Origin of the sequence: Agrobacterium leguminum, assembly GCF_005144435.2 — a bacterium.
Lineage (GTDB): Bacteria > Pseudomonadota > Alphaproteobacteria > Rhizobiales > Rhizobiaceae > Agrobacterium > Agrobacterium leguminum.
The window spans coordinates 113,022-170,441 of record NZ_CP120216.1 but is presented as its reverse complement, the minus strand read 5'-3'; the positions used below and the strand labels follow the sequence as shown (position 1 = coordinate 170,441).

The following is a 57,420-nucleotide window of genomic DNA, read 5'->3' as shown; positions in this document are numbered from 1 at the left end:
AAGTTGTCCCTCTGGCGTCGAAAAATCTACCATCGGCGACAAATCCAGTGAGCCCTCCAGAGGTACTTCGAAGATTAAGGAAACGGCCTGCACGATAATTGACCAGTCCAAGCGTAACACGTTCGAAATATGCGGCGCTCCTCGTACGGAAAAATGATCGGCTTCGTGATTGTTGACCAAGACCAGCCGTTCCGGGCGGCCTCCAACGGTGCGTTGACCCAACGATACGTCGATGGCGCCCTCATTCACCGAGAGGATCGATAGCCATTTCGCTGTCTGAGGCACCGCCTGGACACGCCATTCATCATGATACTGGCCGCTAACCAAGGTCAGAGCACCGTTCGTCCAGATATCCGTACTCCATTGGAAGCTTTTGGCTGGACCGATCGGTGAAGCTGCGAATGAGCCGAACTGTCCGGTCAAGGTTTCCACCATACCCTCAAAAGTCGATCCGTGAAAGCGGGGCATAAACTTCATTGCTTTATTCTGAGGCATGCTGGCGAACAACCTTGATGAAATAAACGTCAAACGATGAAAAAAGCGGCCGCCGCGATTGTGGGCGTTGATTTTCGTGTGGAATGAGCAAAATTCATGCCGAGGTACGTACATCAACTGGCTGTCGATCAGGCGACAGATGGGCAATGGTGTGACATTTCAGAGCAAGCTCGCGACTTGATCCCCTACGGCCCCTGCGACACAATGATTATGCTCCGCGATGCAGCGGGCATGCGGTGGTCCTTTCCTGGGACGAACGCTGCGACCGGTCACTGCGGTCATGATGACCCGACCGGTCGCGAATCCTCACAAAAGAGCCTTTCTGAGTTGCATTCAGGGTAAATCGTGGACTATGTCCGGTCCATATGCGGAGGGTGGCAACCGAGAAATCGTTGTGCGGAGTCAGTGCCAGCCGGTTCTCGAATCACGACGCGCGGCCTGATCTTTTGAACCAGAATCAAGCACACCCGCCATTTCCAGGTTCCTGAACCAGTGGCGCGACTAGATGAGATATCCGTATTTGTAATACAGTATCCGTTTTGCGCATCCGAATGCTCGACCCTCCCTAAAGGCAAAACCCCGTTAAGATTTGTAACGGATGTCTCGGCCACGGCAATGCGCAATTGGCCCGTTATGCTGATCGAGTTGCTGAGCCTCTAATATTCCGCCCAAATGATTTGACGCGGTTCTTCCTCAAATCGACAGGACGCATGCGCCTTCCTGCCTCTCGTCAAAAAAATACTGCGACACCCGCAGGCAGTAAGAAGTTTTCTCATGAAACAAGTTATTGAAGCTCCATTTCACCAAATGATGCCCGAAAATTCATCCGCCGTCACCGATGGTGCCGGCATTTCTTCTCACGACGACACGCGAGATGCGTTTGAACATGCACATGCAGAACTGCTCAGCATAACAAACTACCTCGAAGCTCTGTACGCGCAAATTCAGCGTGCGGCCCGAGGCGGACACAATCTCTCACTCGTGACCGATGCCGTGCCGGTAAACGATGGGCAGTCTTTTTTATGATCCGCATCGCTGCCGGACCCAGTTCTTACAGGAACACCTCTAAGACGAGAATCGCATTGGCCAGGATCAGGGCGCTGGGCAAGGATCGAAACGGCGGCATCGCGATCATGGCCGCCTTTTGCCTGCCGATCGTGATCGGCTTTGCTGCGCTGGCGGTCGAATACGGATACGGACTGCTTGTACGGGACGAGAACCAGCGCACCGCCGACCTCGCGTCTTACGCCGGGGCACTTGCCTATAACGAAACGAATTCGGAAGTGAAGATGAAGGCAGCGGCACATCGCGTGGCGCAGCTCAATGGAGTGGATGCCGCCAGCGTTTCTGTTTCGCTCGCAGCGTCTCCGAAAGACGCGCGCGTTCAGGCAGTGCATGTCACCATCACCACGACGAACACGCTCGTTCTCGTGCCGGTCCTTGGTGTCAGCCCGAAGCTTGATATAGGAGCTGAAGCCTATTCCTCAATCGGCTCTTCGGAGAATGGCTGCATCATCGCTCTCGACAAGTCCGGATCGGGTGTCACTCTATCAGGCGGCGTCCAGGTCGGTGCAAGCAAATGTTATGTAAACTCCAACAGCGATCTCGTCGCCCCGTGCGGAACCAAGATCACGACCAAGGAAGCCACATATTTTGATGGCTCCTCGCAGCCTTGCCCATGGACCAGCAATATCGTGCAGGCGGATGGCAGTCCGGCACCTGTATCGAACCAGTACATCAGCGATCCTCTTGAGGGCCATGCGGGTGTGGCCAGGCTCCACCAACGTTTTGCTGTCAATCGCAAGGCCTCTTGGCCAGAAAGCGTCTCGGTCCAGAAGAAAGGCGTCGACCTGTTGTTCGGAGACGAGCCGCCGAAAACAACGGCAGCCGCGATCGAATCCATCGGATGCAAGTACGACCCCACGAATTTCAACGAATATTACAAGGATCGATGGGATATCACCTGTTCGAACTCCACGATCAACATCGGCTCCCTGGTGGTCAAGGGCAATGTCCAGGTGAAATTCAACATCTCTGGCAGCAAAAATACGACATATAACTTCTCGGGAAGAATCCAGAACGATTTCGGTACAAAGCTGGAATTCGGAGCTGGCACCTTCAATGTGGCAAAGGGTGTCTATGGTGCGGACCTGGTGTTCGGAGCCGGTTCCTTCCATGTCGGAATGGGCGACGAGAAATGCGGTGATGCTCGTTATAGCCTCTGCGCCTCCGGGAAAGTCACAATTGGCGGGGCGAGCGCGTTTGTTTTCGACGCGGGGTTCTATACTGGCGCTGGCGCGACACTCAAACTCGGCGACGGCACGTCCAATAGCTACACGTTCGGGAAATCCAGCGGCGACAATGCAATTGGACTCGATGGCGGCTCCATAACGGTGATGGCGGATGCCAGTAGCGGCAAGGGTGTGTTCCGCCTCAACGGCGATCTAAACGGCGGTGGCGGTGGCAGTTGCATCACCATTCCCGCCAGCGCTGAACATGACATATCCGGCAACGTCAATCTGGCCGGCGGCGCCAGACTTGGTGACGGCATCTATACGGTTGACGGGTACTTCTCAGTCAATACCGGAGGATCCGCCTGCAGCGACACCGTCGCCGTTTCCGGCAAGAATGTGACGATCGTCATTTCCGGTATCGACACCCCTTCCGACTGGGAATGCAAGGGCAAGTCCTTTTGCCTGACCGGCGGCAACGCGATTACCCTTACCTCACCGCAGTCGGGTGACTATGCCAATCTGGCGGTGATCGGCCCACAATCGTCCAAGAACACAACCGGCGCGGAAATCACCTCAGGCGGCAAAGGTAAAATCTCCGGGGCTTTCTATTTTCCGAACGGGTTGATCGACTTCGGCGGCGGCGGCCAGATCGGTGACGCTGCAACCGGCTGCCTGCAACTGATCGGTGCAAGCATTTCACTGTCGGGCGGTTCACAAGCGATGTCGGAATGCACCCTGTCGAGCGGCACGGGCAAGGTGGCGCTGGTCCAATGAACTTCATTCGAATCTACGTGGAAAGAGCTATGAGTATGTACGCTCGTCTAAAGCAATTCGTCTGCAAAGATCGCGACGGCAATGCCGCTATCGAATTTGCGCTGATTGCGCCGATCCTCGTTATCATTCTGGCAGGTAGCACAGATTTGGGATTGCTGATCTTTTCCCGCTTTCAGCTTGAGGCCACGATCTCGAACAGTGCGAGCTACGCGATGGTTCATGCCGATCAGGTCGACAGCAAAAGCGGTGAAGATCTGGCGACGAAGATCGCCACAATCATTGCCAGCGAGGACGCTTCCGGTGAAGCGATAGCTTCAATCGTCATCAACAACGGTGCAAAGGCAAGTTACGCCGGAAACAGGATAAAGCTCGGCGGCGCAGCAAGCCAGGCAAATGCCTGCTATTGTCCAACCGGCACCGCATCGTCGCTCAATTGGGGTTCGCAGCGGCCCTGCAGCAATGCCTGTCCCGACGGAGGGCCTGCAGGCAAATATGTCACGGTCACTGCAAAGCGGACATATACGCCGTTATTCTCCAGCTACGGCTTCGTCAAGGATGGTTTCATCTACGCCAGCGCGATCGTCCAAACACAATGAAGTCCACCATCCAAAAACTCTGGCAGTCACACTCCGGCGCCAGTGCGGTGGAATTCGCACTCGTCATGCCGCTGTTTTTGCTGATGCTATTCGGGATGATCGAGTTCGGTCGATTGTTCTGGACCAGCCACGCTCTTCACGACACGGCGATCGCCACGGCGCGCTGTATGGGCATCCCACAGATGGAATGCGAAGATGGTGACGTTTACAGCGCATCCAAGGCAACGGCCTTCGCAAAGGCCACGGCAACGGGCTGGTTCATCGCGCTGGACACGGCCTCTATCACGCTTGATCACGACGCAAGCTGCCATGGCTTAGCTGGTTTCTCGCAAGTGAAGATCAGCCATGAATTCAACACCCTCGTGCCAAAACTTTTGACGTCGCTTGCCGGTGGCACCAAATTGCAGGCGGAGGCCTGTTACACAAATCATTAAAACTGGCTATTGAAGATCGTTTGATCCCGTTACCTTCCTGCGTTCTGGCCGTAGCAAAGTACACTCAAAAAGCATCACTGCAGCGGATGAGCCGATGCACCTACGATCGTCGCGGGTTGCCTCCCTCGCGCCTGCCGAGAAGCGTTTTCGCCGACCGATATTCCGTTGGATGAACGGCGATGGTCACCACGGATCGCAGCCGCAAAAGCTCTTACACCAGGGCGGCTCCGTCACTCTGGAGCCTCTGTCGGAGTGCCACGTCCCAGAACTTTGGGATGCTGCGCAAGTGCAGAGCGAACTTGGACATACCTGCGATACGGGCCGTTCCCAACACTCGATGAAATGGCCCGCCGACGAAACACCACTGCTCGAAGGCGGCATCATCGACACGTTAGGATTCCTTGACCTGATGACCTTCCTGAGCGAACGTTTCGACATCGGGTTGGATGATACGCATTTCGAACCTGACAATCAGCACCCCGGCTGCGCTGGTGCGTTTTGTCGAGGCCCATGCGCCATGGTGGTAACGGATACCCGGTCCATTGCCTGCACGACGGTAGCCCGGATAGCCCGTCAAGTTTCTAGTGAGGACTTGGAAATCCGGAGGATGTGGGCCGCCAGTTTCGGGAAGTAGGGATGCGGTCGTAAGATTTCACAAAACTTGAGCATGCGGAGTTCTTCCCCTCCTCCATCACCATCTTGAAGTGTAGCGAGGTTTGATCCATACCGTTTCTGCACGATATTATTATAATAAGGGGGAAATGATGTCAGAAGCGGGCAAAAAACGGCCCAATCCGATTGACGTTCATGTTGGCTGTCGGATCAGGTTGCGCCGGACCATGAGCGGAATGAGTCAGGAACGGTTGGGTGACAGTCTCGGCATCACCTTTCAGCAGATACAGAAATACGAACGCGGCACCAATCGCGTAGGGGCCAGTCGCCTTCAGAACATCGCCAATATTCTGAATGTCCCCGTCTCGTTCTTCTTTGAAAACAGCCCGGGCCAGGACACGTCTCTTATTGACTTGCCTCAAGACGATCTTCAAACGTTCTTGTCCTCACCCGAAGGGTTCCGGCTTAATCAGGAATTCGTAAAGATTGCAGACCCGAAAGTACGCCATCGTATCGTTGAGATGGTCAAGGCAATAGCCGCGGATCAAGACGAGGGGCCTGCCGAGCTATAAAAGCGCACCTGCTGCTCGAAAGTCAGGATTTGACGGCTGGCAATAGCGGAAAGTGGCGACCGATCAGTGGGGATAATAACTGCCGGGGGTAATGTCCCCACTTTCCGCGAGACGTTTGTTATAGTTCATAATTTTAATTGGCAAGAATAAAAGCCCTTTTGCGCGCCTCGGTCTAATTTCCGCAAATTATTCTTTGTCGATCGCGGCTAGCATATCGTTATAGGCATCTTCGTTCACATAGGCCACCCCTTCGACCAGCATCCTTGTAAGTTTACCCAAAGGGTGAACGTTGTCCGGATCGAGGACAACAACGATTTGACCGGATGTCATATTCTTCTCGTTGACAGGGTAGAGGTCACGAGCAGGATCGTATCCATCTTCAAGAGTAATATATCGCCCCGTATCCATGGTGGTCGGGATGGCAACCTGCCCAGTGCGGACTGAGGCGCCGGCGACGTATTGGGCGTTGACGACATTTATAGCCCATATGTTGCCGTGTGAAATGATCTTGCGGTGCTCCTCGGCGTCTGGCGCATAAACTGCTTGCGCCACCGTCGCGTGATTGATCAGGAATCGGTCCTCGACACGTTCGTGAGAGCCTGCACCAGAGAAACTGATTGTATTCGACATGTTCTTACCATTGTGGACTACGAGCGCCAAATATGGCGAGTAGAGGTAGGGGAGGCAATATTCCTCTTGGGAAGAGTCGACGATGATTTCCGTGCATATGGAATAAAAGATATGCTGTCTGGTTGAATTTCGAAAAACCTAAGATAAAAACTGCTTAACAATGTCGTAGTTGACGTTTGATATGTATCGACACCCGTCTTGCCGCTTGCTGTTATCCAACACTTTGATGTCGTTGAGGCGCGTCACGATTGCATAATTCGGGTAACACTTTTGGTCACGCGCTTCAGGTCGGGCATTGATTTCCCGAGAGCCGCAGTCAAAAAGGTAGTACTGGCATCTGTATATGCTGACGGGATGTCGGGTTGGTATCGCGATAGCAATATCGTTTAATTTTCCACCCATTTGCAAATATGCTGGAACGATATGAATTGGAAAACACTTTGCTTTCCCAGAGCTCGCAAGGGTCTCGTACTCGGTTACCGAGCAGCCTCCGGAACAACAGGACAGTTTGATCTTTTGCTGATATTGCAAATTGACTGGTGACGTTGTCGTATCCAGCGCCCAGATCGTTGACGTTGAATAACATCTCAACCCCATCTACTGCTACATGTTCAAGTAGTATGGCGATTTCTAGCGCAGGCTGCAATTCCAAAAGTAAATCCAATGAACAAGCTTAGGACCTGTTCGTTCTGAACATGCGCCTTTCTCTTTCGTCGAAGCCAATTGCAGAGCGATCATCGATCTTGGATTCGATGCCAAACCGAGTATGGTGGCGAACCACTTTTCTAAAAAAACGCGAGAGGGCAATATGCAGGTTTTAGTCCGCGATAACAATGTCGATCAGGCGCTGCGCATTCTCAAGAAGAAGCTACAGCGCGAGGGAATTTTCCGTGAAATGCGTCTCCGTGAAGCATTCGAGAAACCATCCATCAAGAGAGCGCGGGAAAAGGCTGAAGCAGTCGGCCGGCAGAGAAAACTTGCCCGCAAGCAGATGCAGCGCGACGGACTTCTTCCTTCAAAGCCGAAAAAGGACGCATGATCACCTGCCCGATGTCGCGCTAGGTAATCAGACGCGATCGTCTGCAGGAGTATGCTCCTGCCGCGTCCGCGTAGGATCGCGACGATCCTATGGAGTGGTTGCGGATGGTTCTCGTTGCAGAGGAGTTGAAGAATAAGCGGGCCGAAATCGGCCTGAAGGTCGAGGAGATGCGTGCGCAGATCGTAGCGCTGGAGCGGCAGCAGGTTGCTTTCGATGTGGTCATCCAGACCTACGAGCTAGACTACTCGCCCGTCTCGGAATCACGCATCCTTGACCGCCGTCGCAAGCGCGTCGCGACCGATCCTGTTTCGGAACTCTTGAAGGACTTCGACCAGATCAACCCGGAGACCGTGTAATGGATAACATTCGCGCCATCAGAAATGATGATGACCTCGCATGGGCGATTGCAGAGCTCAGCCAGTATTTCGATAACCCTCCCGAACCTCTCAGCACCGATGGAATGCGCTTCGATATCCTTTCCGATCTGATCGAAGCATACGAAGACAAACACTACCCCATCGACGCACCAGAACCGGTTGAACTTATTAGGGCTCACATGGAGCTAACGGGACGCAGCCAAGGCGATCTCGCGACGCTGTTCGGATCCCGCTCCCGTGCATCGGAAGTGCTGAACAAAAAGCGCGCGCTGACCGTCGATATGATCCACAGGCTGCACAAGGAGTGGGGCATTCCGGCTGATAGCCTCGTAGAGCCCTATCACCTTACGGCTCTGGAACCTAGATACGCCTGACGGATGACGATGGCATTTCAAAATTCTAAATAACGCCGGTTAGAGACCCTCAGGCAAATGCCAACTTCAGCCAGTCGCCTCAGGCGACACTTAATCAAGTGCCTGCATTTCCAGCGACCGGTACCGAAAGCGCCGGGCTCCCCGTCGCCCATGGGCCATTTGCAGGAGAAGGCCTGCCTACCCTGCAAAACAGGCATTATGCACTTGGAGGAGATTTTCCGAAAAAGTCAGAACCTGTACACGACTATTTTCGTCAAGTTTATTGACATGGATAGCATCCACCTCTTTTATGCGCCCGCACAAATTGAAAAGTGGGCCTGCGCCATATGGAATTTTCAACCGAAACTCAAAATTGGCCAAGCGAGCTTTCTAAAGCGGGGATGGCTGATCGTCGCTCTGTACCACCTGCGTTACTACGTGCGCCCGCCCCTTCCGACGAAAAATTAAACGAGATATTGATGCTCGCAAGCCGTGTCCCCGATCATGGCAATTTGGTGCCTTGGCGGTTTATTCTTGTAAGGGATCATCAGGCTCGTGATCTCCTGGAAGAATTCCTTTGCGCGCATGCTGTCGAAGAGCAAGACGAAGGCGCCAAATCCGCGATGAGCTCTCGACTGCGGGCATGGCTGATCGGACCGCCAGCTACAGTATTTCTCGTTTGGCGCCCCGATCAAACAGCACCATTCCCTGAACTTGACCAACTGCTTTGCGCAGGAGCCGTCGCTACTACTTTTCTACACGCGGTTCACGCGGAAGGCTTCGGGTCAATCTGGCTAACCGGCTGGCCCTGTTCATCAGAACGGGTCAGACAGATCATGGGTCTCGAACACCACGAACGGTTAATTGGGCTTTTTCCTTTGGGCACTCCAACACGAAGGCCGGCAGAACGAGCAAGGCCGAACGCAAGCAACCTACTGAGTGAGTGGCGCTCCTAAACAGCCGTCGAATTATGGGGGATTTATCATTGTTACCTAAAACTTTCTGGTTTTCGATTTCAGTATCCACGCTTGCTCTATGCAGCGCAGCTTTCCCGGCATTCGCGCAAGATAGCGACGGTGAAGCCGTCCTTGCGCCGATTACGATCAAGGCCAGTCGCGTTGGAAATGCTCCCGAGAGCGTAACACGAAACGTCACTATTCTGGAAAAAGAGGATATCGACAAACTCCTTACGACGTCTCACAGCCTGCCTGATCTTCTGGGAAAGGCCGTTCCCGGGCTGGCACTGTACACGGGTGCATTCACCACATACGGGCAAGGTCTGCGCGGACGCAGCGCCCTCGTCGTTATTGATGGGGTTCCCCAGAAACTCAACCGTGACACCTCCCGCGATCTCTTCAATGTCGACGTTTCCGCTATCGAGAAGATTGAGGTCGTCCATGGAGGCTCCGCGCTTTACGGCAATGGCGCGACAGGCGGCATCATTTACATTACCACACTCCAGGGCGGCGGCGAGACACGGTTTAAATCGCGTATAGAGACCGGCAACAGCCTTACCAACTTTGGCGGCCAGGGAGCGAATGCGCGCTTTTCGCAATCGGTGCAGGGAAGCACGGGGGACACTGACTATGCCTTTTCTGCGTCGGGCGATCTCAACCGTGGGCTCTTCGATGCCAAGGGCGACCGCATAGCACCGGAGCCAAGCCAAGGCGATCTTTTCGATACTGTCTCGGGGAGCTTTTTTGGGCGTGTGCGCCACCATTTCGACGATCAGAGCATAGGCGCCTCATTGATCGTCAAGAAAATCAGACAGGACAGTGACTATGCTGCTGACACGACCGTTGCAGGTTTGCCGCCCGGCACCGTCCCCGCTCGCGCTGTAAAAGGATTGTCACTCGATGAACAGGGCGGACTGTTCAATGTACAAGGAACCATCGACTATCGACACGAGGATATCCTTGGGGGAACACTAGACGCCCAAGTCTTTGCCCGCAGGGCGGAATCGCGATTCTATCCTGCCGATGCACGCGCCATTCGCAATCGCGCAGCAATCATCCAGTCCTATTTTGAAAGCGACATTTACGGAGGAAGCGCTGTTTTCAACACGCCTATACCGCTAAGCGAAGATGTTCCCGTCAATTTGATGTGGGGAATGGACGCGCAATTGGAAAGCTCCGTCGGCCCGGCTGATCTTTTTGACGGCACAGCTTTTGATAGGAGCAGAGGCACTGTCTTCAATCGCACGCGAACGACGCTGTGGACCCCGCCTTTCGATCTCGATCAATATTCTCTGTTTGCCCAGCTTGAGGTGAAACCGACAGATCGCATAACAGTGCGCGGTGGTGTCCGACAGCAATGGGCCCATTTTTCCGTCGACAATTTTACGACGATCATCGGCGATCCTATCGCAGGAGGCAGTCTGGATTTTTCCAGTGCGCTCTACAACATCGGTGTGAACTATGAGTTCATCGACGGAGTAAGTCTCTTTGCAGATTTTTCTCAGTCCTACGATCTTTCGGACATCGGCCTCCAGCTTCGCCAGGCCCCCCGAGGTTTTAATCTCACGCGCAGCAATATCAGCCCCCTCAGCTACGACAACTACGAAGTCGGTATTCGTGCATCTGTCGGGGATTTCACGGGAAGTGCTGCAGCTTTCCTGAGCAAATCTGAGCTGGGTGCCTTGCGCACCGAGAACTTCATCCTTGTTCAGGACCGCGATCCCGAAGAAATCAAAGGCATCGAGTTGGCCGCGAGTTACCGCTTCAACGACCAGTGGTCGGCTGGGGGAACCTTTACCTACACACATGGCGAACGAACGGCCGCGAACGGGCGTAAAATCGCTTTGGATGGCTTCCGCATCCCTCCGATCAAGGTGACAGGCTATGTCGAGTACATGCCGACAGATTGGTGGACGATTCGTCTCGACGGAGTCTATAGCGGATCTCGAGACGACGCGTTCAACGACCGTGTGGCTTTTGGTGGTGCGAAGGTGGAAGATTTTGCAATTTTCAATCTTGCAAGCGACTTCAAGCTGGAACGTGGAAAGCTCAGTCTTGGTGTCGACAACATTTTCAACGAAGATTATTACAACGTCTACGCTCAGTTGTTGAGGAATTCCAACAATACAAGCCATATCAAATCGCCGGGCACAACGTTCAAGATCGCGTACGAGGTTGAATGGTAGCCACATCTTCTCAGGCGAAAACACCGGAATTCTCTTCTAATGCATCTCTGGTCGGTTCACGGCTCTCGTTCGTTGCCGGCGGTCGCAAGATTCTCGATGAGGTCTCCTGCGAGATTCAGGCAGGAAAGACAACGGCACTTGTCGGTCCCAACGGTTCCGGCAAGAGTTCCTTGATGAGACTTCTGGTGCGCCTTGAAGCGCCTACGGCAGGACAGGTCGCCCTTTCGGGCCGCGACGTTACGTCCTTCGGTCGCCGCGATTTTGCGCGGCGACTGGCGTTTCTTCCACAAGATATGCAGCCACCCGCAGCACTATCGGTCCGCGATCTCGTTGCCTGTGGAAGACACCCGCACCGTGCCGTATGGCGGCCCGAGACAAAGCGGGACGGAGAGGTCATCGAGGAGGCGCTGGCGGTTACCGATCTTGCTGATCTTTCCAGCCGGCCCGTCGGAGCGCTTTCGGGAGGCGAGCGTCAGCGTGCGCTGATCGCCATGGCGCTTGCGCAAGAAACGCAGATTCTGATGCTCGATGAGCCGACAACCTATCTGGATCTTCGTTATCAGATTCAGATACTGGAACTTGTTCGCAGACTTCAGGCCGAACGGCAGTTGACTGTTTGCTGGGTTCTGCACGATCTGAACGAGGCAGCGGCCTACAGCGACGAGGTCATCGTTCTTTCAAAGGGGCGTAGCGTCGCAACCGGGTCGCCTGAACACGTCCTGACGCCCGTGTTCATACGTGATGTTTTTGGCATCGATATGTTAAGGCTTGCACATCCTGCCGATGGCGGGCCGCTTCTGGTTCCGTCCCGCGGCTGGTCTCCCAATCATTCCAGAGAAACGACATGACCGGCCTCAATCGACGTAAGTTTATTTCCACCCTCTCCTCTGCCGCCTGCGCCTCGGCTTTGCTCCCCGGGAAGTTGATGGCGCAGCCGGCGCTGCCGCGCGTCGTCGCCCTTGAATGGCGTTACGCTGACCACGCTCGTTCGCTTGGATTGCCCCTCGTAGGCGTCGCCGATCTCGCTGAATATCTCGGTCAGGCTTCATCCGGTGCGAAAGAATTGGCAGCGACTGGGCCTGCGGATATGGGTCGCCGGCAGGAACCTTCCCTTGAGGCAATCATCGCTGCGAAACCCGATCTTATCCTGGGGGTCAAGTTTCGGCACGAGCGCATCCAGCCGCAGCTTTCGAAGATTGCCCAAACGATCCTCTACGACTACACCCAGACCGGCAAGGCGAACGGCGACCAACTCTCCCTTATGATTGACGAGTTGCAACTACTTGCCGAAAAAGTCGGGCGCCGCGATGCCACGGACAAAGCAGTTCACGGTCTCGATGAGTTCCTCTCAAAGCAATCCGAACGGCTTGCATCCATTCCTGACCTGTCACGGCAGATCGTATTTGCCCAGTTTCCATCCGGGGTAAATAATATTCGCCTTTTCACGTCGAATTCCCTGCCCATTTGCCTTTTGGAACAACTAGGACTTCAGAACGCATGGAATGGGCCGTCGGAAGGATTTGGCTTCACGACAGTCGGTCCGGAGCGGTTGCTGGCTCTTGGTGACATAATGTTTCTCGGTGTCGCTATCGGCTCGGACAACAGCTATACGAGGCTCGCAAGGAACCCGCTCTGGCAAAGCATGCCGTTTGTGCGCGCTGGCAGATTTTTTGGTCTGACCGATGTCGTATGGCCGTTTGGCGGCATTCCGGCGGCCGAGGCCTTTATCGTAAAAGTCGCGGAGACGCTCACGCAGGAATGATCGCTTCCACGAAAAATGAGTGGCTATTGACTGCGCGTGCGGTTGTGATCGCAGCCTGCGGGGCAATAGCGATGACGCTGGTATATCTGCATGCATCCATCGGCATCGAGGCTCCGATACCCACCATCCTCGGCAGTATTTTGTCGGCAACGCCCGACGATCCGGCCGGCATGATGTTGCATTATCTTCGACTTCCACGCACGGCGGCGGCCATTCTGACCGGAGCGTGTCTCGCCGCGGCCGGAACGCTCTTTCAAGCAGCGACGCGCAATCCGCTTGCCTCGCCGGGGATTCTCGGCGTGACGGCCGGCGCACAGCTCTTCGTCGCGCTCGTTACCGTCGTACCCGCCCTTGCACTTTTCGTGCCGCCTGCGATGGCCGCGACTGCGGGCGGGCTACTGGCAGGCGGAGTTACCTGGACGGTTTCAAGGGCCAGTGCCGGACCCGTCAGGATCGCTTTGTCGGGAATGGCGGTATCCCTGATGGCGGGAGCCGCTGCTGCTGCCATCGCACTTCTGGATGAGACTGCTGGCGCCAGCCTTCATCTGTGGGGCGGAGGAAGCCTCGTCCAAACGGATTGGCAGGCATCGCTCGGCGCCTTGGCCGGCTTCTGTCCAGCATTTTTGCTGGCGCTGATGTTTGCCAGGCAACTCGACATTCTCACCCTCGGTGACGATACCGCAAGAATACTGGGGCAAAACCTGTTTCTGGTCCGGGGCGTCGCGCTTGCTCTCGGCGTCTGGCTGTCCGCACTAGCCGTCACGCTTGCCGGACCTGTCGTATTCGTGGGACTGGTTGCGCCCAACCTGCTGCGCCTGACGGGAATATCAAAACATATCCTCCTGCTGCCTGCGGCGGTGATTGTCGGAATGGCGCTGACGGTCGGGGCTGATCTTCTTGTCCTGAGCCTGTCGGCCAGTACGATCGAACTCCCGGTCGGTGTGCCCATAGCGCTCGTTGGAGCGCCGGTCCTCGTCTTGCTTGCCTGGCGTCACGCGCAGGAAAATCGCGCCACGTCGGAATTTGCGGGCAGATACCGGACACCGCCTACCCTGCCCGGATTATCCCACCCGGCCTTTCTTGTCTTCCTGCTCGTCATTGTCGGCATTACGGGGCTTGCCGGCGGCAATAGCTTCATTTCCCCATTGCACGTTCTGACGTTTCTCATGGGTACGTCCCCAGCGGACCTGCAGAGCATCCTGGAATTACGCATACTCCGTGTCGTGGGTGCGGCATTGGGTGGTGCGCTTCTTGGGCTTTCAGGTCTTCTTCTTCAAGGCGTCATCCGCAATCCGCTCGCAAGTCCGGAGCTGATCGGTATCACACAGACATCCGGCCTCGCCGCTGTCGCCATACTCCTTTTTTTTCCAGAGCTTGGATTCCCGGGTGTTCAGGCAGGAGCGATCCTCGGCGGCCTTGCCGCCACGGTTCTCGTTGCCAGTCTCGGATTGCGGCGCAATCTCGCCCCATCGGCAATGGCGCTCATTGGCCTTGGCCTGGCGGCATTTGCGGCCTCTGCATCCACCGCCTTGGTCATCATGGCCGGTTTTCAGGCGAGCCAGGCCGCTACATGGCTCGCCGGATCGACCTATGGCATTGGCAAGACCGACCTAATGGTTCTTACCGGTGCGCTGTTTTGCGTCGCACCAGTCGCATATCTGTTGGTGTCGCTCACCGACATAGTGGCGCTCGGTCAACCGAAAGCATCAAGTCTCGGGCTGAATTTCCGGGCGACGGAATGGGCTCATCTGCTGGCCGGCGCATTGTGCGCCAGCACGGTCGCTGCAATCTTCGGACCCGTATCCTTCGTCGGGTTGATGGCGCCGCATGCTGCCCGTCTTCTCCATCCAGGCCGTTATCGCGACCTGCTAACCACCAGCGCTCTCGTCGGAGCCATATTGATGATCATCGCCGATTGCCTGGGTCGGACCCTGTTTGCACCGATCGAAATACCCGTCGGCTTGATGACGGCGATCATTGGAGCTCCATTCATATTGTTCGCTCTACGCCGGGCATGACAAGCTGATGCAGCGGAATCGGCACGACGCGCACGGGAGGAAAGACGTGTCGCGTGGATTTGTGCGGAAACAGAAGACCTCGCTGCGCGCGTTCAACGATCTCGTCGGGTTCGAATGACATGTCGGCCCGCCAACTGCCCAGCCGTACGTTCTCATAATCGAAGGTCACGACCGGCACGAGCTTCAGCCCGAGGCGCAATGCTGCGGCATGACGATGGTGCCCGTCCATGATGCATCGGCTCTTCCGCTCGATGCAGATCGGGCTGGTCCAGCTTTGATCCCGGACCAGAAGATCGGTCACCTCGTTCACTCTGCCGGGGATGATTTCTTCGTGGGGAGAAAGGGTCGATGGCGGCACGAGGCGCAGTTCCGAGAATGTCATGCTATCAGCCTTTCGTTGGAGACTGTCTGGTTCAGGAATATCCGTTCCGGATGGGCGTTGCTCAGGAAGTCATGGTGAGAAATGTCCCATCCATAGGCGCCTGCGGCGAGGAAGCAGACGATATCGCCGACGCCAAGGTCGTGAACCTCTTCGTCTCGCAGCAAGACATCCTTCGGCGTGCACAGCTCACCGGTGAAGGTAACGACTGCCTTTCCGATCGTAGGACGCGACCAGGACCGTGGCCAGTGTCGACCTTTAAGGATTTTATGCGGGTGGCGGTGCTGCCAGGCCGAAGGGAGCCTGAAATGATGGGATCCCCCGCGCAACAATGCGAAAGTCTCGCCATGGGTCGTCTTCAGATCGATGACCTCGGTAACGTAGACGGCGCAATAGGCCACAACAATGCGCCCGCATTCGAACTGTAGCACAGTGCCGTCTGCAGGGATGGCGTCAGCGAGCCCTTCCGCGAGATGGTGGATGTCGAATCTCCGGTCAAGATCGGCATAGTCCACTCCCCAGCCGCCACCGAGATTGATGACGCGTGCTTCCAGGCCATTTCGCTTCGCCCAATCCTGCGCCCTCAACAGCGCCTCCCTGCAGAAGACGGCGTGGGCGTCGGCATCCAGGTTGTTGGAGATAGTGTGGAGATGGAAGCCATCAAAGCGCAAGTTCTGGCGTGACTTGGCGAGTTGAATGGCCTCGTCGACACGCGCTTCCTCTATGCCGAACTGCGTCGGTTGCCCTCCCATCGTGATGGTCGCTCCCGGAACAGGACCGGCCATGTTTATCCTCAACAGGATTGGGAGCTTTGTACCGGCCCGTGCCGCCACCATGTTGGCCAGGTGCAGGAGATGAAGGCTTTCGATGTGCACCCTTTCGACTCCATGGTCGATTGCGGCAATGAAATCCGTTTCCGTTCGTGCCGGCCCACCCATGATGATACGGGCCTGGGGGCCGACGGCCTGCCGCACTTTGCGAATTTCACCAGCCGAAGCGACTTCGAAGCCTGCGACGATGGGCGCCAGCGTCACAAGCACCGCTGGATCGCTATTGGCCTTGATCGCGTAAAAGAACTCGCTCTGCGCCGGCAGGTTCGACACGATCTCGCGGGCGTGTCTCGCTAATCCGTCCAAATCGTGGATGTAGGCGCAAACAGGAATTTCCCGTCTGACAAGCTGCTCGACAAGCTGAAGCGAAGGATTGAAATATGTCACTGTACGATCTCCTTGGAAATTTGGGGCTGTGAGGGCCATCGGCTGCGCCAATTCCGGTCGCACCGCGTCAACGCCTGACGCAGTATTCCGCGATCGTTGGCCCCGATGATGCCGAGCGCACCCTGGGCAACATGGCGTTCTATGTCCTCGTCACGACGGGGAATGACGAATAACTGTTTGCCTGCAGCCCCTACTGCGATAGCCACCTTCGCCTCGGCATCAATCACTTCGGGGCAGGTCGTCTGCCACGGCAGGCCGATGGACTGCGAATAATCAGCCGCTCCGAGGAGAACCGCGTCGATGCCTTCGGTCCGGGCAATATCATCCACGGCGTCGAGACCCGAACGGTCCTCGATCATCGCGACAATCAAGGTCTCGCGATCAAGCCTCGAAATGAACTCTACCAGGTCACAGTCCCCAAAGCGGCCAAGACGGCCAGCGTTCAAGCCCCGCGAGCCAAGAGGCGCGTAGCGCGCCCTCGACGCTGCGGCCTTGGCGTCCTCGGCGCTGGAGCAACGCGGCACGACGATCCCAGCCGCTCCGGCATCGAGAACCTGCAGAATGCGGTCCGAGCGTGCGTCGGGAACACGCACCAATGCGCTGATACCCGATCGGTCTGCCGCCGCCAGCAGGCATTCAAGCTCCCGGCCGTCGATCAGCGTATGTTCGAGATCGATGAGGACAAAATCAAAGCCCGCGACGGCCGCCACCTCCACAATGGTAGGCGCAGGGATCGACAGAAACAGTCCTCCCGCCGCTTCGCCGCGATCCAGCAGATTGCGCAACCTGGTCCGTGCGCTCAGCATGATGCGTTCTCCGGGAATCCAGCTGCATGTATCAGCGGGTTCAGGACACGTCGGGCCGGAACTTGTCCGGTATCGAGCCGACGACGTGCCAGATCCTCCACGAGGACTTCGTCGTCGAGCAGCCTGAATGTAACTGCACCTTTTCCTGCCGCCTCGTTGCTGTGAAGATGCTCACCGATGACACCGGCAGCCATACGCCAGAATGCCCGCTCGTCAAATCCGAAATATCTTTCGAGGAAGAACGCCAGCTCGGCGAGATTGACCCCGAAGAGCGCATCGAACATGAAGTCGCGCACGTCCTCTGGATCTGTTGCCTCGACATATGAATTGGGATTGATCCAGGCGTGTTCGGCCGGCGTTGCAACAAGGACAGGCCTGCGGGTGCGCAGCCGTTCCGGTATGAAGCGAACACCGTCATGGAAGTCCTTTAAGGCGACCCGCGCAGGCCAGCCATTTCGGTGAACGAGGACCATGTTCTGCTGGTGGCTTTCCAAGGCAATGCCGTGAGCGGTCAGTAGATGCACAACGGGAATTGACGAAACGCGCAACAGCTCGCGTGTCCAGTTCTCCACGCCAAAGGCGTCCATCCACGGCGCGATGGCAGGGCGTCCGTCAACGTCGAGATGCGCCAGCATCGAAAAGGGCGATGCCGCTTCGGTTTCAGCACAAAGATATTTGTGTACCGGGTCCCGCCAGATTGCCGCCATGCCGCCACGAAGATCTTTGCCCGTGTTCAGCTCGGCGGGCAGGGTCACTGTCGTACCCATGCGCTCCAGCAGAAAGATCGTACCGGAAGCACCCAGATATGGATCGCTACGCGATACGTCGTGCAGCCAGGCGCTGATGATCGGGGCGTTGAGCACTGTATGAGCGGCAAGTGTACGTGCCGTCGAGGTATTCCGGATAGAAAGGGCAAGTTTGAGGGAGGGAGCGTCCGGGGAAGTCTGATCGGCAAGGGTGCGGATTGACTGTTGAGCCAGATAGTCATGCCGGGCTTCTCCCAAAAAGACGATCCGGCCGGCTGCGCGTTCAAGCGTCGTTGCTGCTTCGATCTCCCGTTCCCATTGCCATGGATGGACCGGCAGAATGTGAAAGTCGCCATCGAGTGCGGGCGCGTCGGCGGATGTGAGCAATGATCGATCCTGGCGTCCAGGTTCCGCGACTGAGGAACTGGCGGAAAGGTCTTTGTGGATTCCCAGCCAGATCGGCTTGAGGGTGTTGGCGAACTCCGGCCCGTATGTCCTGTTTTCCTTGGGTGAAAAACCTATCCGGGATTTGAAGCAGGGATGATACCGATGGCCATCGGTAAGATAGGCCTCTGCTGCGTCATAACCTTGCGAGGCGAGCGCCCTTCCCCGTTGCCGACTGACAACCAGCGCTTCGGCATGGTTGAGAAACGTCCTGCGGATTTCGTCACGAAAGCGCTCGTGGGTTAGGGCATCGCCGACGGCAAGAGGCAGCAGATCACCGAGAAGCAAAATGGGATCGTCGCAGCGGGCATCCTCTAGCGCTTTGAACCGCCGGACACTGCCCTCCTCCACCAGCCAGCGGTCATAAGCGGCGGTCCTCCTGACAATGGCGCGATAGGTGACCGACACGTCCGAAGCCTGTATCGACACCTCTCCTGCCCCACCCTTTGCGGGAGCAGCAAGGAGCGCACCATCTGACAAAAGGCCTTCGGTGAGAAGAGCGCCGAGCGTCTGCGACACGACCCTGCCCCCAGCAGCATGCAAAGCAGACGTCAAGGCATCATCGGAGATTTGCGTGGGTTTCGCCTGGAACTGGCTCGTCATGGGGTAGCCTCCGCTGGGTTTAATTGACGGATATCGGAAGATGTGGCGATCTTTCCCGCCAGGAAGGGATTCAGAATAGGGATGTAGCTTGGTGCTTCACCATGTCCGCCAAGGCAGCTCTTCAGGTTTGCTTTGGCAGGGAGATCGGTACTCGCCAACAGTTCGCCAACGGCTACAACATCTGAAAACTGCTCCAGAACACGCCTCGCCCTGCCCCACAGATCGCATTCATCGATGCTGGCGACCTCGGCCACCGTCGCGACGACGTGGGAGAAATGGTTGACGACGACGTAATAGAGGAGCCGTCTCCAGACCGTCTTGCGGTCATAGAACAGGGCCTGATCCAGAAGAGGCGCTCCGTCGCCGTTGAAACGGCGTTCGAATGCAGTTCGATCGACTGCGATGCCCTCCAGGTCGCGCACGAAGAGGCGGTCTGGCCAACCGTCTACGAAGCGCACAAGGCTGTTCTGGCTATGTGCCTCAAGCGCAATACCGGTATCGTTGAAAAGGCGCAGTAAGGGCATGAGCGACACCTGAATATAGGCCTCGAGCCAGCGATGCGCACTTTCGCGGCTCTGCAGGTGATGTCCGCTTACCGCTGCCAGGTTTGGCTTGCGGCTAACCGGGTTCGTTTCCAAAAGACCGGCAACAACCAGAGGGGGTGGACCTTTCCCGAAATCGGCGTCTCTCAACAGATACCCGGTCTCGGGATGGTATCGAAAGTCACCGTCGGCGTTGCGGGTCTGCAGGATGCGCCCGATCGGCTCGTCCAGTACCGTCAAACCGGCCTGTTCGACGGCTGGCGCCACCGCTGCGATCGCCCGTGCGCCGGCCACGCTGCGCGCAATCTGCTCATCGGTATTGACGCGGGGAAAGTTCGTGATCCTTGCCTCGATCGGCAGTTTGACAAAGAGGCTTTGATCTGGAAACCACACCGTACGCACCGACGAGGTTGGAACGGCCACATCGCCCGTGGCTTGCGTGATCCGCATCTCTCCGGACCGGAGCCGGTCTGCAAGGTCGGGGCTTTTTTCAAGGCGTGCTGCCTGCCAGGGATGGCATGGAAAAAGAACGTCATCCCGTACATCGCTTGCCGACAGGCCAGAAGCTGCCAGCAGGCGCGAATCCATGTCATCGAGACGCCCATGATCACTCGCAAATTCCCGAACATGGCGGCGGTTCACCAGCAGCCAGCGAAGCTGGAAGCGTGCTGCGCATTCCGGTGCATAATTTTCGGTATCGGTCTTGGTGAAACCACCAACGCTTTTCGCAAGCGGATGAAACGGATGACCGAACCACAGCGACTGCTCCAGTGCGACTGCTGAAACTCCCGGTGTCGCGACTGACAGGAAAACGGCATACTCGCGGCTTGCCATCGACGAGCGACCGATCCTGTACAGGATATCCTCGATCTCTTCGCTCGCTGCATCCCGCTGCGTCCGCAAAAGGAAGGCAGCTAGGTGAGAGACGTCTTCAATTACTCGCGATTCGTTCCGGTCCCTGACAGTGACATGTGCGCCGAAACGATGAAACCCAGTAGGCGAAAAGCGATCGCACTTTGCAACGATCATCGCGTCGCCAGCCCTGATTTCGACTTCGCGCCCCGCCCGGATTGCCAGATCCGGTTGAAACTCGCGCAGCCACGTGTTGAGAAGCCTGTCGCGCTCACGATGGGCCGCAAGACTTATTGTCATGTCATTCAACGTCATGGCTTCTAGCCTCCGGCTGTAGGTAGAGAAGAATTGATGCGAGAAGGGTTAGGAGAGCTGCCGCAAAGAGCGCACCGTTATTACCGGCGGCAAATACAGCAAGCCCGCAAATGGCCGGACCGATGGCCTGACCCAAAGTGGTGGCCATACGCCCGGCTGCGAGATTGGCGACACGATGCCTGGAACGTCCAAGCACAGAAAAGAGTGATGGAGCTAGGCCCGAGTTGAAAGCGCCGTGAACGATCCGCGACAGGGAGATCAAAACAACTGTCGATCCCGCGAGCAACGAGACAAGCGCAAACAGAGATCCTGCTGTGGAAAGACGCATGACCGCCCTTTCCCGGCCGGCATCTATCCAGCGCCCCCATAGCGGCAACACCACGATTGCGGCTGCCCAGCTTCCGGCGTGAAGCAAGCCGATCAGGCTTGCTGTCAGGACCGCGCTTTCCTGCTCCAGCGCCCAGCCTGCAAAAAACGGCATGAAACCAGAAGCACCGGCGGTTGCCAGAAGACCGGAAAGAACAAGCATGCGGGTGGGAGTTGGCGGCAACAGCCCCGCAAAACCAGATGACTGCTCCTCATCCTTCACAGGCCTTGCATCATGAAACACATAACCGCAGAAAACGCTCAAGGCCACGAGCAATACGGCAAAACCCGTCAACAGGCCTTGGAGCGCATCATTGTCAAATGCCCATCCTCCCAGGAGGGGACCGGCTATGCAGCCAGCTGCCAGTGCCTGCTGCAAACCCGAATAGCCACTTCCCCTGGTCGTCCGGCTATGTTCAACCGCGAGAAGCAGAAGGACACCGACCCCGGTCAGTCCCTGAATGCTGCGGCCGAGAGCAAAAACCTCCACCGTGCCTGACTGCGCCTGAAGCAAAGCACTGAGAGCATTCAGTAAGCACGATAGGCCCATGAGCCTTCCGAGTGGATACGAGGACGCGAGGCGGGCCCAGAGGGGCGTGGATAGAATGGCACCGATTGCAGGGGCTGCCGCGATCACGGCAGCCCAGAGGGCGATATCTGTGGTCCCTGCCCCCGACAAGCGCTGGAGATGCAGGGAAAGGAATGGCAGCACTGCCAGAGGTACAGCGACCGTTACAAACTGCACGGAAAGCACGAGCCACCAGGACGTTTGTTTGAGCCTACCTGCGATCATCGGTTTCGCTCGAAATCGAAAAGCGGATTGCTTGCTAGACCCAGGCGGCTCGGCATGCCAAGTCCGAGCTCTGTCGTCTGCAGCAACGGGGTCAAAATCTGCTTGAACGGCCAATCAGGTTGCTCGAGCAGAGCAAATCTCAGTCTCTCGCGCTCTTCAGACGGCATTTCAATGCACTCGAGACGATGTTCCACGCTCGTGCGCAGGAGGTGGCGTGACGTTGAGAGCTCGAGTGCACCGGCCCGGTCGAGTTCGGTACAAATCGCACGCAAGGCCACGTCGAAGAGCAGGGTCTGGCCGTAGGCAATGAGGTCTTCGGGCCGTGACAGCAACATGGTTGCGCGACGCGGATCTTTGATGATGTATTCGGGAGCCTGAAGTCCGCACGCTGCAAGTCCTGCGGTATGGCACCGCACGGTATCGTGATCGCGCAGAATCACTGCAGACGGTCGCCCCTTTGAAATCTCCACGAGCACGTTTTGTCCGTGCATTTCGGGAATGAAACCGCTGGCGAGTGCTTCGATTGCAAAACCAGCCAGGAGGTCGAAGAGTTCAACGATGAAACCCTCAAGCGTGTTGTCGCGGCAAGCCTGCAGGCTGGCTTCGATAGCAGGAGGTATCCCGCCGGCTGGCGCAACCGCAAAAGCGGCAAGGGGGATCAGGCTGGCTCCGTCAATTAGGGGGAAGGTGCGCACCGCACACCCAAGGTAGGCGGTCCGGGGAGCCAGGACATCTCCCGACAATTCGGAAAAAGTCCAGAACTGCGTTTCGTCGGCAAGCCGCGCTATCTGGCCGAGGCCAGGCCGGTTTGCCAGCGCCGAGGCCAGGACGTCCGCTCCCTTCAGGCCATTGTAAAGAGACTGCGCGCTTAGTAACCGGCGAACGCCCAGGGTTTCGACATCAAGCGGCAACTTGAGATGACATCCGGGCTTTCCGGGAATCGCAACGGTCCGCAGCGACGACGTCGCGACAACCAGTGGACCTCTGAAATCCAACATGGTGATCCGTCCATCTGCGAGTTCCTCAGAAAACTCTCGGGGAGCGACGTGGTCGGCTTGCCACGGATGGAGCGGTAGCGCCTCATGCGTCGTATCGATTCCAAGACGCACCAGCTCCTGACCAAGCAAGGCCGACTGGGCGTCATCCAGAATGGCGGCGGCTGGTCCACCCCCCTTGGCACGCGGTGACGCAAAAAGGTTGCTTTTCTCTACCGCGCACCAGCGCAGTGGGAAATACCTGCCAAATTCGGCGCCGTATTCCTGAATCTCTCCAGCACCCCAACAACCTCGGGAATGCGCCAGAGGATGGAAGGGACGATCCCGCCACGCCGCCATACGTTCCCAGAGGAGATCGTTCCCCAGAGCTCCAGGCTGCTTACCCGCATTCGACAGGACTGTGCCCATGGCCTGGACGAGATCTACATTTTTCTCGCTCTGACCGAGTTGCCTCATGGTCCTGTCCAGGACCAGCAGGTCGAGTTCTGGAAGAGCATTCAGCACCAGCCAGAGCAACTCGGAGGGGTCGAGGGTTTTGCACGTCTGTGCATGCTCGATACCTGATGGCCGCCACCCACCCCGCCAGTGGTCAGGTTGCAGCCGGACCACGATCTCCTTTCCGCCGATGGCTATTGTGGCATGATTATCCTGTTGTGACGAAAGAACGCGGCTTCGCAAACCGGCAACGTCTTCCGTCCAGAGCAGATCGAGGAGATCGTCGAGGATCGCATTGCGATCCCCTGCGTGTGTTGGAATTTGGGACATGTAGTTCATCAGAACAGGTCCACCAATATTCCAGCGTCGATAGCCTCCGCCCGGCGTAGAATGGCACGTGCGCAAACGATATCGTCGATCGCCATCCCCATTGGATTAAGAAGGATGATCTCGTGATCGTTTTGCCTGCCGGGTTTCAGGCCGCTGACGATTTCTCCGATTTCCGCGTGTAGCTTTTCGCGAGAGAAAGACCCTTCCTCGACAAGCTGGTTGATGATCTTCTTTTCACGATTGCACTGGTCCCAATCGTCTACAACGACCTTGTCTGCGCGCAAGAAGACCTCCTTTTCGACATCCATGATGGAGATGTTGGAAAGAAATGTGCCCGGTCGAAGCCATTCGAACTTTAGATAAGGTCGATCGGTGACGGTGGCGGTGACAACGACGGTAGTCGCCTCGACCGCGGAGCGTGCGTCGGTGTGCGGAACGGCCTGCACCGCCGGAAACGCTTCGGCCAGCCACTGGGTCAACGCCGCCACTGCCTCAGGCTGACGATCGAAGATGTGGATGCGCCTGACACTCGAAAACTGTTCGCAGAACATCTGGATTTGGGTACGGCCGATCGGCCCGCAACCGATCACCGTGACGTCGGTGAAATTCGGGCTAGCCAGATGTCTGGCAGCGATCCCGGTGACTGCAGCGGTGCGCAGTGCACTGATGCGGGCTGCTTCCAGAACGGCAATGGGAAAATGCGTTTCATTGTCGTTCAGGACAATCACCGCGCTTGCCCGATCGATCGAGCGTTGCGACGGATTGTCGTGTTTCGAGCCGATCCACTTCAGCCCCGAGATGGGATCCCCGCCGCCGATCCAGGCCGGCATGGCGATGATCCGATCAGCGACATGACGGGAGTTCGGATTGCGAAGATAAGGTTTCAAAGGCTGAGCGTAATCCCCCTTGGCATGGAGGCGGAAGCCTTCTTCGACGGCCTCCATATAAAGATCCGAACGGTCGCCGCCAACCGCGGCAATGTCCCGTCGCGACAGGAAACGAAGGCGAGCGCCAACGCCCTCCCGTGACCGGATGGTTTCAATCATGTTCATTTTAATCTCCTGGTGAATTTAGGACGCAGATGCCGCCGATCAGGAGGCGTTTTGCAAAGGAACCGGTTCCCGTCTCAGAACGACGTGGGATGATTCGAGGGGGCGATGAACCCGTTCTTGTGCGGGCAGCCAATCCGGATTGTAAACACTATCAAGATAGCGTTCACCCCGATCCGGCAGAACGGTTACTACGACTGCGTTTCGGGGCAGTTGCGGCGCCAATTTCCGAATTGCGGCGATGACCGAACCGGAAGATCCTCCGGCAAGCAGGCCTTCCTCCCTTACGAGGAGACGGCATGCCTCGACAGATTCAAAATCGTTGACGAGAACAACCTCGTCAATCTCACTGGGATCCAATTGTTCAGGAACGCGACTAGCCCCGATCCCTGGAATGCGTCTCCGATCACGCGAGGGACCGAAAATGACAGAACCTGCGATGTCCACAGCAATGATCCGGATTTTCGGCCATGCCTCGCGCAGCCGGCGGGTAAGGCCCATGATCGTACCGCATGTGCTGACACATATGAAAGCATGGGTCGGTTCGGCAGGCATTTCGCTGACGATTTCTGCCCCCGCGCCATGGTAATGGGCAGCAGGATTATCGGGATTGGCATACTGATTGAGCCAAACCGAATTCGGCACCTCACGCAGCAAGGTCTGAACGCGTCGAATTCTGGTATGGAGATAACCGCCTTCCTCGTCTTTCTCTGTGACAAGGTCGATGGACGCTCCATAAGACTCTATTAGCGATCGGTTCGTGCTGGTGATGTTGGGGTCAATGACAGCCGTGAACTTAAGCTTCATTTGTTGGGTGATCATGGCCATTGCGATAGCAAGGTTGCCAGACGAGCTTTCGACCAAATGCACGTTTTGATTGATTTTTCCTGACTGGATTGCCTGTTTCACCATATGCAGGGCGGGACGATCTTTGATGCTTCCACCCGGGTTAAACATTTCCAGTTTCGCGAAAATGCGAAATATGTCTCTAGAGAAGGGGAGCTCCAGCTCGACAAGTGGGGTATTTCCAATAAATTCAGAAAGATTTGGCTTCATGCACGTCTCCTGACACTCAATCGTACGAGCATACAAAATGCATGTCTACGTTGTATTTCATCATTGCATCAACGCCGATGAATTAACAGGAGTAAAATTGTCATGTTTGTGTCGCATTGAGTTTTTCGTTAACCGACACCTAACTGTGTTTCAATCAGATACATGTTAGAGGCGTCCGCAAACCCTGATCATGGCATCCAGCAATTATTGCCACCATACCTTTCCGGACAGGGCCATGGCATTGACGTGAGTTGACGCAAAAGGAGTGCCTTCCTGATTAAAAGTCGATCACAGATGCGCCAGTTGCCTGAAATTGGCTTCACCCTGCCGAAGGATTGATCTATCCTCGTAGCCGACATGACAGTCGATGTGCATCCGGACGGCGAAGGTCGCCAAGGCAGTGTCCGGCCACAAACGCTTTTACATTCGGCCGGACTCTCACTGGAGAGTCGTCATGTCGGAAAAGTCTTCTGCAATATCATCCCTGCCATTCACGCCCGTTGAAACATGGGGTGGAATACACGTCGCTGTCGCTTTTGAGGTATTGCGCGATCTCTATGGGCTTCATGCCGCAACCCTGGCGGCATGGTGTGCTATAGAAGCCCGTGGTGACGGCGACGATGACCGCTATCGCTTCTGGTTTGGCCTTTTTTGTGATCTGCGCAAGGCGAGCCCGGTCTACTCCCTGCTGTTACCCCCCACCTTCAAAATCAACTCGGACAAGTCTGGAGACCGCTCCGTTGTGGCTGACCTGCATACGCATGCCGACCTTAACACCCTGCTGAATTCGCGGGACGTAGTAAACACTATTATTCGCCAAGTACGATCAATAGTCGGAAACTAATATTAGATTTTACAGCTAAATACCCTGCATTATCTGGCAGAAATCTCGAATAATCAATCAATTTACGAGGGCGGACGATGAAACGTGGAACCTTGCTTGTTACATTCCTTACAGCAAGCAGCATTACGAGAGCAGCAACCGCAGAGCCGTTGGTCGTCAACAGCTACGGCGGTCCTTACGAAGATATCATCCGTAGTCGGATCATCGAACCTTTCGAAAAAGAGTTCGGCGTGAAAGTCATCTATGACGCGGTCGGCTCCGCGTCACAGGACTATGCAAAGATCAAGGCGACCCGTGGGCGACCAGGCTTCGATGTCGTCGTCATGACAGCATCACAGTCGCTCGACGGCTGTCGAGATGGCCTGCTTGAGCGGTTTTCACCGGAAACAGTGCTGAATATCACAAACCTCAATCCCGATATCAGTGCGATTGCTGGCGCTTGCGGAGCGGTCCACGAGGTTCAGTATCTTTCGCTTCTGTGGCGTAAGGACAAGCTCACCGCTGCTCCCACCTCCTGGTCGGCATTCTTCACCGAGGAGTTGAAGGGCAAAATTATCCTGCCGACGTTCCAGAACATCATGGCAGCCTATCTTATGGAGATCATGTCCGTCGCGAACGGTGGCGATCTGATCGACAACGTTGATCCCGGTTTCGAAGCGATGGGGAAACTTGCCAAGCAATCCATTGGCTTTGAACAGTCTTCTTCGATCATGGAAAACTATTTGAAGGATGGACAGGTCTGGGCGATGCCCTTCTGGAGCGGGCGCGCGCAACTACTCGTCGATAGCGGTTTGCCGGTCGATTATGTCAGACCCGCAGAGGGAACAATCCTCCTCGTTGCAACTTTGAACGTGCCAATTGGTGCCCGCAACAAGGAGATGGCATACAAGTTCGTCAACTTCTTTCTCGAAAAATCCAGTCAGGAAGCCTGGGTCACGGGGTACAAGGTCGGTAGCGCGCGCACCGACGTTGAGGTTCCCGATGAGACACGCGCGCGTCAGATCACCACGGAAGCCGATCTTAAGACGCTTCTCCTCCCCGATCTTTCCAGTGTTGCAGCGAAGCTGCCGGAATGGGGAACCCGCTGGGAACGCGAAGTGATCGCCGTGGCGAGATAAGGGGGAGATAATGACAACGATCGAACTTGTGTCGCCCGCAGCGGCAACTCATCGCCGGACCTTCGCGCTGCGGCCCTATTTTTCGCTTTTGCCTCCCTCGACCGTTCTCCTACTATTCTTTGCATTGCCGATGGGCATGATGATCGGGATGAGTTTCCAGGGTATCGATGACGATGCCTGGACCATGGCCAACTATCGGCGGTTCTTTTCGGATGACCTGATGCTCGCCGGTCTCGGTCGCACCATGCTGATGTCGGGGCTTGTCGCCATCTGCGTGACCGTTATGGCCTATCCACTCGCATATTATCTGGCACGTGCGACGTCACGCTGGCGTACAATCGTGTTTGCCCTTGCGATTGCGCCGGAACTTGCCGGCGTTGTCCTACGCACCTATGGCTGGCTGGTCATCCTTGAAGACCGCGGTTTTTTAAACTCGGCGCTGATATGGGCAGGCTTGATCTCCGAACCTTTGCCGCTGTCAAAAAACATGTTCGGTGTCGTTGCGGGTCTGACACACGTCGTTCTGCCATTCGGGGTTCTTTCGCTGCTGACGAGCCTGCAGGGCATCAATCCCAATCTCGAAAAGGCCGCCCAAATTTTAGGTGCGTCCCGTTTGGCTGTACTCCGCCATGTTGTTCTACCACTCTCCATTCCGGGGATAGTCAGCTCTCTGCTTATCGCGTTCACAATGGCGGCTAGCGCCTATGCCACGCCGGCACTGCTCGGTGGCGCCGGTTTCAAGGTCCTTGCGACAATGGTTTACGAGCAGGTTCTTTTCTACATCGACTGGCCGTTCGCTGCAGTCATGGCGAATGTACTCCTGCTAGCGATGCTCATCGCAGTTTTCATCGGCACACGCATTGAAGCGCGCCTCCACAACAAGCTGCACCTCTAGGAGAAAGCCATGAACAGGTTTTTGTCGATTTCGTTCAGGGCTTCGCTGGCGCTCATCCTTGCATTCATCACCCTGCCGTTACTGGTCGTGCTTGTGGCATCCGTTAGTCCGACGGCGAAGATTGTTTTTTCGCCATCGCTCTGGACAACGAAATGGTATGGCGCGCTCATGACCAGTCGCTGGATCGACCCGTTTTTGCTGAGTGTCGAGCTTGCATTGATTGTCACGGTTCTCAGCGGACTGTTCGGCCTCCTGGCAGCCTTTGCGGTCGCCTACGAGAAATGCCCAGGACACGCCGCGATCATGTCCTTCCTGTTGTCCCCGCTCTCCGTTCCGCAGATCGTCAAAGGGGTCGCAATCGTTCTGTTCCTGTCCTCAACCGGGTTCTACGCTCTTCTCGGGACGCCTGGCCTGATCATGGCTCATGTCATTCTGACATTGCCCTTTGTCGTGCGGATGATCGCGGGCGCCATGTTCAATTTCGACAAGCGCCTCGATCTGGCAGCGCGGGTGCTGGGTGCGAACAAGATGCAAAGGGTCCGCTACATCCTGTTGCCGTTGATCAAGCCCGGCCTGTTTTCGGGGATGACCTTCGCCTTCATTCTCTCCTTCAACAACATTCCCTTGTCGGTCTTCCTCGTCCGGCCTGGCGAAACGACACTGCCCATCACCGTCATCAATCACCTTGAATACAGCCTCGACCCAGTGTTGGCGGCGGTCAACGTCGCCTCCCTCCTTTTTATTCTTGCAGCCGTCTTCCTGTTTGAGCGGATCGGCGGTTTTTCGACACAGATACATGGTGGAAGCAAATGAGCACAATGGACATAGAACTGATCGCGGTTTCCAAGAGCTATGGAGCCAATCGGGTCGTCGACAATATCGATCTTTCCATTCCGGCCGGAGAATTCGTCAGCATTCTGGGTCCGTCCGGATGCGGCAAGACAACCACCCTGAACATGATCGCCGGCTTTTCCGATCCTTCCGGTGGAGACATCAGGATCAGGGGACGGAGCCAGTTGGGCGTTCCGCCGGAGAAGCGCGGAATTGGACTGGTTTTTCAGAACTACGCCCTCTTCCCGCACATGACGGTCGCCGAAAATGTCGCCTTCGGCATCAAGATGAAGGGAACTCCGCGCGCCGAGACCGAGACCGAGGTGCGATCGGCATTGAGACGCGTGCATCTTGAGGGATTTGAACAGAGATATCCGAAAGAACTGTCCGGCGGCCAGCAACAAAGGACGGCGCTTGCCCGGGCGATCGCGCCGAAACCGTCGCTGCTTCTGCTTGATGAACCTCTGTCCAATCTCGACCTCAAACTGCGCGAGGCCATGCGTATCGAGCTCAAGGAGATACAGGAAGAGCTGGGTATGACCTTCATCTATGTGACCCACGACCAGGACGAAGCGATGGCCATGTCCGATCGCATCGTGGTCATGCATGGGGGTCTTGTGGCGCAGGAAGGCAAGCCCGACGACATCTACGATAATCCGCAATCGCGTTTCGTCGCCGATTTTATCGGAAAATCGAATCTTCTGCCGGTTTCGTCCCTGAGAGCGGAAGGGGAATCGACGATTGTCGTTCTCCAAGACGGTCTTGCATTGACGACCGCATCGTCGGGAAATCCAGGCGTCATCCGCTACTGTTGCCTGCGTCCCGAGGCCGTCCGTCTCACGCCTGCGGGAGAAGAACTACCCTCCCCGATCAACAGGTTCGACGGAACCCTGACAAGGATCGTCAATCTCGGCGCGTACCGGGATTGCTTTGTCACCCTGGCAAACGGGACCGTGCTCAAATCACTTGTGCGCTCGACACGGCTACCCGACCTGCGCGTCGGACAACCCGTTTTTCTCTCCATCGATCCCAATGCCGTGCAGCTTCTCGAAGGCTAGAATTAATCGCGTATCCATATCAATCAAATGAAATTGATATTAGAGACAGGTCGATCAGTAGCGCTACTCTTCCCTTGTAGAGACGAAATTTCCAAGGAAGGAACGGAAATATGCTCAATACTCAAGGAATTTCAGCGGTCCAGGACGGAAGCAACGTTTGTGCGGATATCGCTGGCTTCGACTTCAACAACTATGATGAACAGGACATTGCAGAGGTTCGCAAATACTGGCTCCATTATGGCGTGCTTCGCTTCCGGAGTGCCAATATTACAGACCAGCAACAAGTTGACTTCTCCCGTCACTTCGGGGAATTCGTGATCCACCCCAAGCAATTGCAGGAAGGCGGACACCCGACGCACAAGGAAATCCTTGTCATCGCCAATACCGTGAAAAACGGCAAGCCGTCCGGCGCTATGGGCAACAGCGAGGCCACCTGGCACACGGACACCTGGTTCTACGAGCGCCCGCCGGCGGGCGCCATTCTACGGGCCGTGGAGGTACCGGCAGACGGCGGAGACACCTATTTTCTCTCCACCTACCGCGCCTATGACACCTTGCCGGAAGAACTGCGTAAGACAGTCGACGGTCGGCAGATATTCTTCCAGAATGTCTATGACAAAACAGGAAAGCTAAGGCTCGGTAAGCAGGAGCCGACAACCAAGGATTTCCGTGAGTGGAGCGGTATCGTCCACCCGTTAGTGCGGACCCATGCCGAAACCGGGCGCAAAGCGCTTTATCTTGGAGGAACGGCTGAGGGTGCCTGGATCGTCGGCATGCCGCTCGATGAAAGTGATGACCTGCTGAAACGCCTGTGGCAGCATACAACAGATACGAAAGAGTTTTTTGTCCAGAAATGGTCGAAAGGCGACATCATGATGTGGGACAATCGCTGCACCATGCATCGCCGGGATTCTTTCGATCCGAACACGATCCGGATCATGCACCGGACCACGACCGCCGGCGAACGTCCGGTCTGATTTTTCAGACGTAAGCAAAGCGACCTCAATCATGGAACAGTATCGGATAAACAAGGGAGGGTCACCTCTCCCCACGGATCTTTGCGCCCTGCTGCAGGATGTTGAGACCGCAACCATCGGACATACCGAACATCTCGGCTTTCTCAGCACGAGTCTCCGCCCGGTCTGCTCCGCGAAGATCATCGGACAAGCCCTTACCGTCGCGGCTCCGGGCCGCGACGGCGTGGTGATCTACAAGGCGATCGATCTCCTCCAGCCAGGAGACGTTCTCGTCATCTCAAGGATCGACGGAGACGACATCGCATGTGTCGGCGGCGGTGTCGCGACAGCGGCAAAGGTGCGTGGCGCCGCTGCCATCATTGTGGACGGCCCGTGCACTGACGTCGAGGAAATTGTCGCATCAGGCCTGCCGGTCTGGTGTCGGGGAGTCTCGGCAAAAACCACGAACCGGACATTCCGGATTGGTGGATCCATCAATGTTCCCGTCGCCTGCGCCGGCACGGCGATCCTTCCCGGTTTCGCGGTGCTCGCCGACAACTCCGGGATCTTCGTCGCAGATCGTTCACGGATGCGCAACCTGGGTGAGGCTGCGCTGAAGCGTCAAGAACGGTCCGCCCGGCTGCGTGCCCATCTTGCGGCAGGCCATTCAATCTTCGCGTACGATGAAGGGCAATCCCAATGAAAATTTCGCTCATTCAAATGAACTCCCAGCCGGACCGCAGGGCAAATCTGCGTCAGGCGCAGGCTCTGATGCTCAAGGCCGTCAAGGAGGAGGTCCCGGATATGATCGTGCTGCCGGAGCATTTCGACTGGTCGGGCGGTACTGCCGCGGAAAAGCTCGCGGCAGCAGACTACATGCCCGGTGGTGCGGCTTACCGGATGGCACAGGAATTTGCTTGCCGGCACGGATTATGGCTCCACGCGGGTAGCATGCTCGAGCGCGTTCCCGGGGAAGAACGAATATACAACACCACCGTTGTGTTCGACCCTGAAGGCAGGGAAGTCGGCCGCTATCGCAAGATTCATCTTTTCGACATTGTGGCTCCGGACGGCAAAGCCTATCGCGAGTCCACCACAGTGGCACCGGGCCACGACCTGTTCGTCTACGAGGCCGGCGGCTTCCGGATCGGGGCCGCCATCTGCTACGATCTTCGGTTTTCCCGCCTGTTCGATCAACTTGCCGAAAACAAGGTCGATGTCGTCATCCTGCCGGCCGCCTTCACGATGCAGACAGGAAAGGATCATTGGGAGGTTCTGTGCAGAGCACGCGCCATCGAGTTCCAGGTCTATTTCGCCGCGTGCGGCCAATGGGGCAGCTACCTTGCCGCCGGTGGCGAGGCCCGACAGTGTTTCGGCAACTCTCTGATTTGCGATCCTTGGGGGCAAGTCATCGCCCGCGCCTCGGATGGAACGGGCAGTGCGACGGCACGGCTGGACAGCCAGCGAATAAATGATGTGCGCCGGCTTATTCCGATGGCGCGCCACCGTCAGCAATTTCCAAGCGCAGCATCCCGGGCAGGTCTTGGTGAAACGCCGGGACCAACAGCTCAACATCTAGTAGTCGAACATGCCGCCTGCGATGGGCTATGTTCAACATGCCGCAGCAAGACAGACCTGCCTGCCTCCTGTGAATAGTCGAGAGGGCGCAATGACTACCCCCGCAACGCAGGCCCTTGCCGATTACCTCGTGAACGCGTGTTTTGAGAATCTTCCGCCGGACGTGGTAGAGAAAGCAAAGCTCTGCCTGATGGACTCGGTCGGGTGCTTTTTCGGCGGTCATCAAACCCCGGTCGCTTCGGGTCTGGAACGGCTTTCGGCGGGAATCGTCGGAGTTTCCTCTAGCGTGCCATGTCCGGATCCGGATCCCGTGTGGCAAGCATTTCATTACGCGACTTTAGCCAACGCCCTCGACCTCGATGACATTTATTGGAAGGGACATCCCGGGGCGACAGTGATTGCTGCCGCGCTCGCGATTGGCAACCAGTCGCGCTCGACAGGGCGTGACCTGATTGTTGCAATTGTTGCCGGATATGAGGTGGGATGCCGCATCGGCATGTCACTCCTCCACAATACACCGCGCAAGACAGTCCATGGCCATGGCACCTGGCAGATATTCGGTGCAGCCGCCGCTGCGGCAAAACTGCTGAAACTCAGTCATAAGCAAGCGGCCCATGCCTTGGCAATCGCGGCTGTCAATGCACCCGTTGCATCGGTCATGAAGACCGTCTACGGCGACACACCGACAATGGCGAAGAATAATTTTGCGACCGCAGCAATGGGCGGTGTCAACGCAGCGTTTCTTGCTCGTGCCGGATTCGAGGGACCGCTTGACGTTTTCGAAGGGGAAACCGGTTTCTGGCGCATGGCGGGCGCCGACGGCGTCGACCTGTCGCGGCTGAAAATCGGTCCCGATATGCGCTACGAGATACGAGACGTCGGCTTCAAGGAGTTCAGCTGCTGCAGGATCATTCAGAGCAGCGTCGAAGCTGCTGTTGAGGCGTTCGCCCTCGGAGCTGTTGAGGGAACCGGTCATGACGTCATTGAGATCGAGGTCTTCGCTCCCGAGATCGTCTGCCGTGCCCCGTTCAATGATCCCGAACCTCGTGATATGTGGGCGGCACAGTTCAGCGCACCGTTTGCAATCGCGATGGGCGTGCTCGGGCATGCGGCGGGTCCGGAATGGTTCGCGCCTTCGCGTTTCCTGGATCAGACAGTGCGCGATCTGACAGCAAAAATCCGGCTCTCTCCTCTGAGATCGACGGATCGATCGCGCCAGCACCACGGGGCAAAGGTCCGTCTTCACCTGCTCGACGGCCACGTCGTAGAGGCCACTGTCGAGGTTGCAAAGGGCGATGCTGCCAATCCCCTCGCGCCTTCGTTCCTGGAGGAGAAGTTTTTACGCCTGTCGGCGGCACGTTTGCATGGGACCAGAAGACAGCAAATCCTGCAGTTCCTAAAGCAGCTTGAGTTGAAAGACGACCTGCGATTTCTGCTGGATACGATCCGCAAACCTGGAGGCGCGCCTCAGTCCGGGGAACGTCCGATGTAACCGGAATGAATATTGTTGCATAAAAGATAGCTAATCTTGGCTTTATTTCCCGCCGATTCCTGCTGAAATCCTCTCGTTCGGGTGTTCGAGGAGGAGCTCGCATGAGTGGAGGAATTATCAGTCCAAGCCTGTCAGACATACCGTGTTACTCCGCGACAGAGATCGCCGGGAACGGAGCTCTCCTCGATGGAAAGATCGTCCATGAGGTCGCCGCCAAAGCGTGGGACGACATTGCACGCGGTTCCGCTTATGGGACGAAATCCGTGCTTTCCATCACACCCGGAGAGATTGACAGGCATCCCTTGATTAAGGATGCAGCATTGCTGGAGGAGCGCCTTGCCTGGAAGCTGTCCTGCCTTTCAAGCGTCAACAGCCGCTACGGGGCAGTAAAAATCGTTGGCGCAAACGCCCTCAATCGCCAGCTCGGTCTTCCACGGTCACGGTCCACAATTGTCCTCTTGGACAAATTCACCCTCGTTCCTCTGTGCCTGCTGGATGGAACCGACATCTCCGCCGCCCGGACGGCGAGTTATGCGACGCTTGTTCTTGAGCGATTGCTGGCGTCCCGTCGGGATATGTCTGTCTTCCTGTTCGGCGCCGGTCCAATTGCCGAGAAAATTATTCTGGCGCTCAATCGATGCCACGGGGAAAAGATCCGCGAGGTCTTTGTCCGTAGCCGCACAATTGACTCAGCCATACGGCTCGCGAGGTCGCTGGGAGAGACAGTGACCTTCGACATCATGCCTGTTCGGGACAACCGCGATCTCGGTCGATGCGATTTCGTGATTACGGCATCAAATGCGAAAGTGCCCGTCTTCGAGGCGAGTGAGATAGGCGACGCTTCCGTGCTCCACCTGGGTGGGGATGAAACACCCCCGGCGCATCTGGAACGGGCGCTGAGGTGCGGTACCGTTCTGTGTGACGACGTGGAGATGGTGTCGCGCCGTGGCTCGCAAAGCCTTGCGCTTCACTTCTCGCGGAAAGGAACGACGCTGGAGCAGTTGGGATCCCTGCTCGGCATCCGGTCAATCACGGCGATTGCGGATCCTTTGGAAATAGGACAGCAAAAACCTGTCCACATCACCTGTGTCGGTCTGCCCATGCTGGATCTTTATGTGGCCGCACATGTCTATGAGGCTTTGACAGGTGTCTCAAACGATCATCGCGGTAAAGCGACGGTGGCAGAAACGACCAGCTAAGGGCTTTTCTTATGTATCTGACGCAGCTTCTCGCTGAGTGTATTGCTGACCGAGTTTTTCATGCCGCACCTATGGAGGTGAGGAGCAAGGCATTGTGTTGCCTGCTTGACGCCTTGATCTCCGCCCTCGCCGGAAAACATGTCACGGGATCGACCAGTGCCAGATCTGTCGCAGCCCGTGTTTTTGGTCCCGGAAACGCACCCCTCTGGTTTTCGGGCCATCGGTTGACGACCATCGGTGCCGCCTTTACCAATTCGGCTTCGGTTTGCGCCCTAGATTTCGATGATGGTCATCGTGCAGCGCGCGGACATCCAGGCGCTGCAGTGATCCCTGCTGTGCTGGCGACCTATGCGGACAGTGCAATCGACCCGGACGAATTCGTCGCTGCGATCGTCGCCGGCTACGAGACCGCCATCCGGATCGCCGCCGCACAAAACCCTGAAAACATAAAAAGTCGCCAAAGCGGTCTCTGGGCCGGCTACGGCGCTGTCGCTGCAGCCGGCAGTATCCATCGCACACGCCGAGATCATCTCGCCCATGCCCTGGCGATCAATGGTGTGTGGGCGCCCAATCAGGCAGCAAATGGAAGTTCCGGTTATTCGAAGCTCACCGGAAATCATGCGAAAGAGGGAATCCCGTGGAGTGTCGTTACTGGCCTCACCGCACTTGAACTGGCCGAAGAGGGGTTTACGGGTCCGGAAGACATTCTCGATCATCCACCCTACTTCAATGGGGATCGTATCAGGAACGGGCTTGGTCGGACTTGGGAAATACTGGGAACCTATTTCAAGCCGTATTCGTGTTGCCGCTATATCCATCCCGCCATCGATGCAACGCTGGACCTCATGCAAAGCCGGAGGCTCCTGCCGAAAGAAGTACTGTCAATCGAGGTCCACACGTTCCAATGGGCTCAGCGGCTGCAAAACAAAGTCATGCCGAAAAGCATTGTGGAGGCTCAATACAGTTTGCCTTTCTGTCTGGCCGCGGCCATCCGTTATGGCGCCTCTGCACTCGCGCCGATCGATGAGCAGCTTCTCGATGACCGGGACATCTGTTTCCTCGCCGGCGCTGTTACCTTGACGGTCGATCATCAGATCGATCAAAAATTTCCGGCAGAAACGTTGGCGCGAGTGACTTTGACCACGCCTTCGGGCGATATAACGTCCACCACCGCGATGCCGCGTGGCGATGCGGGCCGACCGATGCTTTGGGACGACCTCAAGCAGAAGTTCCATCAGGTGTGTAACGGCAAAATGAGCACAGCGCGCGAGGACGTTTTCGACAGGGCAATTGACCAGCTTAAATCCGGTGATCCCCTGCCATTCCTGCGAGAGATTTCGGCTGACCTGTGATCAGTGACTACGTCGCGTGGTCGGAGAAGCGCCCGAACCATTGCCATTGATCGTTCCATTCCAGATCACCACCTTGCCATGGACGATGATGTGGCGAACGCGACCCATATTGACGCGATCGACGATCACGAGATCCGCGCGCCTGCCCTTCTCGATCAAACCACGATCGCCTGCCAGTTGAGGAAAGGCGCGTGCGACGTTCCCGGTCGCCAAGGCGACAGCTGCAGCCGGTGACATCTGCTTTTTGTGAACAATGCGCTGGATTGCCACGAGGATGCTGTCCCAATGTCCGCCGGCATAGTCCGTCGAGATCGTATCGACACATCCGGCGTCGATCAGGGCGTCGAAATTCGCCGGGTCATTCCGCCAACGGGTCTGGATGCTGTCGAGCGTCGAGATATCGATGGTGACGCCACGCCTTCGCAGCTCGTGCGCGAACGATACGGATTCATGCGGTAGGAACATCGGATGGTTCGAATGACCCGCGACAATGTTTGCGTTTGGGTATTTCTCAGCGACTTCGATCAGGCGTTCAACCGACGGCGCAGAATTGTGAAAAATCGCCGGGAAGCCCACACGCGCGGCTTGTCGCGCCACTTCTTCAAAGCCTCTGAGCGCGAGATCGACCGGTGGCATTACGGATGCGAGAATGATCTGACGGACAGTTCGCGCGCTGCAGACATCGGAGAGACCACATTCGTCGAGGATCGCCTGCAATTCGCCATCGGAAACTCCGTCCTCCACTCTAAGGTATCGGCCGACCACGGCATTTCGCAACTGACGTGAAACCAGCGGTGACACTTCCCGTCCCGTCACCCGTTTCATCGCCTCGGGGATGAAGCGGTACTCCTGCGCTCCGCCGCCCAGCGTCTGGCCCCCGCCAACCTCGCCAAGGGCTTTTGCCCCTTGAGACAGGGCATCATCGATGGATGCGTGCCGATGCCGTTCGGAGAGGCCTGCGCCATCAATTGCGAGTGCCGCTTCGATATTAGAAGGTGTGTGCGCTGTGGAGATTTGGACATCAAGTGGATGCGGATTGCCCGCAAACGCCTCCTCGGGCAGCGCCAAACCGCATACATTTAATAATGTCGTCGTCCCCTCGAGGAGGTGCCTGTTCCTGTTCCAGAGGATCGCGTCCCTGTCGACAGGAAACGACCCGCTTGGCATGGATGGCCCGCTGACGCAGCCATGGGCATGCGCATTGATCACGCCGGGGATGACCGTGTAGCCGTGCGCTTCGATGACGTCGACCTCGTCAACATTGACGGACATATTTCCCGGCTGGACGAAAGCAATTCTGCCCTCTCCGATACCGATGCATGCGTTTTCAAGAAATGTGGCGCCATCTCCCGTTATCACAGAAGCGCCGCGTATAATCCTGTCGAGCCGATTATGAGACATTGCTATCGTCTCCAAAATCCTCTGGAGCTTCAAGCGCTGTCGATTCCAGAATGTAGCCGACACCCCGGACGGTGCGGATAAGATCGGGTTGCCCGATCTGATTCAGTCTCTTTCGCAATCGGCCTATGTGAACGTTCAGGGTGCGCTCTTCGACATGATGCAGGCCGGGCCACACCGCATTTATGAGTTCCGCACGTCGGCAAATCTCGGTCGGTCGCTCCATCAGGCAGGACAAGACAGCAAATTCCAGTGGTCCCAGATGAATGTTTAGACCGTTTCTTGAAACGCGATGATGCTCGAAATCAATCTCGATGCCGCCGTAGGATAACGGACCCGTTCTCGTCCGAGGCAGTGTTCGGCTGAGTGCGGACTTGCGCAGGTACTCGAGCAGCTTGATCGGTGCAAAAGGCCGGACAAAACATTCTTCGGCGCCGGCGCGCTGCATATCGACATATTGTCCTTCAGCACCGGCACCAATGATTGCGAGGACGGGAACGCTCACCGTGCGATGATTCCCCTTGATCCTGGCACACACCTCGACCGCCGGAAAGGGATCAGGCCGGCAGTCAAGCAGTACAGCCCTGACCTGGTGATCGTCGGCAAGATGGGACATCTCCTCGACGCCTCTGGCCATCCGGACCTGATAACCCTCAACTTCCAGAATGTGTGAAAGGAGGAGAAAGAAGTCAGCATCAACCGAACCGATCAGGATCAATTTTTTCATGAAATGCCCTTTGCGTCGGCAGCAGCCCTGAACGCAGGGCGGTTGTTCCCTGCGTTGAGCCATTTTCTCTACCATCGATATATCAATTTCCGTCAATTTGGCTGCAAAATCGACTACTAGAAGTAGTAGTCGCCAAATATGACGTAATGTGACATGTTTTAAATTTGGCTTTGCCAACGGGGAGACGATGGCTACCGACACAGGTTGCCTGTGCCTGTTGCGCACAAGGCGATCATAGCAAGGATGGACATTTGAAGAGATTGAAGAGGAAAGATGCCAGGAAGGGCGTCGGAATGGCTTCATACGCCACGCTTGACGCCGATATCGCGAGCGTGGCGTTATCATTGAATAATAATCACATCACCCAAACTACGATAGATGCCTGTACGGAACGGCGATTTGTGCTACCCAACCGGACTTCACCACCAACGGGTAATAGGTATCTCAATTACCACGCCATAGCTGCGGCGTGGTTAGAGGTTCCATAGCCGCATCGGAACGATGCTGGTGCCGGACCACGACGTCTATCGCAACGACTCTCAACGCACCACGTATGGCGACCGAGCGGCAGGCGCTGACTAAAGCCGGAAAAATGTTGGTACGGTGCCTGTTTCGAACCGGTCATTCCGCCAAAGTTGCGCGGACAGCCGAACAATAAGTCGAGACGCGCTAACAGCTTGCCACGGCTTCGACCGAAAGATGAGCGGCAAGAACATGAGACGCGAGGTGGTCGAAAAACACCGGCACGTTGTCTGCTGAGCGCCTGTGGGGAGCGAGATGCTTCTCGTTCTGCGCCGTGACACCTCCCCCTCACATCGGAAAGGATTCCCGCATGAAAACAGTATCTGCGAATCTCGCTACAGCCATCGAGGCAATCACAGATGCCCCCACAGTCTATGATGCCCTTTTTTCTGTTCAGGAAATTTATGACGTAGATTTCGTCACCTACCATTTGACCGCAACCGTGATCAGCGACCTTGATTCACCCTTTGTTCAGTCAACCTACAGTCCGGAATGGATCGCACAGTATTTCCTGAAGCGATATGTCCAGGTGGATCCTGTTGTGCAACAGGGCTTTTTGCGGCAGCTTCCATTCGACTGGCGTGAATTCGAAATGACACCCGAAATTGGAGCGTTCTTTGATGACGCCTGGCAACATGGCGTCGGAAAATCCGGTTATTCGATCCCCATTACTGACCGGGCCGGCCGGCGCGCAATTTTCTCCGTCAATGCGGCACACGACCCGAAAAGCTGGGACAAACTCGTTGCAGGTAATCGGTCGGACTGGAACGAAATCGCATATCAGATTCATATGAAGGCGATCACGGAGATTCATGGAGGAGAAGACCCTGTTCCGGGCCTCAGCTCCCGTGAGCGGGAGTGCCTGTCGTGGGTGGCACGCGGAAAAGACCACAAGGATATTGCACTCATTCTCGGTATTTCCGAGCATACGGCAAGGAGCTACCTCAAGTCTGGCCGGTTGAAGCTCGGATGCGCAACTATTTCATCGGCCGCCATCCAAGCGATGAAGTTCAGGCTGATCAACATTTGATTCAGCAGCTCAAACCTGGCCTTCAACTCCGCGGCACAACAGCCATAGACCTTTAACTTTCGGCGCAATACCTCAATTGTTTGTGCCCATCCGTAGCAATGGGCAACCCGGGATTTACGTGCATTCTGTCCGACACATGATCGGAGGTTTGCTCGTGTTCCTTCTTATCCAGCCCTATCAATATCACCGGTACGCGGGCCTGTTGGAGCAATCGTTCCGATTGCGGAAAAAGGTTTTTCACGATTGTCTTGGCTGGCAGGTCGGTGTCCATCGCGGCCTTGAACGGGACACTTACGACGCTCTGGGAGCCGTTTACCTGGTCTGGTGTGACAAGGACGCGCGACATCTCTATGGCACAGTGCGGCTCATGCCGACGACAGGGCCGACATTGCTGCGTGATGTTTTCAGTCGAACGTTGCCGGGAATGGATTTGGTGTCTCCCGGCACATGGGAAGGCACGCGAATGTGTCTTGATGTTGACCTCCTCAAGGAGTCTCAACCGACACTCAGCCCGTCAAGAGCGTTTGGGTTCCTTTTGCTGGCCTTGTTCGAAGGCTCCTTCGCGCATGGCATTAAAACACTTGTGTCGAATTACGAGCCGCCAATGGAAAGAGTATACCGGCGAGCGGGATTGATCGTGGAGGAGATTGGCCGTGCTGACGGTTACGGCCGGCTCCCGGTGTGTTGCGGCGTGTTCGACGTTTCAGACGAAACCCTTCAGCAAATGCGAAAAGTCCTTCGAATTGCGCACCCCTTGTACACACCCTCTTTGCCCAAGGTTGCGGGAGCGGCCGCAGTACAAAAGTTCCAACGCCTCGACCATGTCAAAAGGCCGGTAAAAATCGAGAATCTCGGGACCCTCCAATGGCGCTCAGTGGCAAAGGCGCCGCTCGAGCCGGTGGGATAAGGCGCGGGATGAACGTTTGGCTACGCAAATTGATCGACACGACATCCATGATGAAAACTAGCCGCGCCACGGCCGAACTGCTTGATCATCTGACCCGAGAGCTCGGATTTGACTTTTATCATGTGGTGACTGTCCGTCATCCCGGCTTGGGAAACTCCATCTTGTCCAGTGCCCCAAAGGAGTGGCTGGACAAATATTGGCAGGAGCGTTTCGACAGGATCGATCCAGTCCTGACACGTGCCCGTGAAGTAATGGCACCATTTGTCTTTAACCTTGAGCATAAGGGGAAAGTCGCACGCGGACCCCACCAGACATTCTATTCGAGTGCCGACGAGGCGGGCATCAGGGCCGGCATATGCATGCCCGTGATGGCGCCATTCAGCGATTTCTTCACCCTTTCACTTTTCTCCGGTGATGTGACCTTGCCTCAAAAATACCAACTGCAACCCGTTTTGAGTGCAAACGCTGTGGGGTTACTCCACATGTGCGTGGAGGCAACAGAGGCGGCATCGATCAGAGCACCGGCCATCGAACTGACGGCGCGGCAGTCAATGGTGCTCAAGTGGGCTGCTGAAGGGAAAACAACCCAAGAGATAGCCCTGCTTGAGAACATGACACATCATACCGTCAATTTTCATATGAAGAACATTCGACAGAAACTTAAGACCGTCACCCTTCCCCAGACGACTGCGTTGGCCACAAAGCTGAAACTGATCTAAGGTACGTTGTGTTGCTGTATCGGTCGTCGTCATCCGCAAAAGAAGTGTTCATTATCCCGGATCGCTGATAGTTAGGTTTGCTCCCCGGCAGAACATGCAGATGAAGGGCTAGAACTCGATCGGCAAGAAGACCGGCAAATGCATTGCCAAAATGTTGCCCTATCGCTATGTTCCAAAACAGAATTATAGCGGCATAGAAAGCGGCAAAAAATGGTTACGCTCGCAAGCATGGAGCCCCTGCTTCCGGACAGCAGCCGGGAACTTGAAGATCTGGCGATCGAACTGACGTCAGTTGCCAGTCGGTTCGCAGCGCGACTTCATCCCATCATGCGTGCTTCCGTCGGTGATCTCGTGCGCTCGATGAACTGCTATTACTCAAATCTCATCGAGGGACACAACACGCTACCAATCGATATCGATCGGGCCATGGCGGGCGATTTCGCTCGAGAACCGGAGAAGCGCAACCTTCAGCTCGAGGCCCGGGCCCATATCGAAGTGCAGCAGCTTATCGATAGGGGCGAAATGCCCTACCCTGTGCTGTCGCTCGACGGCATCTGCTGGTTGCACGGCGAGTTCTGCCGCCGGCTGCCAGATGACCTGCTTCTTGTTCGCAATCCCGATACGGGCGAAGAAATCATTATGGTGCCGGGGCAACTGAGAACGCGGCACGTCAAAGTCGGCGAACACATCGCTCCCGAACCGGAGATGATTGAACCGCTGCTCGCAAGGTTCGCTGAAGCCTACTCGTTCAAGATGCTGTCTAAACTCCAGAAGATCGTTGGGGTTGGGGCATCTCATCACCGTCTTGCATGGATCCATCCATTTTTCGATGGCAACGGACGTGTCTCTCGCCTGTTCTCCCACGCGTTGCTGCGCGACCTTGGGATTGGCTCGGGGCTCTGGTCTGTGTCTCGCGGTCTTGCCAGAAACGTCTCCGACTATAAGCGTCTGCTCTCCCAGGCTGATCAGCCAAGACGCGGCGATCTGGATGGACGTGGCAACCTCACTGAGGCGGGCCTCGCCGAGTTCACGGCCTTCTTCCTCTCATGCTGTCTCGATCAAGTCACGTTCATGGAAGAGCTCCTCAAACCTGAGGAGCTCCTGAACCGCGTCGAGGTATGGTGCAATGAGGAGGTGCAGATGCAGCGCCTTCCCAAGGGCAGCTGGCCTCTGTTGCGCGAGGCCATACTGACGGGAGAGTTCGCACGCTCGCAAGCACAGGCTTTGACCGGATATCAAGAGCGCCAGGCCCGAACCGTGTTGTCCAGTTTGTTGGACTGCGGCGTGCTCACGTCCCCGAGTTCAAAGGGCAAGGTGCGTCTCGGTTTCCCGGTCGATATCATCGAGCGGTGGCTTCCGCGCCTGTATCCGGCCGTTCGCTAGCATTGGCCACTGTGTGCCACTTGCCGGCCAAAGCGGCAAAAATCCTGTCGAACACGCCGAGTGGCCCATACTGCAAAGGTGAATCCTTCCACTGCAAACCATTGCGGATCACATAGACGATACCACTGACGACACGCTGGTCATCACCCCGCGCAACCCCATGAGACAGCGGAAATGCGGAGATATGCGAGCCATTTGGCGCGCGCTTAGCAGTAACAAATCACCCATCAGAACCCCTTCAATGGAGACTCTGAATCACATCTCAAACGAAATTAATAGGTCCTGACCCTAGCCTCAACTACCGTTTTTCACGGCCTGCTGAAGCTTTTCGATGTGCTCCCGGCAGAGCGTCTCGATCAGGGCATGAAGTTCCGCGGTCCTGTCCTCGAGCCATTGAAGGGCTTCACCGGAAATCTCGAAGTGCTTCGAGTAGCGCGCCTTGACGTAGGCCTCGTTGAGAATGTTGTACCATGCCGTAAAACGCTGATGGTCACGCGGCCAGATGTCCACCAGCCGGCGTTCACGGTCCTCCGAAAGTCCGCGCAGGAATTTGAGGTTGTGCGAGGGCGGAGAGTAGTTGGTCAGCGTCAGCAGATAGCAAGAATAAGCCGTCTCAACAGCTTGGTGTAGCGTGAAAGCCGCATGGTTGGGTTGAGCATCAGCTATTGAGTAACGTGCGAGCTGGAGGAAATATTTTGCACCATTGAACTGTTTTTCAAAATGCTCCTCGGCCACCCTGAGTGCATCGGCAGGGCTGAGCGGTTTCGGTTCGGCCAGCGGCCGGTCATCGAATTCGTAGAGAATGACGCCTTCGCGGGCGAGATCGACGAAGAAGTATTGCCCGTCATGCAGGAAGTTGCTGATCTCGCGGGCGCCATGCACGATGAGGCCGACAGGTGTCTCGATCTCCTTGTCCCACATCAGCCGGTCGGTCGCCTTATCCCAGTATTTGGGGTCGGCCAATTCCTTGTTGCTGACAATGACGAGAATATCGAAATCCGAACGATAACCCTTTGACGTATGCGGCTCATCAACCCACGTGCCACGGGCGTAAGAGCCAAACAGGATGATCTTGTAAATCCGGCCGTCCTTCTTGATGTCGGACTTCGAGCGCTCGACAATGCCGGCGAACTCTTCATGGATGATCCGGACGACCCTTTCCAGTTCGCGCTGCTTTGCCTGCGGAAGATGTCCGATATCCGATTTCATCGCCTTCACCATCGATTCTTCTGAAAGAACACTCTAGCCGCGACACATTCACCGTGGCTACTCCACATTCTCACAGTTGCGGTCACGAATTTGATGCCTTTTCAATCCGGTAGTATGCCGACCTTGAGCTATCGTGGCAATCATTAATCGCGTTTATTTATCAATACTGCATCTGGACCAAAGTGACCTAAGGCACTATTCTTCGGTAGATGAGAGGCATGATGGCATCGAGAGACCTCTCCGGCAGAAGGAACGGTTATGGATTTGCGCCAAATGAGCACGTTCGTGGCCGTGGCAGAAGAACTGCATTTCGGGCGCGCTTCCATCCGGCTCAACCTCGCCCAGCCAGCAGTCACGGCTCAGGTCCAGGCCATCGAAAAGGAGCTGGGTGTTCCGCTTCTCATACGCTCTACACGCCGGGTTCAGTTGACGCCCGCAGGCTCTGTTTTCTACGAGCGCTGTGTCCGGCTTCTTCGCGATGTCGATGAAAGCTGCGCGGTCGTCCAGGCGATTGCGGGCAAGGCAGCCACCAAGATCACAATCGGCACTATCCACCCAGCGACCTTCGGCCTGTTGCCTGATTTCCTTGCAAGGATCGGTCGACGCTACCCGAATATTCGCATTCATATCCGCAATGGCACGACAGAATCCATCGTGCGCGACATCGAGCGTGGTCAGGTCAATATCGGCTTTGTCCGGCCATTGGAAAACAACGGTGCATTAAGATGGCAAGCCATTACCGAAGAGCGGTATCTGCTGGCCGTCTCAAAGGACAACCCTCTGTCTGAGGTACCAAGTATTACGCTGGACGACTTGCGCCGCCAGAAGATCATTTCCTTCTCACGCTCGAACCTGTCTTACACCGAGCGGTATTTTCTCGACGTGTTTCGCGAACACGCTCTTTCCGACCGAATCGCCTACACCTGCGATGATACGCTTTCACTGATCGCACTCGTTTCAGCAGGCGTGGGCGTCGGCTTCGTTCCCGAATGGGCAGCAAACCTTCCGAATAGGAACTTTCAGCTGAAGCAGGTCGAGGAGATCGACCTGCGCATTGGACTTGGGCTGGCCTGGAGCAGTCAGGACCCGACAGCCAATCGTGATGACGTTATCGACATCGGGCGACAGCTCGCCACCCAGATTGCAAAAGCGGCCGTTCGCAAACACCACCGCAACTAGGGGTCGTCAAACGCCTCTTCCGTTTGGAAAAATGCGCACAAATCTTTCGGGAGATGGCCAGCCTGCAGTGGTGCGCATCATTACACGACATTCCAGGGATTAATGACCCTCAGGCCAGCGGCTTCGAAAGGACTGGTGTCTCGCGTGGCAACTATCAGGCCCCGCACGGCGGCCGCGGCGGCGATATAGCCATCTGCCTTGCCTATGGCCCTACCGGCTTCCTTCGCCCGTGCCATCAGTTGAGCATAGGCTTGGGAGGCATCAAGGTCGAAGAACAGAATTCGTCCGGTGAAAACTGGCAGAACCTCCCGTTCCAAACGATCCTGATAAATAGTACGTCGCTTGCCTTCCGGCATCGTTGCGAGGCCGAACCGTAATTCGGCAATGGTAATCGTGGACAGATAAAGGGTCTCGACCATCTGTGAGTCGATCCAGGTCAGCACGCTGGAATCTGGCTCAACCTTCCACAATTCGGAAATCACATTGGTATCGAGAACAATCATTCAAAACTCATCGGTTCGGCCGGAGTTTTGTCACGAAGCTGGTTGAATAATTCTGCTTCAGCGTCGGTGAGCCCTTCGGCATCGCGGGCAATCGAAGTCAGTATAGTGCCAAGCTTCAAACGCCCCTGTGGCCTGGCGGCCTGTTCCAGAATGCTGCGAATCTCAGCTTCAGCACTACGACCATGTATAGCAGCTCGAACACGAATGGCGCGGTGCACCTCGTCCGGGACGTTTCGTATCGTGATAGATGGCATGACTCTACATCTCCAGAATATGATAGCTTTGCTTGCACAATATAAGAATGCAAGCAAATCGACAACCAAAAAACCACGAACCCGGCGGGCTCCTAGAATATTCAGTTTTATCCCGCTTCATGCCCACATTTTGATCAAAGGTTGAGAGTGCAACATGTCTTCATAGTTCTGCCTCAACTGTCTCCAGATTTTAACGCTCCACCATCTAACGCTGCATCAGCGCAGCAGAACAAACCGTGGGGATCGAACATGTGGTGAATTCGGCGCTCCAACCGACTGATTGTCGAGCAAGGCCAACGTGAGCCGCGTCAATGCTACCCTAACACCCCGGAACTGGCCGACAGTACGAAGTCCATATCTATAACCTGATCATCTATAAGAGTGCGATGGCTCAATAGAAAGTCATCGTCGGTTAACCGCGTTGCTCCCTGTTATTTCATACCCGACACGAGGATGCGAGGCAAAATAGACCCTTATAGGGGTTTTATAATTCGCACTATGCGTTTATAAAACCCCTATAAGGAACCAAAAGGGACCTGACAATTGAACCTTCTGACAAGGCGAGTGGCGTTTCACCACAATCGCAACGAACGCCGAAGGAGCCCACGGATAGCCATGCCCAGGATAAAGCAGCTTACACGCGAAGAAATCCGGCTCCGGCGCCAACATATTCGAGAACGTGCGGCCACGGCAGAGCTCAGGCTGCCCGAAGCAGTTCTTGATATAAGAAAATCACTTGGGCTGACCCAGGAAAAATTTGCCGAACTCACCGGCGTCACGAAACGGCAGATCGCCGAGATTGAGACCGGAAAAGCAAATCCGACTGTCGATACACTCCACAAGATTGGGAAACTCTTCGGTTTCACGCTCGGTTTCGTTCCGAAGGACACCAACGGACCATCGGCTTCTCCGCCAAAAATCAAAATGTAAGAGGAACAACGCCGACGATTTTTAGTCTTGGCGTCCCTTATAGCACCGTCACTATTTGCGCCCGCCACGGGAGAAAAGATTCTGCACGGATGTTTGTCAGAATCTTTGTCAGGACCACGCGATGCGCACTCAAACCCCCACCGCAATACCATCATATGTGGGTACCGCTTTGGGGGTATTTCATGCTTGAGGGAGCAGGTGCATTCTGCCATCCGCGCCAGGTTGGTGCTTATCTTGCGTCTGCTCGTCTGCCAGCATGGATATGATGAGGAGCGCGCGTGCCCGAGAGCGGTTGGAAACAAGCGCGTCAAAGTCAAACGTCCGCACCTGTAAAAGAAATCTTCCTGCGCCTGAGTTGGCCACACACGACCCGTGAACCCGTAACATTTCCGGTCCGTAGTGGAAAACGGTCCAGCAGATAGAGGACGCACCATGTATAAAAACGTTGCCGAAGCCTTCGTTGCCTTGGAGCAAGCACCGAGCGTGGTCGAAGAACTCTGCTCGCAAAACCTCAATTTCTGCCTGTCGATCATCACCCATGAAACCGACAGGCTTCTGCAGTTCGAGGATGGCCATGCGGCCATCAGAGCAACCGACGACGGTCTGATTTTTCGCGTGTCCGCGCGCGATCTCGTCACGTTTTACGGCATACGCACACTGATTGAGGGCAGCCTCGCTAAATTCACGTCTGGCTCTGTGAGATCAGTAGACTGGTTGAATACAAAAGACGCGCCGCTTTTTGAGAACCATGAGCAACGGACTCATGGCACAGCAGGATGAAAACCCACGGCTCTGCGAGTTCAGAAGAAAGATTTGAGGAATGGGACCGCCTCTTATCCCTTTGATAGCCCGCAAAAACTCCCCGGCTCAAGATGCCCCCCAATCCTTTCGTCTCCTTCCAAATAGCTATCGAGTGAAGCCACGCGTGCGATCGATGGCCCGCCGCTGGCGTTCAGCAACAATCTCCTGACTGCTTGCTGTTCGTACCGCCTGCTGCAGGACCCGGAGGCGTTCCCGCATCGCCTCGAAGGCGCGGCGTTGCGCCGCTGAAACGCGATTGCCGACATCTTTCTCGCCGCGCAGGATCGCGTTCCTGCCGAAACGCTCGTCGAGCGCCCGACTGACCGCCGAAAACTCCTGCAGGATGCGCGGTTCGAGCACACCTGAAGTAAGATCGCGACTGGCGCTCTTGCCCTTGTTCTTCTTCTGCATTCTTACATCCGCCACCAATGTCCGGAGCGCATCATCTGCCGCCTGCGACAGGCCAGGAATGGCAACAGCCATGCGCCGGCGCTCTTCGGTGACCACTCCAGTCTCTGTATCGAGGGCGGTGGCCCATGACGTACCGAGCGAACGCACGCGGCTGGCGGCTTCCGGTACAGCCTGAAGAGCTTCCTTTCGTTCGCGACCGACGGCGAGCAACCTGTCCATCAGGCGGTCAGAGCCACGCAACGCACCATAGGCGGCAGGATCGTTGCTGATGGCCGCGGCGATCCGCTCGCCGGCAAAACCTTGTCGGACAAGCTGCTCGATTTTTCCGACCGCACCTGCGGGATCGCGCCAGATGAGCGCCGCGGCATCGGCAAGCGCGGCGCGATGGTGACGATAGTGCGCGACCTCGCCGGCACGGCTGCGCGCCTCGTCTTCAACCGGCGTCTTGAACTCGGTCACGGCGGCAAGCATCGGCAGCATGGGTATCGCTTCCTTTCCGATTTCGACGCTCGCGCCGGCAACGATCTTCGAGCGGTCCTGTTTTTCGGCCAAATGCTGTTCCTCGGAAAAACGCCTGACGACGGTGAACAGGCGGAGGAGTTTCTCCCGGCGTTCCGGTGCGAGATCCTCCGGCATGCGCTCGGCGATGTTGCGCTCGGCAACCGCATCGGCTTTCGTGGTGAAGGCACCCCAGCCGAAGCGTGCGGTCAGGGCGTCGGTCACGGCCTTGACCTCCTGGACCAATTGGCGGTCCTCGACAGCATAGGCGAAAGCGGTCTTGTAGGCATCGTCCCCGCCCCGTTCGCGGATATTTTCGATTTCGACGAGGCGCGCCATCGCCGGCTTCGACAGCATCGGGATCGACAGAGACATATGCGCGCGTCGTTGCTCCTCGCGGATACCGAAGCGCTCAGCCTGCCGGCGGAATTCCGTTGCATGGGCGCGGGCCATCGGCACCAATTCCGACAGCGCGGCGGTGGCCGTCTTGCGCTCGTCACGAGCGGCACGGCCGTCGACCATAAGGTCGGAGCCGCGAAGGCGCCCAAGCCTGTCAGGCGCTGCGGCGAGGTCGTCTGCAAGTTTACGCGGCTCGTTGGTCGCCTCCGAAGCCAACGCATTCAAACGGGCAAGCGCTGCATCCGGATCACGATAGATTTTTTCCAGCACCGGCCCAAGGATCGCATCCCGCTCCTTCCATCGCTCCGAAGCGAGTTGCGCGCGTCGCGCATCCTCATCGACGCTGCGGGTGAACCTGGTGGTGGGCGGGATCAGATATTGCCCGGTTGTCGGGATTTCCGGTGCCAGGGTTTCGGTGCGGTCTTCATTGTACGCGATACGCCGTTCACGCTCGATCGCGAAACCGAGCGCAACGCTCGCCCGCTCCCAAAGCTTCGCTACTTGCCCCCGCTTTTCCGCAATCCACGCCAGCCGTCCCGAAACACCCTCCTCCATTCCGGCCGCGATCCCGGCAGCCAAGTCGATGCCACGCCGCCGTGCGAAATCTTCCGCATGGGTCCGGTAACCTTCCTCGCTTTCGAAATCGAGCGTTGTGGTCTTGGCACCGGACCGGCCGAGACGGTCGACAAGCTGACTGAACAGTTCCGGCCGATGGCTCTCCTGTTCGATGCGCTGCTCGCGGGCATCGGCGGTTTCCTTCAATTCCGCGGTCCAGATATTGCGCTCGACCTCCCGCTCCTCGGTTCGCTTCTCGCCAGTCTGCTCATCGACGACGGTCACCTTGACCTTAACCCTTTCGACGCCATCCTTGCGTAGCATGACGGTATCACCCTCCGAAACACCGCCCTCCTCCAGCGCCTTCGGCAGGCTGACACCCCATAGGCGATGGACAACACCGTCATCGGTCTTCACATCGGCATAAGGGCTTTCTTTCGCATCCTCGTCCTGAGGCCGGAACTTCGCCTCGCCGGTTTCGACCAACTCGCCGGTAACGCCGGCGGCATGATCGGCACGCGGCTTTCGTCCCCATTCCGGCCTCAGTTCAAAATCCTCGCGCGCCGCATAGAGATCGGCCCGGTCGCGGTGACGGGTCATCGACACATAGGTCAGATGCTGATCCATCATGCCGGTGGCGAGCACGAAGGCGCGGTCGACTGTCGCGCCTTGCGATTTGTGAATGGTCGCAGCGTAACCATGATCGATATTGCGATAGCTGCCCTCGCTGATCGCGACATCTCGGCCATTGTCGAGGCGGACGCCCAGCAACGTTCCGCTGCGTTTGTCACCTGTCGAGATGACCGTGCCGAGCATGCCGTTCTTGACATATTGCGGACCGAGATGGTGCGCACGCGGTTCGAGGAAACGAGCATTTTCGAGGAAGATGATGCGGTCGCCGGCGGCAAATTCGCGAACCCCACGCGCCGTCTGGAATTCGCGGGCGCCGGTCAGCGCACCCTCCTCCATCATCACCTTGCGCAGCGATTCATTGAGACGCTTCACGTCCTCATTGGTATGCGCCAGCACGAGCAGTTCGTCGCCACGAAGCCGAGGCGCATTTCCTCCATCAGTGGTATTCTGAAGGAGGTCCCGTCTGGCATCGGTCCAATCCGCGACGATGCGTTCGACGATTTCGGCGCGTGTTTCGGCTTCAGTAATGCGACCCTGCTGCGCATAGGCGTCGAGACCATCCCTGACATTGCCGCGCGCGAAGAGACGGGAGGCATCGCGCGCCCACTCCTGCCGCTGACGACGCACACCGACAAGTTCGGCAAAACCGATGCGATCGCTGATTGCCCGAAACGCCGCTCCCGCCTGGATCGGCTGCAACTGCATGGCGTCGCCGACCAGAACGACCTTGGCCCCCGCATCCTCGGCGACCTTCAGCACCCGGCCCATCTGTTGCGAGGAGATCATGCCCGCTTCATCGATGACAAGTACGTCGCCACGTTCGAGCAGGTCACGGCCGCTGGCCCATGCCAGTTCCAGGGAAGCGAGCGTTCGTGACTTGATGCCGGAACTATCCTCCAGCCCCTCCGCCGCCTTGCCGGCAAGTGCCGCACCGATCACCCGGCGGCCTTCTCTTTCCCAGGCGACCCGTGCTGCGGCAAGCAGCATCGACTTGCCCGCACCCGCCAGACCGACAATCGCGGCAATGCCATTGTCGCCAGTGACATGCCTGACAGCATCGACCTGTTCGCGATCGAGGCGAAAGGGCTTTTGCGGATCCTGTGTCTCGACCTTCCCGATTGCAGCAACGACAGCATCCGGCGAGACAGCAAAACCCGGACGCTTCGACAGGACATTTGCCGATTGCGCCATATCGTATTCGACGCGCAGGATGTCGCGGGTAGTGAAGACCGCGGGCTCAGCGGCCTTGCCGGTTTCGGCGTCGACCTGCTGCGGCTTCAACAGGACGAGATCATCCGAGGCCATCAACCGCGCCCGGATATTGGCGAAGTCGACAGGATCGTCGACATAGCGGTGCAGCGTTTTGGCGATATCCTTCTCATCGAAGGTGGAGCGTTCGTTGGCGAGCTGCTTCAGCAAAAGCTCCGGCTCGGCCAGCAACCGGTCCGCCATCTCCTGCCGCCGAGCAAGATCGCCCGGCGCGAAATACATCTCGATCCCCTTGCGGGCGAGCGCCGCCTTTTCCGGCCCGAGATGCTTTTGCGCGATACCGTCGAGACCCTGTTCGGCATAGGAACGACCATCGAGGCGGATGTCGTGGCCGGCAAGCGCCAGATGCCGATTGGCGGTATCCGCCCAGGCGATCTTCCATGCCTTCATCGTTTCCTTATCGCCCGCCCAGAGCTTGTAGACGATCTTGCCGTTCGGGCGGTCGGGCGTGACGACCCGCAAAGGTTCGCCATCCTCACCGAGCACCGGCACCTTCTTTGGTCCGAACGCCTCTTCGGTCAGAGGCCGCAGCGCTGTCATCAGGTGGATATGCGGGTTGCCGTCCTTGTCGTGGAAAACCCAATCGGCGACCATGCCCTGCGACGTAAAATTGTCCGCCACGAATTCGCGGACCAGGGCGATATTCTCGGCCCGCGTCAACTCTTCCGGCAGTGCGATGATAAGCTCGCGGGCGAGCTGTGCGTCCGCCCGCTTCTCGAACGCATCCACCGCATTCCACAGCGCCTCACTGGCGCCGGCCACGGATTTCCCGTCGATCGCGTTCTTCAGCCAGGTCGGGATCTGGTCCGGCAGCGCCAGCTCTTCATGCACCAGTTCGGCTGCCCCGCCCCTGTAGCTGAACGACGTGCCCACCTGTTCGTCCATCATCCGGGCACGATGACGATAGGCGGCGGCCGAGACGATGCTGCGTCCCGCTCCCCTTCCGATCACCTGCGCTCTGACGAACATGATCGCCATTGTCGTCTCCAGACCTTCCAAGCACGTCGCGCCAGCGACGTATATTGCGCCCTCAAACCGATCGGACCGAAGGGCCGATGCCTCTTTTCCGGAAGGCGGCCCAAGCCGGATTTCCGGCATCGACGTTTTGGGGACTTGTGCAAGGTAGCTTATTTTACTATCGTATTCTAGTCAGTATAATCGATAAATCGGAAGATTGTCACGACGGAAAGGGATAGGTAGATGGCAGCAAAATCATCCATTCTGGATATCGACGCTCAAATCGAGAAGCTGCGCGAACGCAGGCGTTCTCTGATAGTTAAATCCGCCGAGCGCTTCGCCAGGGCCGCCACGAAGTCAGGGCTGGCGGAGATGGAGATCGCCGACGAGGAGGTCGATCGCATCTTCGAGGAGATCGCCGCGCGATTTCGGAAAGAAGAGAAGAAAGGTTCTGGTGGCGCAGCTGCTCCGGCGCGTCGACCTGCAGATAGTGGGGCTGGAACGGCGGAGGCGGTTTCAAATGACGGGTGATCGCAAACAGGAGGCCCGTGAGAAATTCTTGCTCGGCGGCATCGTCGTCAAGGCAGGCTTGTCTAAAGCGGACCGGGCATTCCTGCTCGGTGGTCTGCTTGAGCTGGCGCGTGTGACAACGGGCTCTCCCGAACACCGGCGGCTGCGCGATATCGGCGAAGAGGCGTTCAAGGCCCCAGAACTCAAGGGCGAGATCGCGCGCGCTGGGGAGATGCTGGAATGGCAGTGAAGGGAAAACTGCATCCGAGCCTGTTGCTTGTCTTCGTGCCGATCGTTGTCACGGCGATCACCGTCCAGATCGTCGGCTGGCGGTGGACAGGATTGGCGACCGGGATGTCGGGCAAAACGGCATACTGGTTTCTGCGGGCGGCTCCGTTACCGGCGCTTCTGTTCGGGCCGCTAGCGGGCCTGTTGACGGTCTGGGCCTTGCCGATGCATCGCCGGCGGCCGGTCGCAATGGTGAGCCTGTTGTGCTTTCTCGGCGTCGTCGGCTTTTATGCCTTGCGGGAATACGGGCGCCTCGCGCCGTCCGTGGAGCGCGGCGTCGTCAGTTGGGACTATGCGCTCTCCTATCTCGACATGGTTGCCGTGGTGGGAGCCTTGTGCGGGTTCATGGCAGTCGCGGCCTCGGCCCGCATTTCCACCGTCGTTCCCGAACAGGTCAAACGGGCGCGGCGCGCGACCTTCGGCGATGCCGACTGGCTTTCGATGTCGGCGGCGGGAAAGCTCTTTCCGGCCGATGGCGAGATCGTCATCGGCGAGCGCTACCGTGTCGACAAGGAAATCGTTCATGAACTGCCTTTCGATCCGAACGATCGCTCAACATGGGGACAAGGCGGCAAAGCGCCGCTCCTCACCTACAACCAAGATTTCGATTCCACCCATATGCTCTTCTTCGCAGGATCGGGCGGACACAAGACCACCAGCAATGTCGTGCCGACGGCGCTACGTTATACCGGGCCGCTGATCTGCCTCGATCCATCCACCGAGGTCGCACCGATGGTTGTCGAACATCGCACAGCCAAGCTCGGGCGCGATGTCATGGTGCTCGATCCGACCAATCCGATCATGGGCTTCAACGTGCTCGATGGCATCGAGACATCCATGCAAAAGGAAGAGGATATCGTCGGCGTCGCCCATATGCTGCTGTCGGAGAGCGTGCGTTTCGAAAGCTCGACCGGCTCCTACTTCCAGAGCCAAGCGCACAATCTTCTGACAGGACTGCTCGCCCATGTCATGCTGTCGCCCGACTATGCCGACAGACGGAACCTGCGTAGCCTGCGCCAGATCGTATCCGAACCAGAGCCGTCAGTGCTCGCCATGCTGCGCGACATTCAGGAGAATTCGGGTTCGGCCTTCATCCGCGAAACCCTGGGCGTGTTCACCAACATGACCGAGCAGACCTTCTCCGGCGTCTATTCGACCGCGTCGAAGGATACGCAATGGCTGTCACTCGACAGCTATGCCGCACTGGTTTGTGGTAACGCCTTCAAATCGAGCGATATCGTTACTGGCATGAAGGATGTGTTCCTGAACGTCCCGGCATCGATCCTGCGATCCTACCCGGGCATCGGCCGGGTGATCATCGGCGCACTGATCAATGCGATGATTCAGGCTGACGGCGGGTTCAAACGCCGGGCGCTGTTCATGCTCGATGAGGTCGACCTGCTCGGCTACATGCGCGTTCTCGAAGAGGCGCGCGACCGCGGCCGCAAATACGGGATTTCGATGATGCTGATGTACCAGTCGGTCGGTCAGCTCGAGCGGCATTTCGGGAAGGATGGCGCGACGTCGTGGATCGATGGCTGCGCCTTCGCCTCCTACGCGGCGATCAAGGCGCTCGACACGGCGCGCAACGTCTCGGCGCAATGCGGCGAGATGACGGTCGAGGTGAAGGGAAGCTCCCGCAACATCGGCTGGGATACCAAGAATAGCGCGTCGCGCAAATCGGAGAATGTGAGTTTCCAGCGACGGCCGCTGATCATGCCGCACGAAATCACGCAGTCGATGCGCAAGGACGAGCAGATCATCATCGTGCAGGGGTATAGCCCCATCCGCTGCGGTCGTGCGATCTACTTCCGGCGAAAGGACATGGATGCGGCCGCCAAGGCCAATCGTTTCGTCAAGCTCAGCCCGTAAGCGCTCAGACCTGCTTGGTGGTGGACACTCCGGGAGTTCCGGGATAGCAGACTATCTTATTTCCGTGAGTTCAACCATTCGAAGGGGCTGAGGGAGGCATATTGTAGAGCCATGCCGCTTGGCCACGCGATCCGTGGCGGTATGCAATACCTACGGCGGAGCCTGCCTTTAAAGAATTTGAACAAGAAGGGATTTTGATGGAACTCGTCTTTACCTTTGCCGGTCTGTTGGCAATCGCGATCACGCTTTATCTGTTTCTGTCGCAGCGGGGAAAGCATCTTCGGTGGCAGGTGAAATGCCTGATCTTCAGCGTGCTGGTTTGCTTGATTGCCGCCCTTTGGTGCATGATCTACGGGCCGGATTTGTGGGTGCTGATTCAAGCCGGCGCGCTTATCGTCTTAGCGACAATCACTGGTATTTTATCCTCGCCAAAAAAGTGATCCACAAGACGGTCACCTCGGGCGCCGACGATAGCGTTCGAAGGGATCCCCGGCCCTAGGCGGGGTGATCCAGTCGACAAAGAGCGTGTAACCGAGCGCAAACGCGACAAAGCCAAGCCCCATCAGGCCAAATGCCCAGAACGGCATTCCACGGGCAGCCTCGGGATGCGCGAAGACGACAATCGACATTGGCAGCATCACGATTGCCGCCAGCACCATCATTCCCGTGAACGGTCGAAACATACAGAGCACATAAAAAGCCAGATACCACGCGCTGTAGAGCAGTCCCCGAACGAAGACGCCTAGAATGGCAAAGGGCAACCTCACCACGAACCGTACGATACGCCCAAAGGGATTTGGGTGAGGTTCCTCAACGGCTGGGTCGGATGAGCAAGATTCAACAGTCATCGATGCGCCTCCTGTTACAAGCAGCCCCGCAAGCACCCGGCGGAATGTGCCGGTAAGATTTACTTGCTTGTTTGCGCGAGTCTAACTCCAGCAAAAACGCAGCGCAAGGATTGAACGTGTACCGGACATGCTTTGTCGGCATGAGGAAGATGGAGAGCAGCCATTTTTTGGCCCAGAGCGGTCAGGGATCGCGGAGCGACCGCCACCGGCGGCGAGCGGGGGAGCCGATTTTCTGGCGCCGCCCTTTTTTCTTTTTTTTGGGGGTGGCGACGGAGCTGCAAACGGTCCAGTTGCCTACTGGTCCGTGTTATACCGCGAGAGGATCGTCA

At 56.8% G+C, this 57,420-nt stretch carries 54 protein-coding genes and 1 pseudogene (1 of these 55 cut by a window edge); 36 read left to right on the top strand and 19 right to left on the bottom strand.

Features of this window, described 5'->3' with window-relative positions:
• Positions 1-495: the start of a helix-turn-helix transcriptional regulator gene (locus CFBP4996_RS27495; protein ID WP_080855397.1), read on the bottom strand. Its footprint begins 498 nt before the window's first position; the window shows 495 of its 993 coding nt (coding positions 1-495); its start codon is at positions 493-495; its stop codon lies beyond the left edge, outside the window.
• Positions 496-1,269: 774 nt separating this feature from the next.
• Between CFBP4996_RS27495 and CFBP4996_RS27490 the strand changes: the two genes are divergently transcribed.
• From CFBP4996_RS27490 to CFBP4996_RS27465, 6 genes are all read left to right on the top strand, one after another.
• Positions 1,270-1,521 carry a hypothetical protein gene (locus CFBP4996_RS27490; RefSeq protein ID WP_137396196.1) on the top strand — a complete coding sequence of 84 codons (252 nt, stop codon included), beginning with the start codon at positions 1,270-1,272 and terminating at the stop codon, positions 1,519-1,521.
• Positions 1,522-1,577: 56 nt separating this feature from the next.
• Positions 1,578-3,503, top strand: coding sequence for a pilus assembly protein TadG-related protein (locus CFBP4996_RS27485; protein WP_233283472.1), 1,926 nt, complete (start codon positions 1,578-1,580; stop codon positions 3,501-3,503).
• The gene (locus tag CFBP4996_RS27480; protein WP_080855107.1) at positions 3,500-4,099 is read left to right on the top strand and encodes a TadE/TadG family type IV pilus assembly protein; all 600 of its coding nucleotides are present in this window, start codon (positions 3,500-3,502) and stop codon (positions 4,097-4,099) included. The genes CFBP4996_RS27485 and CFBP4996_RS27480 overlap by 4 nt, the downstream gene beginning before the upstream one ends.
• Positions 4,096-4,533 (top strand): TadE/TadG family type IV pilus assembly protein, encoded by a 438-nt coding sequence (locus CFBP4996_RS27475; RefSeq protein WP_080855106.1) that lies wholly within the window; start codon positions 4,096-4,098, stop codon positions 4,531-4,533. The genes CFBP4996_RS27480 and CFBP4996_RS27475 overlap by 4 nt, the downstream gene beginning before the upstream one ends.
• Positions 4,534-4,819: 286 nt before the next feature.
• Positions 4,820-5,167 carry an acyl carrier protein gene (locus CFBP4996_RS27470; RefSeq protein WP_233283473.1) on the top strand — a complete coding sequence of 116 codons (348 nt, stop codon included), beginning with the start codon at positions 4,820-4,822 and terminating at the stop codon, positions 5,165-5,167.
• Between the two features lie 127 nt (positions 5,168-5,294).
• Entirely contained in the window at positions 5,295-5,717 is a 423-nt protein-coding gene (locus tag CFBP4996_RS27465; RefSeq protein ID WP_162936148.1) for a helix-turn-helix domain-containing protein, read from the top strand.
• 186 nt (positions 5,718-5,903) lie between these two features.
• On the opposite strand, the gene CFBP4996_RS27460 is transcribed toward CFBP4996_RS27465, so the two are convergent.
• Positions 5,904-6,347: a hypothetical protein gene (locus CFBP4996_RS27460; RefSeq protein ID WP_137396197.1), complete on the bottom strand. Its 444-nt coding sequence runs from the start codon at positions 6,345-6,347 to the stop codon at positions 5,904-5,906.
• An 808-nt stretch (positions 6,348-7,155) separates the two neighbouring features.
• On the opposite strand from CFBP4996_RS27460, the gene rpsU reads away from it, so the two are divergent.
• The 8 genes from rpsU (at position 7,156) to CFBP4996_RS27425 (ending at position 15,038) form a co-directional block, all read left to right on the top strand.
• On the top strand, positions 7,156-7,386 hold the full coding sequence (gene rpsU, locus CFBP4996_RS27455) for a 30S ribosomal protein S21 (RefSeq protein ID WP_080855103.1): 231 nt from the start codon (positions 7,156-7,158) through the stop codon (positions 7,384-7,386).
• Positions 7,387-7,490: 104 nt separating this feature from the next.
• A complete protein-coding gene (locus tag CFBP4996_RS27450) occupies positions 7,491-7,742 on the top strand; it encodes a hypothetical protein (RefSeq protein WP_080855102.1) in 252 nt (83 codons plus the stop codon).
• The gene (locus CFBP4996_RS27445; protein WP_080855101.1) at positions 7,742-8,137 is read left to right on the top strand and encodes a helix-turn-helix domain-containing protein; all 396 of its coding nucleotides are present in this window, start codon (positions 7,742-7,744) and stop codon (positions 8,135-8,137) included. The genes CFBP4996_RS27450 and CFBP4996_RS27445 overlap by 1 nt, the downstream gene beginning before the upstream one ends.
• A gap of 326 nt (positions 8,138-8,463) precedes the next feature.
• Entirely contained in the window at positions 8,464-9,072 is a 609-nt protein-coding gene (locus CFBP4996_RS29595) for a nitroreductase family protein (RefSeq protein ID WP_080855100.1), read from the top strand.
• A gap of 29 nt (positions 9,073-9,101) precedes the next feature.
• On the top strand, positions 9,102-11,258 hold the full coding sequence (locus CFBP4996_RS27440; protein ID WP_162936147.1) for a TonB-dependent receptor: 2,157 nt from the start codon (positions 9,102-9,104) through the stop codon (positions 11,256-11,258).
• Complete coding sequence (locus CFBP4996_RS27435) at positions 11,252-12,106, top strand: ABC transporter ATP-binding protein (RefSeq protein ID WP_080855098.1); 855 nt, start codon at positions 11,252-11,254, stop codon at positions 12,104-12,106. The genes CFBP4996_RS27440 and CFBP4996_RS27435 overlap by 7 nt, the downstream gene beginning before the upstream one ends.
• Positions 12,103-13,020: an ABC transporter substrate-binding protein gene (locus CFBP4996_RS27430; RefSeq protein WP_080855097.1), complete on the top strand. Its 918-nt coding sequence runs from the start codon at positions 12,103-12,105 to the stop codon at positions 13,018-13,020. The genes CFBP4996_RS27435 and CFBP4996_RS27430 overlap by 4 nt, the downstream gene beginning before the upstream one ends.
• 71 nt (positions 13,021-13,091) lie before the next feature.
• Entirely contained in the window at positions 13,092-15,038 is a 1,947-nt protein-coding gene (locus tag CFBP4996_RS27425) for an iron ABC transporter permease (RefSeq protein WP_162936146.1), read from the top strand.
• Here the strand turns inward: CFBP4996_RS27425 and CFBP4996_RS27420 are convergent.
• Genes CFBP4996_RS27420 through sbnA form a run of 9 tightly spaced genes read right to left on the bottom strand, consistent with a single transcriptional unit; the run spans position 15,010 to position 25,966 of the window.
• The gene (locus tag CFBP4996_RS27420; protein WP_080855095.1) at positions 15,010-15,420 is read right to left on the bottom strand and encodes a ParB N-terminal domain-containing protein; all 411 of its coding nucleotides are present in this window, start codon (positions 15,418-15,420) and stop codon (positions 15,010-15,012) included. The genes CFBP4996_RS27425 and CFBP4996_RS27420 overlap by 29 nt on opposite strands.
• On the bottom strand, positions 15,417-16,634 hold the full coding sequence (locus tag CFBP4996_RS27415) for a type III PLP-dependent enzyme (protein ID WP_080855094.1): 1,218 nt from the start codon (positions 16,632-16,634) through the stop codon (positions 15,417-15,419). The genes CFBP4996_RS27420 and CFBP4996_RS27415 overlap by 4 nt, the downstream gene beginning before the upstream one ends.
• Positions 16,631-17,440 (bottom strand): HpcH/HpaI aldolase family protein, encoded by an 810-nt coding sequence (locus CFBP4996_RS27410; protein WP_233283474.1) that lies wholly within the window; start codon positions 17,438-17,440, stop codon positions 16,631-16,633. The genes CFBP4996_RS27415 and CFBP4996_RS27410 overlap by 4 nt, the downstream gene beginning before the upstream one ends.
• Complete coding sequence (locus CFBP4996_RS27405; RefSeq protein ID WP_080855093.1) at positions 17,434-19,233, bottom strand: IucA/IucC family protein; 1,800 nt, start codon at positions 19,231-19,233, stop codon at positions 17,434-17,436. Before CFBP4996_RS27405 ends, CFBP4996_RS27410 begins: the two co-directional genes overlap by 7 nt.
• Positions 19,230-20,942 (bottom strand): IucA/IucC family protein, encoded by a 1,713-nt coding sequence (locus CFBP4996_RS27400; protein ID WP_080855092.1) that lies wholly within the window; start codon positions 20,940-20,942, stop codon positions 19,230-19,232. Before CFBP4996_RS27400 ends, CFBP4996_RS27405 begins: the two co-directional genes overlap by 4 nt.
• Positions 20,929-22,101 (bottom strand): MFS transporter, encoded by a 1,173-nt coding sequence (locus tag CFBP4996_RS27395; RefSeq protein WP_080855091.1) that lies wholly within the window; start codon positions 22,099-22,101, stop codon positions 20,929-20,931. Before CFBP4996_RS27395 ends, CFBP4996_RS27400 begins: the two co-directional genes overlap by 14 nt.
• Positions 22,098-23,870 carry an IucA/IucC family protein gene (locus CFBP4996_RS27390; protein WP_080855090.1) on the bottom strand — a complete coding sequence of 591 codons (1,773 nt, stop codon included), beginning with the start codon at positions 23,868-23,870 and terminating at the stop codon, positions 22,098-22,100. The genes CFBP4996_RS27395 and CFBP4996_RS27390 overlap by 4 nt, the downstream gene beginning before the upstream one ends.
• On the bottom strand, positions 23,870-24,913 hold the full coding sequence (gene sbnB, locus CFBP4996_RS27385; protein WP_080855089.1) for a 2,3-diaminopropionate biosynthesis protein SbnB: 1,044 nt from the start codon (positions 24,911-24,913) through the stop codon (positions 23,870-23,872). The genes CFBP4996_RS27390 and sbnB overlap by 1 nt, the downstream gene beginning before the upstream one ends.
• A gap of 39 nt (positions 24,914-24,952) precedes the next feature.
• On the bottom strand, positions 24,953-25,966 hold the full coding sequence (sbnA, locus tag CFBP4996_RS27380; protein WP_080855088.1) for a 2,3-diaminopropionate biosynthesis protein SbnA: 1,014 nt from the start codon (positions 25,964-25,966) through the stop codon (positions 24,953-24,955).
• A gap of 454 nt (positions 25,967-26,420) precedes the next feature.
• Between sbnA and CFBP4996_RS27375 the strand changes: the two genes are divergently transcribed.
• From CFBP4996_RS27375 to CFBP4996_RS27325, 11 genes are all read left to right on the top strand, one after another.
• Positions 26,421-26,810, top strand: coding sequence for a Y4oE-related protein (locus CFBP4996_RS27375; protein ID WP_080855087.1), 390 nt, complete (start codon positions 26,421-26,423; stop codon positions 26,808-26,810).
• Positions 26,811-26,887: 77 nt separating this feature from the next.
• On the top strand, positions 26,888-27,928 hold the full coding sequence (locus CFBP4996_RS27370; RefSeq protein ID WP_080855086.1) for an ABC transporter substrate-binding protein: 1,041 nt from the start codon (positions 26,888-26,890) through the stop codon (positions 27,926-27,928).
• 10 nt (positions 27,929-27,938) lie between these two features.
• Positions 27,939-28,823 carry an ABC transporter permease gene (locus tag CFBP4996_RS27365; protein WP_080855085.1) on the top strand — a complete coding sequence of 295 codons (885 nt, stop codon included), beginning with the start codon at positions 27,939-27,941 and terminating at the stop codon, positions 28,821-28,823.
• A gap of 9 nt (positions 28,824-28,832) precedes the next feature.
• Complete coding sequence (locus CFBP4996_RS27360; RefSeq protein WP_080855084.1) at positions 28,833-29,636, top strand: ABC transporter permease; 804 nt, start codon at positions 28,833-28,835, stop codon at positions 29,634-29,636.
• Entirely contained in the window at positions 29,633-30,712 is a 1,080-nt protein-coding gene (locus tag CFBP4996_RS27355) for an ABC transporter ATP-binding protein (RefSeq protein WP_170988544.1), read from the top strand. The genes CFBP4996_RS27360 and CFBP4996_RS27355 overlap by 4 nt, the downstream gene beginning before the upstream one ends.
• Before the next feature lie 110 nt (positions 30,713-30,822).
• Complete coding sequence (locus tag CFBP4996_RS27350) at positions 30,823-31,689, top strand: TauD/TfdA dioxygenase family protein (protein ID WP_080855082.1); 867 nt, start codon at positions 30,823-30,825, stop codon at positions 31,687-31,689.
• A 31-nt stretch (positions 31,690-31,720) separates the two neighbouring features.
• Positions 31,721-32,371 (top strand): RraA family protein, encoded by a 651-nt coding sequence (locus CFBP4996_RS27345; RefSeq protein WP_080855081.1) that lies wholly within the window; start codon positions 31,721-31,723, stop codon positions 32,369-32,371.
• Positions 32,368-33,324 (top strand): carbon-nitrogen hydrolase family protein, encoded by a 957-nt coding sequence (locus tag CFBP4996_RS27340; RefSeq protein WP_080855080.1) that lies wholly within the window; start codon positions 32,368-32,370, stop codon positions 33,322-33,324. The genes CFBP4996_RS27345 and CFBP4996_RS27340 overlap by 4 nt, the downstream gene beginning before the upstream one ends.
• A gap of 13 nt (positions 33,325-33,337) precedes the next feature.
• Entirely contained in the window at positions 33,338-34,738 is a 1,401-nt protein-coding gene (locus tag CFBP4996_RS27335; RefSeq protein ID WP_080855079.1) for an MmgE/PrpD family protein, read from the top strand.
• A 101-nt stretch (positions 34,739-34,839) separates the two neighbouring features.
• Positions 34,840-35,937 carry an ornithine cyclodeaminase gene (locus tag CFBP4996_RS27330; protein WP_080855078.1) on the top strand — a complete coding sequence of 366 codons (1,098 nt, stop codon included), beginning with the start codon at positions 34,840-34,842 and terminating at the stop codon, positions 35,935-35,937.
• Between the two features lie 11 nt (positions 35,938-35,948).
• Positions 35,949-37,289 carry an MmgE/PrpD family protein gene (locus CFBP4996_RS27325; RefSeq protein ID WP_080855077.1) on the top strand — a complete coding sequence of 447 codons (1,341 nt, stop codon included), beginning with the start codon at positions 35,949-35,951 and terminating at the stop codon, positions 37,287-37,289.
• Here the strand turns inward: CFBP4996_RS27325 and CFBP4996_RS27320 are convergent, their stop codons facing one another.
• Positions 37,290-38,690, bottom strand: a complete 1,401-nt coding sequence (locus tag CFBP4996_RS27320; protein ID WP_080855076.1) for an amidohydrolase family protein — start codon at positions 38,688-38,690, stop codon at positions 37,290-37,292.
• Positions 38,680-39,414 (bottom strand): response regulator transcription factor, encoded by a 735-nt coding sequence (locus CFBP4996_RS27315; RefSeq protein ID WP_080855075.1) that lies wholly within the window; start codon positions 39,412-39,414, stop codon positions 38,680-38,682. Before CFBP4996_RS27315 ends, CFBP4996_RS27320 begins: the two co-directional genes overlap by 11 nt.
• 832 nt (positions 39,415-40,246) lie before the next feature.
• Between CFBP4996_RS27315 and CFBP4996_RS27310 the strand changes: the two genes are divergently transcribed.
• The 4 genes from CFBP4996_RS27310 to CFBP4996_RS27295 all read left to right on the top strand — a co-directional run bounded on the left by CFBP4996_RS27310 (position 40,247) and on the right by CFBP4996_RS27295 (position 43,975).
• Entirely contained in the window at positions 40,247-40,966 is a 720-nt protein-coding gene (locus CFBP4996_RS27310; protein ID WP_080855074.1) for a helix-turn-helix transcriptional regulator, read from the top strand.
• Between the two features lie 154 nt (positions 40,967-41,120).
• Positions 41,121-41,873, top strand: coding sequence for an acyl-homoserine-lactone synthase (locus tag CFBP4996_RS27305; protein ID WP_080855394.1), 753 nt, complete (start codon positions 41,121-41,123; stop codon positions 41,871-41,873).
• On the top strand, positions 41,831-42,592 hold the full coding sequence (locus CFBP4996_RS27300) for an autoinducer binding domain-containing protein (RefSeq protein ID WP_233283475.1): 762 nt from the start codon (positions 41,831-41,833) through the stop codon (positions 42,590-42,592). The genes CFBP4996_RS27305 and CFBP4996_RS27300 overlap by 43 nt, the downstream gene beginning before the upstream one ends.
• A gap of 210 nt (positions 42,593-42,802) precedes the next feature.
• Entirely contained in the window at positions 42,803-43,975 is a 1,173-nt protein-coding gene (locus tag CFBP4996_RS27295; RefSeq protein WP_080855072.1) for a Fic family protein, read from the top strand.
• A 25-nt stretch (positions 43,976-44,000) separates the two neighbouring features.
• On the opposite strand, the pseudogene CFBP4996_RS27290 reads toward CFBP4996_RS27295, so the two are convergent.
• Positions 44,001-44,203, bottom strand: a pseudogene (locus CFBP4996_RS27290) (transposase); the annotation flags it as partial.
• A 66-nt stretch (positions 44,204-44,269) separates the two neighbouring features.
• Positions 44,270-45,184, bottom strand: coding sequence for a nucleotidyltransferase and HEPN domain-containing protein (locus CFBP4996_RS27285; protein WP_080855393.1), 915 nt, complete (start codon positions 45,182-45,184; stop codon positions 44,270-44,272).
• A gap of 258 nt (positions 45,185-45,442) precedes the next feature.
• Here CFBP4996_RS27285 and CFBP4996_RS27280 point away from each other — a divergent pair, with 258 nt between their 5' ends.
• A complete protein-coding gene (locus CFBP4996_RS27280) occupies positions 45,443-46,363 on the top strand; it encodes a LysR family transcriptional regulator (protein ID WP_080855070.1) in 921 nt (306 codons plus the stop codon).
• A gap of 80 nt (positions 46,364-46,443) precedes the next feature.
• Here the strand turns inward: CFBP4996_RS27280 and CFBP4996_RS27275 are convergent, their stop codons facing one another.
• Entirely contained in the window at positions 46,444-46,866 is a 423-nt protein-coding gene (locus CFBP4996_RS27275) for a type II toxin-antitoxin system VapC family toxin (protein ID WP_080855069.1), read from the bottom strand.
• Complete coding sequence (locus CFBP4996_RS27270) at positions 46,863-47,120, bottom strand: FitA-like ribbon-helix-helix domain-containing protein (RefSeq protein ID WP_080855068.1); 258 nt, start codon at positions 47,118-47,120, stop codon at positions 46,863-46,865. Before CFBP4996_RS27270 ends, CFBP4996_RS27275 begins: the two co-directional genes overlap by 4 nt.
• Before the next feature lie 615 nt (positions 47,121-47,735).
• On the opposite strand from CFBP4996_RS27270, the gene CFBP4996_RS27265 reads away from it, so the two are divergent.
• Together CFBP4996_RS27265 and rctB are read left to right on the top strand one after the other, a co-directional pair.
• Positions 47,736-48,050: a helix-turn-helix domain-containing protein gene (locus CFBP4996_RS27265; protein WP_080855067.1), complete on the top strand. Its 315-nt coding sequence runs from the start codon at positions 47,736-47,738 to the stop codon at positions 48,048-48,050.
• 432 nt (positions 48,051-48,482) lie between these two features.
• Entirely contained in the window at positions 48,483-48,830 is a 348-nt protein-coding gene (gene rctB, locus CFBP4996_RS27260) for an SMa0974 family conjugal transfer regulator (protein ID WP_080855066.1), read from the top strand.
• Between the two features lie 126 nt (positions 48,831-48,956).
• On the opposite strand, the gene traA is transcribed toward rctB, so the two are convergent.
• Positions 48,957-53,594, bottom strand: coding sequence for a Ti-type conjugative transfer relaxase TraA (gene traA, locus CFBP4996_RS27255; protein WP_080855065.1), 4,638 nt, complete (start codon positions 53,592-53,594; stop codon positions 48,957-48,959).
• 222 nt (positions 53,595-53,816) lie between these two features.
• Between traA and CFBP4996_RS27250 the strand changes: the two genes are divergently transcribed.
• From CFBP4996_RS27250 to CFBP4996_RS27235, 4 genes are all read left to right on the top strand, one after another.
• Positions 53,817-54,104 carry a TraC family protein gene (locus CFBP4996_RS27250; protein ID WP_062653648.1) on the top strand — a complete coding sequence of 96 codons (288 nt, stop codon included), beginning with the start codon at positions 53,817-53,819 and terminating at the stop codon, positions 54,102-54,104.
• Entirely contained in the window at positions 54,094-54,333 is a 240-nt protein-coding gene (locus CFBP4996_RS27245; RefSeq protein WP_080855064.1) for a conjugal transfer protein TraD, read from the top strand. Before CFBP4996_RS27250 ends, CFBP4996_RS27245 begins: the two co-directional genes overlap by 11 nt.
• Entirely contained in the window at positions 54,324-56,243 is a 1,920-nt protein-coding gene (gene traG / locus CFBP4996_RS27240; RefSeq protein ID WP_080855063.1) for a Ti-type conjugative transfer system protein TraG, read from the top strand. Before CFBP4996_RS27245 ends, traG begins: the two co-directional genes overlap by 10 nt.
• A gap of 197 nt (positions 56,244-56,440) precedes the next feature.
• A complete protein-coding gene (locus CFBP4996_RS27235; protein ID WP_080855062.1) occupies positions 56,441-56,683 on the top strand; it encodes a hypothetical protein in 243 nt (80 codons plus the stop codon).
• Between the two features lie 12 nt (positions 56,684-56,695).
• Here the strand turns inward: CFBP4996_RS27235 and CFBP4996_RS27230 are convergent, their stop codons facing one another.
• Positions 56,696-57,091, bottom strand: coding sequence for a hypothetical protein (locus CFBP4996_RS27230; protein ID WP_080855061.1), 396 nt, complete (start codon positions 57,089-57,091; stop codon positions 56,696-56,698).
• Between the last annotated feature and the right edge of the window lie 329 nt (positions 57,092-57,420).

Bases quoted from the DNA above. Each gene is read 5' to 3' on its own strand.
- CFBP4996_RS27335 (WP_080855079.1), top strand. From the start codon at position 33,338: ATGACTACCCCCGCAACGCAGGCCCTTGCCGATTACCTCGTGAACGCG.
- CFBP4996_RS27300 (WP_233283475.1), top strand. From the start codon at position 41,831: ATGGCGCTCAGTGGCAAAGGCGCCGCTCGAGCCGGTGGGATAAGGCGC.
- CFBP4996_RS27460 (WP_137396197.1), bottom strand. From the start codon at position 6,347: ATGTCGAATACAATCAGTTTCTCTGGTGCAGGCTCTCACGAACGTGTC.
- CFBP4996_RS27265 (WP_080855067.1), top strand. From the start codon at position 47,736: ATGCCCAGGATAAAGCAGCTTACACGCGAAGAAATCCGGCTCCGGCGC.
- CFBP4996_RS27285 (WP_080855393.1), bottom strand. From the start codon at position 45,184: ATGAAATCGGATATCGGACATCTTCCGCAGGCAAAGCAGCGCGAACTG.
- CFBP4996_RS27400 (WP_080855092.1), bottom strand. From the start codon at position 20,942: ATGACGTTGAATGACATGACAATAAGTCTTGCGGCCCATCGTGAGCGC.
- CFBP4996_RS27435 (WP_080855098.1), top strand. From the start codon at position 11,252: ATGGTAGCCACATCTTCTCAGGCGAAAACACCGGAATTCTCTTCTAAT.
- traG (WP_080855063.1), top strand. From the start codon at position 54,324: ATGGCAGTGAAGGGAAAACTGCATCCGAGCCTGTTGCTTGTCTTCGTG.
- sbnB (WP_080855089.1), bottom strand. From the start codon at position 24,913: ATGAACATGATTGAAACCATCCGGTCACGGGAGGGCGTTGGCGCTCGC.
- sbnA (WP_080855088.1), bottom strand. From the start codon at position 25,966: ATGAAGCCAAATCTTTCTGAATTTATTGGAAATACCCCACTTGTCGAG.
- CFBP4996_RS27395 (WP_080855091.1), bottom strand. From the start codon at position 22,101: ATGATCGCAGGTAGGCTCAAACAAACGTCCTGGTGGCTCGTGCTTTCC.
- rctB (WP_080855066.1), top strand. From the start codon at position 48,483: ATGTATAAAAACGTTGCCGAAGCCTTCGTTGCCTTGGAGCAAGCACCG.
- CFBP4996_RS27375 (WP_080855087.1), top strand. From the start codon at position 26,421: ATGTCGGAAAAGTCTTCTGCAATATCATCCCTGCCATTCACGCCCGTT.
- CFBP4996_RS27345 (WP_080855081.1), top strand. From the start codon at position 31,721: ATGGAACAGTATCGGATAAACAAGGGAGGGTCACCTCTCCCCACGGAT.
- CFBP4996_RS27410 (WP_233283474.1), bottom strand. From the start codon at position 17,440: ATGCTGAGCGCACGGACCAGGTTGCGCAATCTGCTGGATCGCGGCGAA.
- CFBP4996_RS27320 (WP_080855076.1), bottom strand. From the start codon at position 38,690: ATGTCTCATAATCGGCTCGACAGGATTATACGCGGCGCTTCTGTGATA.
- CFBP4996_RS27315 (WP_080855075.1), bottom strand. From the start codon at position 39,414: ATGAAAAAATTGATCCTGATCGGTTCGGTTGATGCTGACTTCTTTCTC.
- CFBP4996_RS27340 (WP_080855080.1), top strand. From the start codon at position 32,368: ATGAAAATTTCGCTCATTCAAATGAACTCCCAGCCGGACCGCAGGGCA.
- CFBP4996_RS27490 (WP_137396196.1), top strand. From the start codon at position 1,270: ATGAAACAAGTTATTGAAGCTCCATTTCACCAAATGATGCCCGAAAAT.
- CFBP4996_RS29595 (WP_080855100.1), top strand. From the start codon at position 8,464: ATGGAATTTTCAACCGAAACTCAAAATTGGCCAAGCGAGCTTTCTAAA.
- CFBP4996_RS27275 (WP_080855069.1), bottom strand. From the start codon at position 46,866: ATGATTGTTCTCGATACCAATGTGATTTCCGAATTGTGGAAGGTTGAG.
- CFBP4996_RS27360 (WP_080855084.1), top strand. From the start codon at position 28,833: ATGAACAGGTTTTTGTCGATTTCGTTCAGGGCTTCGCTGGCGCTCATC.
- CFBP4996_RS27475 (WP_080855106.1), top strand. From the start codon at position 4,096: ATGAAGTCCACCATCCAAAAACTCTGGCAGTCACACTCCGGCGCCAGT.
- CFBP4996_RS27280 (WP_080855070.1), top strand. From the start codon at position 45,443: ATGGATTTGCGCCAAATGAGCACGTTCGTGGCCGTGGCAGAAGAACTG.
- CFBP4996_RS27405 (WP_080855093.1), bottom strand. From the start codon at position 19,233: ATGACGAGCCAGTTCCAGGCGAAACCCACGCAAATCTCCGATGATGCC.
- CFBP4996_RS27330 (WP_080855078.1), top strand. From the start codon at position 34,840: ATGAGTGGAGGAATTATCAGTCCAAGCCTGTCAGACATACCGTGTTAC.
- CFBP4996_RS27250 (WP_062653648.1), top strand. From the start codon at position 53,817: ATGGCAGCAAAATCATCCATTCTGGATATCGACGCTCAAATCGAGAAG.
- CFBP4996_RS27365 (WP_080855085.1), top strand. From the start codon at position 27,939: ATGACAACGATCGAACTTGTGTCGCCCGCAGCGGCAACTCATCGCCGG.
- CFBP4996_RS27420 (WP_080855095.1), bottom strand. From the start codon at position 15,420: ATGACATTCTCGGAACTGCGCCTCGTGCCGCCATCGACCCTTTCTCCC.
- CFBP4996_RS27370 (WP_080855086.1), top strand. From the start codon at position 26,888: ATGAAACGTGGAACCTTGCTTGTTACATTCCTTACAGCAAGCAGCATT.
- CFBP4996_RS27355 (WP_170988544.1), top strand. From the start codon at position 29,633: ATGAGCACAATGGACATAGAACTGATCGCGGTTTCCAAGAGCTATGGA.
- CFBP4996_RS27245 (WP_080855064.1), top strand. From the start codon at position 54,094: ATGACGGGTGATCGCAAACAGGAGGCCCGTGAGAAATTCTTGCTCGGC.
- CFBP4996_RS27450 (WP_080855102.1), top strand. From the start codon at position 7,491: ATGGTTCTCGTTGCAGAGGAGTTGAAGAATAAGCGGGCCGAAATCGGC.
- traA (WP_080855065.1), bottom strand. From the start codon at position 53,594: ATGGCGATCATGTTCGTCAGAGCGCAGGTGATCGGAAGGGGAGCGGGA.
- CFBP4996_RS27480 (WP_080855107.1), top strand. From the start codon at position 3,500: ATGAACTTCATTCGAATCTACGTGGAAAGAGCTATGAGTATGTACGCT.
- CFBP4996_RS27390 (WP_080855090.1), bottom strand. From the start codon at position 23,870: ATGAACTACATGTCCCAAATTCCAACACACGCAGGGGATCGCAATGCG.
- CFBP4996_RS27295 (WP_080855072.1), top strand. From the start codon at position 42,803: ATGGTTACGCTCGCAAGCATGGAGCCCCTGCTTCCGGACAGCAGCCGG.
- CFBP4996_RS27310 (WP_080855074.1), top strand. From the start codon at position 40,247: ATGAAAACAGTATCTGCGAATCTCGCTACAGCCATCGAGGCAATCACA.
- CFBP4996_RS27270 (WP_080855068.1), bottom strand. From the start codon at position 47,120: ATGCCATCTATCACGATACGAAACGTCCCGGACGAGGTGCACCGCGCC.
- CFBP4996_RS27430 (WP_080855097.1), top strand. From the start codon at position 12,103: ATGACCGGCCTCAATCGACGTAAGTTTATTTCCACCCTCTCCTCTGCC.
- rpsU (WP_080855103.1), top strand. From the start codon at position 7,156: ATGCAGGTTTTAGTCCGCGATAACAATGTCGATCAGGCGCTGCGCATT.
- CFBP4996_RS27465 (WP_162936148.1), top strand. From the start codon at position 5,295: ATGATGTCAGAAGCGGGCAAAAAACGGCCCAATCCGATTGACGTTCAT.
- CFBP4996_RS27425 (WP_162936146.1), top strand. From the start codon at position 13,092: ATGACGCTGGTATATCTGCATGCATCCATCGGCATCGAGGCTCCGATA.
- CFBP4996_RS27230 (WP_080855061.1), bottom strand. From the start codon at position 57,091: ATGACTGTTGAATCTTGCTCATCCGACCCAGCCGTTGAGGAACCTCAC.
- CFBP4996_RS27445 (WP_080855101.1), top strand. From the start codon at position 7,742: ATGGATAACATTCGCGCCATCAGAAATGATGATGACCTCGCATGGGCG.
- CFBP4996_RS27350 (WP_080855082.1), top strand. From the start codon at position 30,823: ATGCTCAATACTCAAGGAATTTCAGCGGTCCAGGACGGAAGCAACGTT.
- CFBP4996_RS27235 (WP_080855062.1), top strand. From the start codon at position 56,441: ATGGAACTCGTCTTTACCTTTGCCGGTCTGTTGGCAATCGCGATCACG.
- CFBP4996_RS27325 (WP_080855077.1), top strand. From the start codon at position 35,949: ATGTATCTGACGCAGCTTCTCGCTGAGTGTATTGCTGACCGAGTTTTT.